General features: G+C 41.4%; 55 protein-coding genes (2 of these 55 running past the window's edge). 31 read left to right on the top strand and 24 right to left on the bottom strand.

All coding sequences use genetic code 11. From position 1 onward, the window contains the following. From WAE57_RS03410 to WAE57_RS03430, 5 genes are all read right to left on the bottom strand, one after another. Positions 1-547 carry the beginning of an AarF/UbiB family protein gene (locus tag WAE57_RS03410; RefSeq protein WP_337708239.1) on the bottom strand. 752 nt of this gene lie to the left of the window's left edge, so the window shows 547 of its 1299 coding nt (coding positions 1-547); it begins with the start codon at positions 545-547; its stop codon lies off the left edge, out of view. Positions 548-605: 58 nt separating this feature from the next. Beyond that, entirely contained in the window at positions 606-1361 is a 756-nt protein-coding gene (locus WAE57_RS03415) for a HesA/MoeB/ThiF family protein (RefSeq protein ID WP_269091604.1), read from the bottom strand. Positions 1362-1512: 151 nt separating this feature from the next. After that, the gene (locus WAE57_RS03420; protein WP_337708241.1) at positions 1513-3159 is read right to left on the bottom strand and encodes an AMP-binding protein; all 1647 of its coding nucleotides are present in this window, start codon (positions 3157-3159) and stop codon (positions 1513-1515) included. Between the two features lie 264 nt (positions 3160-3423). After that, positions 3424-4560 carry an acyl-CoA dehydrogenase family protein gene (locus WAE57_RS03425; protein ID WP_337708243.1) on the bottom strand — a complete coding sequence of 379 codons (1137 nt, stop codon included), beginning with the start codon at positions 4558-4560 and terminating at the stop codon, positions 3424-3426. A 255-nt stretch (positions 4561-4815) separates the two neighbouring features. After that, positions 4816-5586 carry a 3-hydroxyacyl-CoA dehydrogenase gene (locus WAE57_RS03430; protein WP_337708244.1) on the bottom strand — a complete coding sequence of 257 codons (771 nt, stop codon included), beginning with the start codon at positions 5584-5586 and terminating at the stop codon, positions 4816-4818. Between the two features lie 156 nt (positions 5587-5742). Here WAE57_RS03430 and WAE57_RS03435 point away from each other — a divergent pair, with 156 nt between their 5' ends. The 4 genes from WAE57_RS03435 (at position 5743) to WAE57_RS03450 (ending at position 9701) form a co-directional block, all read left to right on the top strand. Further along, positions 5743-6765 carry an AraC family transcriptional regulator gene (locus WAE57_RS03435; protein ID WP_337708246.1) on the top strand — a complete coding sequence of 341 codons (1023 nt, stop codon included), beginning with the start codon at positions 5743-5745 and terminating at the stop codon, positions 6763-6765. Positions 6766-6975: 210 nt separating this feature from the next. Next, positions 6976-7329, top strand: a complete 354-nt coding sequence (locus WAE57_RS03440) for a hypothetical protein (protein ID WP_337708249.1) — start codon at positions 6976-6978, stop codon at positions 7327-7329. A 573-nt stretch (positions 7330-7902) separates the two neighbouring features. Then, positions 7903-8871, top strand: a complete 969-nt coding sequence (locus WAE57_RS03445; protein ID WP_337708251.1) for an aliphatic sulfonate ABC transporter substrate-binding protein — start codon at positions 7903-7905, stop codon at positions 8869-8871. Further along, positions 8871-9701 carry an ABC transporter permease gene (locus WAE57_RS03450; RefSeq protein WP_337708253.1) on the top strand — a complete coding sequence of 277 codons (831 nt, stop codon included), beginning with the start codon at positions 8871-8873 and terminating at the stop codon, positions 9699-9701. The genes WAE57_RS03445 and WAE57_RS03450 overlap by 1 nt, the downstream gene beginning before the upstream one ends. Positions 9702-9745: 44 nt before the next feature. On the opposite strand, the gene prmC is transcribed toward WAE57_RS03450, so the two are convergent. Both prmC and prfA read right to left on the bottom strand, forming a co-directional pair. Continuing rightward, positions 9746-10564: a peptide chain release factor N(5)-glutamine methyltransferase gene (gene prmC / locus WAE57_RS03455; RefSeq protein ID WP_237787251.1), complete on the bottom strand. Its 819-nt coding sequence runs from the start codon at positions 10562-10564 to the stop codon at positions 9746-9748. Further along, positions 10564-11652, bottom strand: a complete 1089-nt coding sequence (prfA, locus tag WAE57_RS03460; protein WP_337708257.1) for a peptide chain release factor 1 — start codon at positions 11650-11652, stop codon at positions 10564-10566. The genes prmC and prfA overlap by 1 nt, the downstream gene beginning before the upstream one ends. A 366-nt stretch (positions 11653-12018) precedes the next feature. On the opposite strand from prfA, the gene WAE57_RS03465 reads away from it, so the two are divergent. The 5 genes from WAE57_RS03465 to WAE57_RS03485 all read left to right on the top strand — a co-directional run bounded on the left by WAE57_RS03465 (position 12019) and on the right by WAE57_RS03485 (position 16229). Then, positions 12019-12450 (top strand): hypothetical protein, encoded by a 432-nt coding sequence (locus WAE57_RS03465; RefSeq protein WP_086175054.1) that lies wholly within the window; start codon positions 12019-12021, stop codon positions 12448-12450. A 192-nt stretch (positions 12451-12642) separates the two neighbouring features. Continuing rightward, entirely contained in the window at positions 12643-13158 is a 516-nt protein-coding gene (locus tag WAE57_RS03470) for a hypothetical protein (RefSeq protein ID WP_237787249.1), read from the top strand. Between the two features lie 158 nt (positions 13159-13316). Further along, positions 13317-14318: an LLM class flavin-dependent oxidoreductase gene (locus tag WAE57_RS03475; RefSeq protein ID WP_337708260.1), complete on the top strand. Its 1002-nt coding sequence runs from the start codon at positions 13317-13319 to the stop codon at positions 14316-14318. Between the two features lie 516 nt (positions 14319-14834). Next, positions 14835-15311 (top strand): inner membrane protein YiaA, encoded by a 477-nt coding sequence (gene yiaA, locus WAE57_RS03480; protein ID WP_337708261.1) that lies wholly within the window; start codon positions 14835-14837, stop codon positions 15309-15311. Positions 15312-15674: 363 nt separating this feature from the next. Beyond that, positions 15675-16229, top strand: coding sequence for a flavoprotein (locus WAE57_RS03485; protein ID WP_086175050.1), 555 nt, complete (start codon positions 15675-15677; stop codon positions 16227-16229). A 350-nt stretch (positions 16230-16579) separates the two neighbouring features. On the opposite strand, the gene WAE57_RS03490 is transcribed toward WAE57_RS03485, so the two are convergent. The 3 genes from WAE57_RS03490 to WAE57_RS03500 all read right to left on the bottom strand — a co-directional run bounded on the left by WAE57_RS03490 (position 16580) and on the right by WAE57_RS03500 (position 18261). Next, entirely contained in the window at positions 16580-16786 is a 207-nt protein-coding gene (locus WAE57_RS03490) for a hypothetical protein (RefSeq protein ID WP_337708264.1), read from the bottom strand. 16 nt (positions 16787-16802) lie between these two features. After that, entirely contained in the window at positions 16803-17348 is a 546-nt protein-coding gene (locus tag WAE57_RS03495; protein WP_337708266.1) for a hypothetical protein, read from the bottom strand. Positions 17349-17424: 76 nt separating this feature from the next. Further along, the gene (locus WAE57_RS03500) at positions 17425-18261 is read right to left on the bottom strand and encodes a pyruvate, water dikinase regulatory protein (RefSeq protein ID WP_337708268.1); all 837 of its coding nucleotides are present in this window, start codon (positions 18259-18261) and stop codon (positions 17425-17427) included. Between the two features lie 153 nt (positions 18262-18414). Between WAE57_RS03500 and ppsA the strand changes: the two genes are divergently transcribed. From ppsA to alr, 12 genes are all read left to right on the top strand, one after another. After that, entirely contained in the window at positions 18415-20793 is a 2379-nt protein-coding gene (gene ppsA / locus WAE57_RS03505; protein ID WP_237787242.1) for a phosphoenolpyruvate synthase, read from the top strand. 89 nt (positions 20794-20882) lie between these two features. Continuing rightward, positions 20883-21653 (top strand): RDD family protein, encoded by a 771-nt coding sequence (locus WAE57_RS03510; protein WP_337708272.1) that lies wholly within the window; start codon positions 20883-20885, stop codon positions 21651-21653. Between the two features lie 317 nt (positions 21654-21970). Then, positions 21971-23041 carry a ubiquinol oxidase subunit II gene (gene cyoA / locus WAE57_RS03515; RefSeq protein ID WP_237787240.1) on the top strand — a complete coding sequence of 357 codons (1071 nt, stop codon included), beginning with the start codon at positions 21971-21973 and terminating at the stop codon, positions 23039-23041. Positions 23042-23044: 3 nt separating this feature from the next. Next, positions 23045-25033 (top strand): cytochrome o ubiquinol oxidase subunit I, encoded by a 1989-nt coding sequence (gene cyoB / locus WAE57_RS03520; protein ID WP_237787239.1) that lies wholly within the window; start codon positions 23045-23047, stop codon positions 25031-25033. Positions 25034-25037: 4 nt separating this feature from the next. Next, positions 25038-25658 (top strand): cytochrome o ubiquinol oxidase subunit III, encoded by a 621-nt coding sequence (cyoC, locus tag WAE57_RS03525; RefSeq protein WP_086175042.1) that lies wholly within the window; start codon positions 25038-25040, stop codon positions 25656-25658. Continuing rightward, entirely contained in the window at positions 25659-25985 is a 327-nt protein-coding gene (locus WAE57_RS03530) for a cytochrome o ubiquinol oxidase subunit IV (protein WP_086175041.1), read from the top strand. 10 nt (positions 25986-25995) lie between these two features. Beyond that, positions 25996-26874: a heme o synthase gene (gene cyoE / locus WAE57_RS03535; RefSeq protein ID WP_086175040.1), complete on the top strand. Its 879-nt coding sequence runs from the start codon at positions 25996-25998 to the stop codon at positions 26872-26874. Positions 26875-27184: 310 nt separating this feature from the next. Continuing rightward, positions 27185-27571: a 30S ribosomal protein S6 gene (gene rpsF / locus WAE57_RS03540; RefSeq protein ID WP_004648827.1), complete on the top strand. Its 387-nt coding sequence runs from the start codon at positions 27185-27187 to the stop codon at positions 27569-27571. An 11-nt stretch (positions 27572-27582) separates the two neighbouring features. Further along, a complete protein-coding gene (gene rpsR, locus WAE57_RS03545; protein WP_004676982.1) occupies positions 27583-27810 on the top strand; it encodes a 30S ribosomal protein S18 in 228 nt (75 codons plus the stop codon). 9 nt (positions 27811-27819) lie between these two features. Continuing rightward, complete coding sequence (rplI, locus tag WAE57_RS03550) at positions 27820-28266, top strand: 50S ribosomal protein L9 (RefSeq protein ID WP_086175039.1); 447 nt, start codon at positions 27820-27822, stop codon at positions 28264-28266. Positions 28267-28523: 257 nt separating this feature from the next. Next, the gene (gene dnaB / locus WAE57_RS03555; protein ID WP_337708294.1) at positions 28524-29969 is read left to right on the top strand and encodes a replicative DNA helicase; all 1446 of its coding nucleotides are present in this window, start codon (positions 28524-28526) and stop codon (positions 29967-29969) included. A 303-nt stretch (positions 29970-30272) separates the two neighbouring features. Then, the gene (gene alr / locus WAE57_RS03560) at positions 30273-31337 is read left to right on the top strand and encodes an alanine racemase (RefSeq protein WP_337708296.1); all 1065 of its coding nucleotides are present in this window, start codon (positions 30273-30275) and stop codon (positions 31335-31337) included. 63 nt (positions 31338-31400) lie between these two features. Here the strand turns inward: alr and WAE57_RS03565 are convergent, their stop codons facing one another. The 4 genes from WAE57_RS03565 to WAE57_RS03580 are packed head-to-tail and all read right to left on the bottom strand — an operon-like array spanning position 31401 to position 35130. After that, positions 31401-32141, bottom strand: coding sequence for a proteasome-type protease (locus WAE57_RS03565; protein ID WP_237787237.1), 741 nt, complete (start codon positions 32139-32141; stop codon positions 31401-31403). A 26-nt stretch (positions 32142-32167) separates the two neighbouring features. Further along, entirely contained in the window at positions 32168-32947 is a 780-nt protein-coding gene (locus WAE57_RS03570; RefSeq protein WP_237787236.1) for a transglutaminase family protein, read from the bottom strand. After that, a complete protein-coding gene (locus WAE57_RS03575; RefSeq protein ID WP_237787235.1) occupies positions 32944-33546 on the bottom strand; it encodes an alpha-E domain-containing protein in 603 nt (200 codons plus the stop codon). The genes WAE57_RS03570 and WAE57_RS03575 overlap by 4 nt, the downstream gene beginning before the upstream one ends. A gap of 24 nt (positions 33547-33570) precedes the next feature. Further along, entirely contained in the window at positions 33571-35130 is a 1560-nt protein-coding gene (locus WAE57_RS03580; RefSeq protein ID WP_337708300.1) for a circularly permuted type 2 ATP-grasp protein, read from the bottom strand. Between the two features lie 382 nt (positions 35131-35512). Between WAE57_RS03580 and WAE57_RS03585 the strand changes: the two genes are divergently transcribed. Together WAE57_RS03585 and WAE57_RS03590 are read left to right on the top strand one after the other, a co-directional pair. After that, positions 35513-36514: a WYL domain-containing protein gene (locus tag WAE57_RS03585; protein WP_337708302.1), complete on the top strand. Its 1002-nt coding sequence runs from the start codon at positions 35513-35515 to the stop codon at positions 36512-36514. Positions 36515-37067: 553 nt separating this feature from the next. Then, complete coding sequence (locus WAE57_RS03590; protein ID WP_337708304.1) at positions 37068-38738, top strand: FMN-binding glutamate synthase family protein; 1671 nt, start codon at positions 37068-37070, stop codon at positions 38736-38738. 86 nt (positions 38739-38824) lie between these two features. Here WAE57_RS03590 and WAE57_RS03595 read toward each other — a convergent pair whose 3' ends face one another. The 4 genes from WAE57_RS03595 to WAE57_RS03610 are packed head-to-tail and all read right to left on the bottom strand — an operon-like array spanning position 38825 to position 42586. After that, positions 38825-39868, bottom strand: coding sequence for an alpha/beta hydrolase (locus WAE57_RS03595; protein WP_337708306.1), 1044 nt, complete (start codon positions 39866-39868; stop codon positions 38825-38827). Continuing rightward, positions 39868-40995 (bottom strand): YdcF family protein, encoded by a 1128-nt coding sequence (locus WAE57_RS03600; protein ID WP_337708308.1) that lies wholly within the window; start codon positions 40993-40995, stop codon positions 39868-39870. Before WAE57_RS03600 ends, WAE57_RS03595 begins: the two co-directional genes overlap by 1 nt. A gap of 7 nt (positions 40996-41002) precedes the next feature. Then, positions 41003-42037: a UDP-N-acetylmuramate dehydrogenase gene (murB, locus tag WAE57_RS03605; protein ID WP_337708311.1), complete on the bottom strand. Its 1035-nt coding sequence runs from the start codon at positions 42035-42037 to the stop codon at positions 41003-41005. Between the two features lie 12 nt (positions 42038-42049). Then, positions 42050-42586 (bottom strand): low molecular weight protein-tyrosine-phosphatase, encoded by a 537-nt coding sequence (locus tag WAE57_RS03610; RefSeq protein ID WP_337708313.1) that lies wholly within the window; start codon positions 42584-42586, stop codon positions 42050-42052. Positions 42587-42702: 116 nt separating this feature from the next. Between WAE57_RS03610 and WAE57_RS03615 the strand changes: the two genes are divergently transcribed. Together WAE57_RS03615 and WAE57_RS03620 are read left to right on the top strand one after the other, a co-directional pair. After that, entirely contained in the window at positions 42703-43863 is a 1161-nt protein-coding gene (locus WAE57_RS03615) for an iron-containing alcohol dehydrogenase (RefSeq protein ID WP_337708315.1), read from the top strand. Between the two features lie 183 nt (positions 43864-44046). Next, positions 44047-44484, top strand: coding sequence for a thioesterase family protein (locus WAE57_RS03620; protein WP_337708317.1), 438 nt, complete (start codon positions 44047-44049; stop codon positions 44482-44484). A gap of 2 nt (positions 44485-44486) precedes the next feature. Here the strand turns inward: WAE57_RS03620 and dnaX are convergent, their stop codons facing one another. The 5 genes from dnaX to WAE57_RS03645 form a co-directional block, all read right to left on the bottom strand. Further along, positions 44487-46628 carry a DNA polymerase III subunit gamma/tau gene (gene dnaX / locus WAE57_RS03625; RefSeq protein WP_337708319.1) on the bottom strand — a complete coding sequence of 714 codons (2142 nt, stop codon included), beginning with the start codon at positions 46626-46628 and terminating at the stop codon, positions 44487-44489. Positions 46629-46762: 134 nt separating this feature from the next. Beyond that, positions 46763-47212 (bottom strand): copper resistance protein NlpE N-terminal domain-containing protein, encoded by a 450-nt coding sequence (locus tag WAE57_RS03630; RefSeq protein WP_337708321.1) that lies wholly within the window; start codon positions 47210-47212, stop codon positions 46763-46765. A 76-nt stretch (positions 47213-47288) separates the two neighbouring features. After that, positions 47289-48554 (bottom strand): serine hydrolase domain-containing protein, encoded by a 1266-nt coding sequence (locus WAE57_RS03635; protein ID WP_337708323.1) that lies wholly within the window; start codon positions 48552-48554, stop codon positions 47289-47291. A 77-nt stretch (positions 48555-48631) separates the two neighbouring features. Next, complete coding sequence (locus WAE57_RS03640) at positions 48632-49486, bottom strand: MaoC/PaaZ C-terminal domain-containing protein (RefSeq protein ID WP_337708325.1); 855 nt, start codon at positions 49484-49486, stop codon at positions 48632-48634. A 174-nt stretch (positions 49487-49660) separates the two neighbouring features. Then, positions 49661-51052, bottom strand: a complete 1392-nt coding sequence (locus WAE57_RS03645) for a 3-oxoacyl-ACP reductase (protein ID WP_337708326.1) — start codon at positions 51050-51052, stop codon at positions 49661-49663. 240 nt (positions 51053-51292) lie between these two features. Between WAE57_RS03645 and WAE57_RS03650 the strand changes: the two genes are divergently transcribed. Beyond that, complete coding sequence (locus WAE57_RS03650; RefSeq protein WP_337708328.1) at positions 51293-52810, top strand: acetyl-CoA C-acetyltransferase; 1518 nt, start codon at positions 51293-51295, stop codon at positions 52808-52810. 126 nt (positions 52811-52936) lie between these two features. Continuing rightward, complete coding sequence (locus WAE57_RS03655) at positions 52937-53485, top strand: hypothetical protein (RefSeq protein ID WP_337708330.1); 549 nt, start codon at positions 52937-52939, stop codon at positions 53483-53485. 47 nt (positions 53486-53532) lie between these two features. On the opposite strand, the gene aceI is transcribed toward WAE57_RS03655, so the two are convergent. After that, a complete protein-coding gene (gene aceI, locus WAE57_RS03660; RefSeq protein WP_337708332.1) occupies positions 53533-53964 on the bottom strand; it encodes a chlorhexidine efflux PACE transporter AceI in 432 nt (143 codons plus the stop codon). Positions 53965-54048: 84 nt separating this feature from the next. On the opposite strand from aceI, the gene WAE57_RS03665 reads away from it, so the two are divergent. The 4 genes from WAE57_RS03665 to WAE57_RS03680 form a co-directional block, all read left to right on the top strand. Continuing rightward, complete coding sequence (locus tag WAE57_RS03665; RefSeq protein ID WP_337708335.1) at positions 54049-54939, top strand: LysR family transcriptional regulator; 891 nt, start codon at positions 54049-54051, stop codon at positions 54937-54939. Between the two features lie 86 nt (positions 54940-55025). After that, positions 55026-56015 carry a transaldolase gene (gene tal, locus WAE57_RS03670; protein WP_337708337.1) on the top strand — a complete coding sequence of 330 codons (990 nt, stop codon included), beginning with the start codon at positions 55026-55028 and terminating at the stop codon, positions 56013-56015. An 80-nt stretch (positions 56016-56095) separates the two neighbouring features. Continuing rightward, entirely contained in the window at positions 56096-56746 is a 651-nt protein-coding gene (gene leuE / locus WAE57_RS03675) for a leucine efflux protein LeuE (protein WP_337708339.1), read from the top strand. Positions 56747-56882: 136 nt separating this feature from the next. Continuing rightward, positions 56883-57671: the 5' portion of a benzoate/H(+) symporter BenE family transporter gene (locus WAE57_RS03680; RefSeq protein WP_337708341.1), read on the top strand. It continues 393 nt past the right edge of the window; only the first 789 of its 1182 coding nucleotides appear in the window; it begins with the start codon at positions 56883-56885; its stop codon lies off the right edge, out of view.

The raw sequence follows: 57671 nt of genomic DNA on the forward strand, positions 1-57671 counted from the left end.
TACGACTTTTAATTTCATCGACTATATCGGCAAGTGATGCGAATTTTACTTTCGGTACCGCTTTTTCTAAAATTTTAGTCGCCCAGTGCAACACATTTAAGTCGGTGTACAGAATGGTTTCTACACCCGGCTTTTGCACTTTAATCACCACATCTTCACCGGTCACCAGTTTTGCGGCATGAACCTGAGCAATAGAGGCTGAAGCTAATGGTTTTTCGTCAATTGAGGCAAAGATTTCATCTAAATTTCGGCCTGCAAATTCAGAAGCCAATACTCCTTGAACATAGCTAAAAGGCAAAGATGGAGTTTGATCTAGACAGCCCTGAAATTCCTCGACATATTCACGAGGGAACAAAGACGGCGTACTGGCAATAAACTGCCCGAGCTTAATATAAGTTGAGCCCAATGATTCAAAAGTTTCACGCATCAATTTGGCGTTACTTGGTTTTTCTGTGGCGTATTTAATGCCGGCTTTAGCTGCAATAACAGCAGTTTCGCCAACACGGGCAACTGAACGCAGTCCATCTAACCAGATATTGTTTTTCATAATGTCAGCTTAGAATTAAATTGTAGTGAGTGTAGCAAAAAAAATTGGCCTTGCAGTTCTATCTTGCCTGACAGATTGGACAATCTGTATCTTTTTCGAAAGCAAGTAAGCGCTGTTTCATGCTTAAACCATCCCAAAGCATCAGTTTTTGCTTCAGTGGTGTTTTGCCCAAACCCAAATAAAGCAAGGCATGATGGGCTTGCAAGCTTGCCATCACATTAGGCGTAGTGGCTAATACCCCTGAATCAGCACAGCGCAGGTTTTCATTCGCATGCTGTTCTTTGGGAAATAAACATTCATAACAGGCAGATTCGCCTTCTACCATAAACAGTTGTCCCTGAAAACCAATGGCTGAGGCACTGATTAAAGGTACATTGAATTGCTTGCAGATTTGGTTAACCAAGTAACGGGTGGTGAAATTATCGCAGCCGTCTAAAACCAGATCTTGATTTGAAATCAGTTGTTCTGCATTGCTTTGATCCAGTTTGACCGTTTGAGATTCAACCCGAATATACGGATTAATCTTCTGTAAGCGTTTTGCCAGTATTTCAGATTTATAGAAACCAATATTGTCTTCCACATAGGCTATTTGCCGTTGTAGATTACTCATTTCGATCGTATCAGCATCGATTAAGGTAATTTGTCCCACGCCTGCACGTGCAAGTAGTTCCGCAGTTGTACAGCCAATTCCACCACAACCCACAATCAAGACATTGGCAAGTTTAAGTTTTTCCTGTGCTTCAATGTCCCAGCCATCTAGCAAGATTTGACGGCTATAGAGATGCATTTCTTCATCAGTTAACTCTAGGTCCATATCTATATCGGTCACTTGGCAATCCCTTCCGAACAATCACGTTATCTAAATTCAGCATGAATTATAGTTCAAAATGATGACTAAAGAAGACCAATAAAAAAAGCACCCTTTCGGGTGCAAGAGCATGAAACTTTTTTAACTAGAGATTGGCTTATCCCACTTTTTGAATTCCCTGTATTTTGGCAATTTCCTGTTGTTTGAGTAAATTGCGCTGAATTTTACCACTTGACGTTTTAGGAAGACTCTCCACAAATTCAATTTCTTTAGGATAAGCATGTTTGGACAAACGTGAACGCACATATTCCTGAAGTTTACGGCTTAACTCCTCTGAAGCTGAAAATTGCGGTTTGAGTACCACAAACGCTTTCACCACTTCTGTACGCTCCGGATCTGGCTTACCAATGACTGCCGATTCCAAAACCTGTTCACATTCCAGTAAAGTACTTTCCACATCGAAAGGACCTACACGATAGCCTGACGTTGTAATGACATCGTCAGCACGTCCAATAAAATCTACCCCACCAAACTCATTTAATTTAACGGTATCGCCGGTTAAATAATAATGACCCACAAAAGATTTAAGGTTATGACCGTCATAACCTTTAAACCAGGCCAAAGGTGATTGTGAGTAATCGATGGCAAGTGTACCAATACCACCTTTTTCAACCTCTTTATGATCTTTATTCAATACCGCAAAGCGATGTCCCGGAATGGCATAACCTGCTGAACCGACTTTCTTTTCATGCTCTAAAGCATGATGGTTAGCAATCACCATGCCCAGTTCAGTTTGTCCATATTGATCATAAATATTCACATTCAAATCATGGTTAAACCAGTGAATCACTTCAGGGGTTAACGGTTCACCTGCACTGCTTACCACACGTAAATGCGTTTTAATGGATGGATCAAATTTTTCTTTAAATCCAAAGAACATACGGAATGCAGTTGGCGAACCGGTTAAATTGCTGACTTTATATTTTTTAATCACTTGCACGGCGTTATCTACACTAAACGCACGTTCATCCATAATAATACTGTGGCCCAAACTTAAAGGTCCGGTAATACCGTAATACAAGCCATACGCCCAACCCGGATCAGCCAGGTTCCAGAAAGAATCATCTTCACGTAAATCGACAGCATGGGTCATATAACCTTTAAATGCCAATACCGCTTTTAAAGGAACAGGAACGGATTTTGCCAATCCAGTCGTGCCAGAAGTAAACATCATCAGAAAATCATCTTCAAAGTTTTGCATCACGGGTGCAAAAGACGAAGATTGCTTGTCGAGTTCTATCCAAAAATCATCATCCTGACGATTTGAATGATCTGACTGATGCACAGTTAGAATATGCGGGACAGCGATACTATTCAGTTTTGGACGCTGCTCTTGATTGGTCACAATAAATTGAGTTTTAGCAGTATTCACACGATGTTCAATCGCTTTGGATTCAAACGCGGTAAACAATGGCTGGTAAATTGCACCCATGCGCCAGGTGGCTAAAATGGTAATCAGCAATTCAGGGGTACGTGGCAATAAACCTGCTACACAATCACCTGCTTTCAAGCCACGCGAAGTAAAGTAGTTTGCCAATTTCCCAGAAGCATCTGCCAGTTGTTCAAATGTCCACTGTTCAGATTCGCCATTTTTGCCTTCCCAGATTAATGCTGTTTTATTTAAACCGAGATAACGCTCACAACATTCGATATAGGCATTAACTGCCTGAGATGTACCGACCAGTTGTTCAGCAAGAAAATTATCAAAATTAAACTCTTGATGTGCTTGTTGTAGTGTCTTCATGGCGACAGCCTCTCATCCGTTATTTTATAAACAAAGCTCCTGCCTTGTTTGATCCATTTTGCTTATTGTTCTCAGTCTAAAAATGCCAAAATTCATTCAGCATTTTTAATCTTTTTACTTCAATATCGACTTAAATAATTACTTAGATAACTTACTTTAGATAATCATGATTGCTGACATCCTGCAATTTCCGAATCCATCAAAAAATGTGCAGGATTTGAGCACCCACTAAAGTCTAAAATTTAACCACCATTAAATTACTATTCAGATTTTAGTGACTTCTCGGGCAATGACTAGGCGCTGAATGTCAGATGCACCTTCATAAATTTGGCTGACCCGTACATCACGATAAATTCGCTCTACAGGAAAATCAGATACATAGCCATAACCGCCATGAATTTGAATCGCATCAGAACAGACACGTTCTGCCATGGTTGATGCAAACAGCTTGGCCATTGAGGCCTCTTTTAAGCACGGTAAACCTGCATCTTTTAAAGTCGCAGCATGGAAAATCAGCTGACGTGAAGCTTCAATCTGGGTGGCCATATCTGCCAGACGAAATGCCACCGCCTGATGCTGAACAATCTCTACACCAAAAGCCTTACGCTCATTGGCATATTCCACTGCAGCATCCAAAGCCGCACGTGCCATTCCGACTGATTGTGCCGCAATACCAATACGTCCTGATTCCAGGTTAGATAAAGCAATTTTGTACCCTTCGCCCTCTTTACCTAATAAATTTTCGGCAGGAATTCGACAGTTTTCAAAAATAATGGTTGCGGTATCTGAACAGTGTTGTCCCATTTTTTCTTCAAGTCGGGAAACGATATAACCTTGGGTATCTGTTGGTACAATGAAACAGGAAATGCCTTTTTTCCCCGCCGATTTATCCGTCACAGCAAATACAATCGCAACTTGGGCATGTTTGCCTGTGGTAATGAACTGTTTAGTGCCATTCAGTACCCAAAAATCACCATCACGTTCTGCTTTACATTCCAGTGAACCCGCATCTGAACCGGCTTGCGGCTCAGTTAAACAGAAACAGCCTAACCATTCACCGGTAGCGAGTTTAGTTAAATATTTTTGCTTTTGCTCTTCTGTACCGTAACGTTGGGTAATTCCGCAAGGCAATGAGTTTTGCACGCTCACAATAGTAGAAATCGCCCCGTCACCTGCGGCAATTTCTTCCAAAGCAGCCACAAGGGATACATAGTCCAGACCTGCACCGCCCCATTGTTCAGAAACCGTCATGCCCAAAGCACCCAGCTCACCTAGCTCTTTTAATTCCTGTGCAGGAAATCTGGCTGTTTTATCTCGTTCTGCTGCGGTAAGTTTCAGCTTGTTTTGCGAATAACTCCGCAACATGTCCTGAACCATTTTTTGTTCATCATTTAAAATCATTGAGTTTCCCTCTCATGGTCAGGTTTTTATTAAATTTTTTAAAATTTGATACGTGAAAAAGTCATTTGCAACTGTTCGAGACAGGATTACATCATTCTGTAATGTTTCTGCGAGTTCTTGATCACAAGACGCAATTTAACGAGTTTTGCAAATGACAATGGTTTTGGTTACTTTTGCCGAAACAAAAGTAATGGAATTAGCTGCTGCAAAATAATTAATAAAGGTATGACTCCGTAGTGACATACCCCAAAAAAATTATTTAGGCTGCATGCGAATCGCACCATCCAGACGAATCACTTCACCATTCAGATAACTGTTTTCAAAAATATGCCCCACCAGATGTGCAAACTCTTCCGGCTTGGCTAAACGTGATGGAAACGGCACCATTTGCCCCAAAGCATCCTGTACATTCTGTGGCATCGCCTTAAGCATAGGCGTTTCCATAATTCCCGGTGCAATGGTCATCACCCGAATTGCTTCACGAGCCAACTCACGAGCCAAAGGCAAAGTCATGGCAACCACAGCACCTTTTGAAGCAGCATAAGCTGATTGACCAATCTGGCCATCATAGGCAGCTACAGAAGCGGTATTCACAATGACACCGCGTTCTTCTTCACCCGACTGTAATTGATATTTCGCCATCAAGCTTGCAGCAAAACGAATCATGTTGAAGGTGCCGTTCACATTAATATTCAACACACGTTGGAACATGGCAAAATCATGAATGCCATCACGGCCCAGCACTTTGGCAGAAGGTGCAATACCGGCGCAATTCACCAGACCATTCAATTGGCCATATTGCTGAGCTACATTGTCAAAGAACACCTGAACTGCATGCTCATCTGTAACATCCAGCTTGACAAATGCGGCATGCTCGCCTAAACGCTGTTGCATTTCCAGGCCTAGCTCTTGATTCATATCGACCATAATCACTTTAGCGCCCTGACCCACCAGATATGTTGCCGTCGCGGCACCCAAACCTGATGCACCACCGGTCACTACGAACACTTTTCCTTGGATTTTCATTTTATTTTCCTGTTAATTCTTTGAATAAACACTCGACTTAAGATGCAGAGTAAATGCAGTTAAGCTAGAGTACAATTTCCAAACGTTGCATCCTCTATGATGGATTTGGACAATCCCAGTCACGGTAGCAAAAATACGGAATATGGATAACGGCGCATGAATGAACAGGATTTAGACTACAGCAAAGGTACGATTTCAATCAGCCTGGTGCATGAGGCACTGCTCAATGCACAGCAACAAGGTCTGGACATTCAAAATATTCTGATGAAATCAGGCATTCCCGATGAATTGATGCACTCCAGCAAAGCCCGAGTATCCGTTTCCCAATACGCCCAGCTCTGGACCGAGCTTGCCGATGCCATGAATGATGAGTTTTTTGGCATGGATAGCCATCCCATGCGACGTGGCAGCTTTAAACTTTTATCACAATCGGTGATGCATGCAGAGACACTAGAAAAAGCCCTGCAACATATTCTGAAATTCTTAAATCTGCTGCTGGATGATTTTGTCAGTCAGTTATTTGTGCAGGAAAACTATGCCTATATTGTGATTTATGAACAAACACAGACCAAAAGAATGTTCAGCTATGCCACCTATTTAATGCTGATCCATGGCTTGATGTGCTGGTTAAGCGGACAAAGAGTTTTACTGAATCAGATTCAGCTTAAATGTGATGCACCTCTGGATGATCAGGACTATAAGGTGCGATTTTGTGAAAATATCCAATACAATAGTGATGAAAATTACATCCAGTTCGATGCCAATTATTTAAAAATCCAGATCAAACAAGATCAGCAATCCTGGCATCAATTTATCAGGCAGACCCCGCAAAACTTGCTGGTTCGCTTTAAAAACCCACATGCCATCAGTTCCCAGATCCGCAAACATTTAATGCATGTTCCCCCTGCTGAATGGCTGGAATTAAATGAAATTGCCCAGCGTTTGAATATGTCGGATGCCACCATGCAACGACGCTTAAAAAGTGAAGGTGTCAGTTATCAGCAACTTAAAAATGATATCCGGCGTGATACGGCCATTGAATTGCTGACCAAAACAGAAAAAACCTTGCAGGAAATTAGCGATGAATTAAGCTTTCATGATCCGAGTGCCTTTCACCGTGCTTTTAAAAAATGGACCGGAGTTAGTCCCGGTGCCTATCGGCAGAACCAAGATCAATAAGTTAAATCGCTTGCTGAAAAAATGAATCTTTTATTGAAGATTTAATAATTCTTTGCTTTTCATTATCTTAAAAAAATGACACATTTTTCGTCGGAATCTAGTTGCAAAAAATACCAAATTAGATTACTTTTCAACCAATTTAAAGGCATATCTTTATGCCATCCCTGCTGTACTCCTCCCCATGAAACACCTTACACTAAAGGTTCTGACATGCTTAAGATGATTGATGTACTAGAGCAAAGCTTGGTGCAAAATTTTACTCATTCTCTCAATGCTCAAACTGGCCAATTCGATGAATTATTCAATCAGGGCATTTTAAATAGTTCTGATTCTGAACTGCAAAAAGCGGTGCTCAGTTTCTTTAAACGTGCTGATGCCATTGAATCCGCTCAGGCCCTTGATATCAGTGCCGACCGCATTGCAGCTTTACAAGCGGGTGTGGCATTGAAAGATGATCAATATCTTGCAGATACAGCAAAAATCGTGGCGCTTTGTTTAGCCCTTGAAACCGACACCTTGGCACAGGTTGAAGTTTCAGACTGCTTACAAGATTATCCGATGTAATCTTTCAGAATACATAAAAACGGCTCATAGGAGCCGTTTTTTAATGCACATCATTGCTCAATCTTTAAAACTTGAATGGAATAACCATGCTTCAAGCTTTAACAACTTAGTGCGGTCCTGGGTTTGATTCTAATTTTGTTTGCGCAGCTGTTTAAGCTTTTAGATGTAATACCTTATTGGAAAAATACAGCTCCGTCGCAGTCCATCCTCATTAAAATGCTAGGGTCCATTCACAATTCAAACCTGTCGGCAATTTATCGGTATTTTTATTCTTTCAATTTCTTTCCTTAAAACCATTTGTCATTACATTGAAATTACCATGAAATAACAAAGGTCATTTAAAATCTAAAAATTTCTTTATTTTCCTTTTATTCATGTTGATGTATGTTTTTCGTATAAAATGGAAATATATAAAATTTAAAAATACATTTAATTATTTTTCAAATACTTAACCAAATCTCATTAGCATATCTGGAATTAAGATAATTTTATAAAAATTACTTTTTTGTCTTATCTCTTCACTCACTGGCACTATTCGCTGCATCTCATTCAAATCATTTAATTGGGGCTTGTATGCAAAATTCTGGTTTTAAAACGAAAATATTCTCTGCGATAACATTGGGCCTGATCAGTCAATATAGCTTAGCGGCTCTCCCGGATACGCTAAAGCTGGATTATGCTTATTATGCTCCGACCAGTTTGGTGGTGAAGGAACAAAAACTTTTAGAAAAAGCTTTACCTAATACCCAGATTAAATGGGTATTTAGCCAAGGCAGTAACCGCTCTCTAGAATATTTAAATAGCGGCAGTGTGGATTTTTCCTCAACCGCCGGTTTGGCTGCCGTCTTGAGCCGTGCGAATGGTAGTCCAATTAAAACTGTGTATATCCAGAGTCAGCCTGAATGGACTGCCTTATTAGTTGCAAAAAATTCTCCAATTAAAAGCCTAAAAGATTTAAAAGGAAAAAAAATTGCCGCCACCAAAGGTACAGACCCATTCCTGTTTACCTTACAGGCACTGGAAACTGCAGGCTTGAATAAGAAGGATGTTCAGCTTGTACATCTGCAACATCCAGATGGTAAAACCGCGCTTGAACGTGGACAAGTCGATGCCTGGGCAGGCTTAGATCCGCTGATGGCTGCTGCTCAAGTCCAGTCGGGTGCAAAACTGCTGTATCGAAATGTCGGTTTTAATAGTTACAGCGTATTAAGTACCAAGGAACAATTTGCCAACCAGAGTCCTGAGGCTATTGAAGCGGTGATTAAAGCCTATGAACAGGCACGTAAATGGGCCAAAGCCAATCCGGCTAAACTGGCCGAATTGCTGGCGCGTGAATCGAAATTGCCTATTGCTGTGGCAAAACTGCAACTCAGCCGTACCAATTTTGAGCAAAATATTCCAACAGCCAAGCATATTAATGCCCTGAAAAAATCTGGAACCATTTTGACTGAAGAGGAACTGGTGCGTAACGGTACCAACGTCAATCAAGTCGTGGATCAACTGTTTGATGCCAAATATGCACAAAAGGTTGTAAAAAAATAATGAGTTCGTCTGCAACAACGAATAAGGCGCCGGTTCAACCTGAAATTGATAAAGTCCCAGCGCTTGGCTTGCTTAGATTATTAAGCAAGCTTAAGGGCTTGGTGATCCCTGTTTTTTTGCTGATTTTATGTGAAGTACTGGTGAGAAATGGCTTTATCGAAGCTTACTTACTTCCCGCTCCCAGCAGCTTATGGCAATCACTTTTGGAGCTATCTTCAGGCGATTTGTGGTTGCATATTTGGACCAGTACCTGGCGGGTATTTCTAGGCTTCTTTATCGGTAGTGGGCTTGCGCTGGTTTTCGCAATTTTTGTAGGCTTAAATAAACAGGCTGAAGAATTTTTAGAACCTTCTTTTTCAGCGATTAAGTCGATTCCCAGTCTGGCCTGGATTCCGTTGTTACTGCTGTGGTTAGGTATTGATGAAGCCTCTAAAATCACCTTAATTGCCATCGGTGCATTTTTCCCGACCTATACCAATACCGTGGCCGCGATTCAGGGCGTAGACCGTAAACTGATTGAAGTGGCGCAAGTTTACCGTCTGAAATACTTTCAACAGATTAAGGAGATTGTGCTGCCTGCGGCATCCCCTGGTATTTTAACCGGTTTACGCAACAGCTTAAGTTTATCCTGGATGTTTATGATTGCCGCTGAACTGATTGCAGCCACTCAAGGGATTGGTTATTTACTTAGTGATGGACGGGAAACCTCGCGACCTGACATTGTTATTATTGCGATTATTTTATTGGCCATTTTAGGAAAATTAGCCGATAGTTTAATGAAACTTGCTGAAAACTGGTTATTACGCTGGCGCGATGTGGTCAAAAAATAAAGCGCTTTTGAGCGCTTTATTTTTTAAATTGATTGCTTTTTCAGCTATCTTGAACAGCCGATCGTCACACGGTTATTGCCGCCGTAATCTTTAATGGTTTGAATATCTTTATAACCATATTTTTTAAACAGTTGATACACTACACCAGCTTGATCATAACCATGCTCAAGTGCAACCCAACCATTAGCAGTTAACCATTTTTTACCATTTTGAATAATAAATTCAATATCGGCCAGACCATTATTTCCTGCCACCAAAGCACGTCTAGGCTCAGAGCCTAAATCTTTCATATGCTTGTCTTGCGGATCAATATAGGGTGGATTCGACACAATTACATCAAAGAACTGGTTTTTTTCTAGCGCTTTAAACCAACTGCCTAATGCGAATTTCACCTGAGCTAAATCATGCTTTTCAGCATTAAACTGTGCAACTTCCAAAGTTGGCGCATAGATATCCGTTGCAGTAACTGCCCATTCAGGATGTTCACTGGCAAGTGATAAGGCAATGGCCCCAGTTCCGGTGCCCAAATCGACAATACGGGCGTCTTCAGGGAGTTCCAGACGTAATACTGTTTCAACCAGTACTTCAGTATCAGGTCGTGGCACCAAAGTATCTTTGGTGACTTTTAAATCTAAAGTCCAAAAGGGTTGTGAACCGGTGACATAAGCCAAAGGTTCGCCATCTTCTATTCGGTTTAAACCATCAATATAAGCATGTTCTTGCTCTGCAGTCAGCTCTTGGTCTTTCTTCATGATCAAATCAAAAGAGTCGATCTTGGTAATGTGTTCTAGCAACCACGCATTTTCTTGACGTTCGTAGCTTTCTGGTTCACCACGTAAAGCCAAGGCTTGTAAAATATTCATTATCCACCATTCTGCTGTGCAAGAAGTGCCAACTGATCTGCCTGATATTCGCGATGCAAACTATCCAGCAATTCGTTCAAATCACCTTCCATCACCGCATCTAACTTATATAAGGTTAGGTTAATACGGTGATCGGTCATCCGACCTTGCGGATAGTTATAGGTACGAATACGTTCTGAACGGTCGCCCGAACCAACCAGGTCCCGGCGCATTTCCGAAGTTGCGGCATCTGCTGCTGCACGTTTGGCATTTTCCAGACGGGAAACCAACAGCGCCATGGCTTTGGCTTTATTTTTATGCTGTGAACGCTCATCCTGACATTCCACCACAGTACCGGTTGGAATGTGGGTAATACGCACCGCAGAGTCGGTTTTGTTAATGTGCTGACCACCCGCACCCGATGCGCGGTAAGTATCGATACGCAAGTCTGCCGGGTTAATATCGACTGAAGTGTCTACATCGACTTCAGGCAAAATGGCAACGGTACATGCTGAAGTATGTACTCGACCTTGGGATTCAGTCGCAGGTACACGTTGTACACGGTGCGCACCACTTTCAAATTTCAGTCGACCATATACGCCTTCGCCATTAATCAAGCAGATGACTTCTTTATAGCCGCCATGTTCGCCTTCATTTTCCGACAGAATTTCTAGACGCCAGCCTCGACTTTCCGCATATTTACTATACATACGGAATAAATCGCCCGAGAAAATCGCAGCTTCATCACCGCCTGTTCCGGCACGAATTTCCAGATACGCAGAGTTGGCATCATTGGGATCTTTCGGAATCATCAGGATATTTAGATCTGCTTCGAGTTGTTCTAGCAGTGCTTTATTGTCTTTAATTTCTTCCTGCGCCATCTCCTTAAAGTCAGGATCTGACAGCATGGCTTCGGCAGTTTCAATGTCTTCTTCGGCCTGACGGAATTTAGTCCAGACTTCGGTAATTTCGGATAAATCACTATGCTCACGAGACAATTGACGGAAGCGTTTGTTATCTGAAATCACTTCAACGTCGGCAAGTAATGCATTTAATTCTTCGTGACGGTCAGAAAGTTGATCTAATCGTAAACGCAACGATTCTTTCATTTGCTAAAATATCTCAATAAAAAGGCCATCTCCATGTCGGACTAGACATCGATCAGCGCAAAAAAATTGTGCCTAGTGTAACGATTCTAAGGGCTAAATGACATAGATATTGTGCGGACAAAACCCCTTACACACTGAGATTTTTTTCAACCAAGCTTTACTTCGCTCCTCGTTTTCTTCATATTTTAATTGCAAATGCATACTTTCTGATCGCTTTTCAACATTGTTAAAGAAACTTTACAAAGCAGACACTAAACGCCACAACTATGAACTATCCTCTCCACATTGTTGGAAAAAATTTTTGTTACATTTGCCGCCATCGAAATAACTTACTGACAATGTCCACTTTTGGACACGGAGTTAACTATGAAACTTAATGCACTATTACTCAGCGCAACATTAGCCACTGCATCGATGTTTACTGTGACTGCTCATGCAGACAACTCTACTCGTATTGCAGCAACTTCTGCATTAGGTAGCGTAGCCGGTACTGCTATCGGTAAACAAATGGGTGGTAACACTGGAGCAATGATTGGTTCTGCAATCGGTGGTGCGGGTGGTGCTGCTGTTTCAGCGGATAGACGTGACCGTACTGGCGCTGCAATTGGTGGTGGTTTAGGCGGTGTTGGTGGTTACACTGTAGGTAAAAGCATGGGTGGTACCACTGGCGGTTATGTTGGTTCAGCTCTAGGTGCTGCGGGTGGTTCAGTTCTTGGTAAAAAAGTATCACAAGACCGTCATGCTGATCAACGCAAGTACAAAAAACACTCTAAAAAATATTATCGCAGCCATCGTTAATACATCATTAACTGACTGGATAAAAAAGTACCTTCGGGTGCTTTTTTTATTTATTCTTCTTATTGACTGTTAATTATGAATAAATGCGTCAGAAAAAAAATACAAATCATAAACAACTCATCCATTTTTATTTCTACATCTTTTATTACATTTAAGCCAATAGATAACAAAAGCTTCCCTCTGGAGTTTGCCATGAAATTTAATTCAATAATTCTAGCTGCTGTCGTAACAACATCTGCTTTAACAATGACAACCGCCAATGCAGGCAATACAACAAATACAGCCTTAACTTCTGCCCTAGGTGGGGTGGTTGGTGCCGCAGTAGGTAAACAAATGGGTGGTACTACAGGTGCCATGATTGGTTCCGCCATTGGTGGTGGTGCCGGAGCGGGTGTTGCTGCAAATAAGCGTGACCGTACTGGCGCTGTGATCGGTGGTGCTTTAGGCGGTGCCGGTGGCTATACCGTAGGCAAAAACATGGGCGGTACCAACGGTGGTTATATTGGCGCTGGCTTAGGTTCTGCCGGTGGTGCAGTTCTCGGTAAAAAAGTCAGTGAAGACCGCCGTTATGATGATCGCGATGAGGATCGTTATGATCGCGATGACCGTCGTCGTTATAATGATCGCTATGACCGCCGTAATAATGGTTACCGTTACAGTGACCGCCACGACAATGGCCGTCATTTAGGCTGGAACAAACATCGTTAATTTTAAAGATTCAATTTAAAGCACCTTCGGGTGCTTTTTTTATAGTTGCGATGAACACAACCCTATTTACACAACTCACCCATATATCGAAAAAAAACGATATACAAATTCAGGCAAGCATCGTATGCTTTTCTTAGCCCTGATATTAGAGAAAACCAATGCGTTCTTTAAAAGATACCCAATTTTCAATTCTGGACTTAGTTCCTGTTCGTGAAAATAAAAGCATTCAATCTTCATTGCATCATGCACTTGCTTTGGCTCAACATGCCGAAAAATTAGGTTATAAACGCTTATGGCTGGCTGAACATCACAATATGTCCGGTATTGCCAGTTCAGCAACTTCTGTTCTCTTAGGCTATTTACTGGCAAATACGCAAACTTTAAAAGTCGGTTCAGGCGGTATTATGCTGCCGAACCATGCCCCTTTAATAGTTGCAGAGCAATTTGGCACTTTAGCAACACTCTATCCAAACCGTATTGAACTTGGTCTTGGTCGTGCACCGGGTACAGATCAAAATACAATGCGTGCACTGCGTCGTGGTCAGCAAGAAACTGAAGATCAATTCCCGCAAGATGTACTGGAAATTCTGCAATACTTTAAAGACCCACTACCACAGCAACGTATTGTGGCTACTCCAGGTCAAAGTACCCATGTTCCTGTCTGGCTATTGGGCTCTAGTTTGTTTAGCGCGCAACTGGCTGCAAAATTGGGACTGCCCTATTCATTTGCCTCACATTTTGCGCCGCGCATGCTGGATCAAGCGATCAAACTGTATAGAGAAAACTTTGAACCCTCAGAATATCTGGAGCGACCTTATGTGTCGATGGGTGTACCTACCGTCATAGCCGATACAGATGAAGAAGCGCAATATTTAGCAACATCACCCTATCAGCGTATTATCTCAATGTTCCGTAATCAACGCGGCCAGTTGCAACCGCCAATTGAAAATATTGATGAAATCTGGTCACCATCAGAGAAAATATCGGTGCAACAGTTCTATGCCATGGCACAAATTGGTTCTAAAGAAACGGTAAAAGCAGGTCTTGAACGTCTACTTGAACGCTATGAGGTGAATGAGTTTATCTTTACCTGTGATATTTACGACACAGAAAAACGTATTAAAAACTTCGAGTTATTAATGGATATCAAGAATTCTTGATCCTGGGTCAAAAATCTAAAAAGCACCTGTAACGGCACTGCTGTCCCATAGTTGAAGTTCAATGTGTCAGATTCGCGAGTGTGGCAGGGACGCCACACATTCCCCATCCTTGCGCTGCCGTTTTAAAGCAGTGCTTAAAACTGGCTCAGGATGTCGTGTATGGGGAATAAAGACTTTTCTTGCGAACTCAAAATATGTTTTTAGTTCTCATTTGGGTCTGTCAAAAGTAGGGTTTAGCCTACACAAAGCCACTTAAACTTTTTAAAGAAAAGACAAGGCTGTGAAAAATATAAATATCAAATATTTAAAGATAACAAATCATCATATTGATTCAGTATTCGAATAAAATTCAAATTATGGGTTAGTAGTGGTGCATTAGACTCCCTTTTTTATGCAAAAAATTCAAATAAAGGAGCTCCTTTATTTTTAAAATGAATCGCAACAATAATTGCGAAATGCTGGAGCTTAGGCATAATAACTGTATAAAAACAAGCTCATATAATAATGGACAATAAAATGAATCAATATATCAATAAACCCAGCTCCACATTTATTACCGCAAGCTGGCTGGCGCTGATCGCAGGTGCAGCAGCCTACATGATCGGTCTCTGGAATGCAGAAATGCTGTTAAATGAAAAAGGCCATTATCTGATCCTGATTTTATACGGCTTATTTACCGCAGTGTCTTTGCAAAAAATTGTCCGCGATAAACTCGAAGGAATTCATGTCACTGCCATATATTTTGGGCTGTGCTGCGCCTCCATTGCAATCTGCATTACCTTATTGACCATAGGTTTGTGGAATGCCTCACTTGAATTAAGTGAAAAAGGGTTTTATATCATGGCATTTTTACTGAGTTTATTTGGTGCGGTTGCGGTTCAAAAAAATATTCGCGACTTAGACTATCTCAGAACACATACCCAGCTACCAAGTGTCCCCAATTACTCCAACACACAATTCCAACCTATAGAACATGATGAGGAAAAAAACTAAGCTTTTATAAGCATCATGAATAAACATAAGACTCGTTCTTTCATGGCAGGTCTTTATTTTTTATGAGTTCATAACTAAAAAATTATGAAGATAAAGTAGATGAGAATCACTATGCCACAGTGAATTTTCTAGGATGTAAAGAAAATCAAATTAGAGTCATCGCAACGATTAATATTAAATTATTTTATCCTAAGCGCATAACACCTTAAATCATAGGCAAAAATTAATCCACATTCGAAACAATCACATAGTTGCGATGACTGACAAGATTCCAGAAAAATCTTTACCAAAAGTTCCATCTTGGATATACCAGTTAACTGCAGAACCAACTGCAACGAAGTAAAAATAAGAAAGGATATGAAAATGGTTAACAAGAAGAAGAGCCCATTGGATGGTTTCTTTCAAAATTCACCCGAGTTTTTCCAGAAATTCCATGGAAAAATTGTCACCTCTGAAGATATTAAAAACTTTGATTTTACAAATTTAAATGTGGCTGTTGTGGGGGGCAACCAAATGACAGTCATGCATCTGGAGCAGATCTGCAGTACTGCAAAATTTGTGAAAGTATTCCAGAATATGCCTTTGTTTATTCTGCCGCAAACTGAAAAAGGCATTCACAAACTGCTTTCACATCCTTTAATTATCAAGAATCGTCGTTTGTTTAATAACCGCGTTAAATCATTATTGGCGATTCGCTATCTTGAATCGCAAGTTCAGGATACCTGGTTAAAACGCCAACTCATGCCCAATTCAGCTTCTGAAAACAAGATTTTTTTCAAATCTGATAGTTATTACGCTGCACTACAACGCGAGAATTGCAAGCTGATTACCTGGCCTGTGGTGAAAATCACTGAAAATGCCGTACAAAGCATAGAAGGTGTTGAACATCTGGTAGATGTAATTATTAGCACCTATTAATGGCTTTTATAGTAAAAGAGACAGTAATGCCATTCCTGTTCCAGAGTTTAATTAAAGCAAACTTTGGATACACGCAGTGTGGCAAGGATGCCACACGTTATCCATCACAACAAGGACGTTGTGTATGGATAACAAAGGATTTTGCTTACTTTTGGCCTCTCAAAAGTAAGAGATCGCCTACACAAATATCATTTGAGTTTATTGAAAAACTGAGGCAGTAAATGCTTCCAACTAATATAAGATGTTTTTAAACTTTCGAATAGGCAAAGAATCGAAACATATCAAAGCTATTTAATTAACAAAACTTTGCAAGACTATGCCATGAGACAATAATACCTCTTTTTTCTGTGTTATTTTACGATACCGATATATCGATAATGATTTTTATCCTTTTGATAACGCAGATAATTTGAAGTTAACTCACCTGAAGATTTCACCACTAAAATATCGATATTTTTTAAATCCTTAGATACCCGAATATAGTGCTGATTCATATCAAAAGGCTCTATATTTTTGGGATAATAATTGCAGTCATAATCGACATCGATATGGTTCATTGTTTGAGTTCTGGTTTTAAACACCAATAGCTTTATATTGCGCATTTTTGATTTGTGCTGCCTGTATAGCATAAGCCCCGACACAACTACTGCCTACATAAGTACTGGAAATGAAATAAACCGCTTGCTGATTCAATTGCGTTTGCTGAATGGATCGAATAAATCCACCACCCTTTACGGCTTGAGTAATGACTTTATTGCCCTGTTTAAATTGCACATAGGAATCAAATTCGCGCATCGTACCGCCTGCAGAAACATCAAATGTATAAAATTTAAGCTTTCGATCAGGACTATAATTTACAAAAACCATGCTTTTGCTGCTTAATTTTTTAAAATCATAAGCAAAACTTTGCGGATTCTGTTGAATAAATTCCTTTATTTTTAATGCAACTTCCTGGTTCACACCCTCATTTTCATAGCGGTCAGTTAAGCGGATTTGTTCATATTGATTGATTATTCGGGTTTCAAAATCAGCCACAGATGCTGCAAAAATTGGGCTATTTGCCAAACTGAGCCAAGCAAACAAAAAGACCATTATTTTTGGCTTTAATATTTTATTCATATAATAACCATTTTTATTTTCGATTATTAAAACGTAGAGTTAAACCTTGATTTAACTCTAGTTTAAAACTTTTCAATTAACCAATACGACGTTTCAGGCCAGTCATTTGCAAAACACGGGTTGAAATTTCTTCAATCGACATTTCAGAAACGTTCAGATATTTAATGCCTTCTGAAATATAAATGCCTTCTACCGCACGCAGTTCCATCTGGCATTGACTGAAACTTGCATAACGGCTGTTGGCTTTACGCTCGGTACGAATCGCGACAAGTCGCTCTGCATCAATCATTAAGCCAAATAGCTTATGTTTGTGTGCTCTTAACACCGTAGGCAGACGGTTATCATCCAAGTCTTCTTCAGTCAATGGATAGTTTGCAACACGAATTCCAAATTGTAATGACAAATAAATTGAAGTTGGTGTTTTACCGGAACGAGATACCCCGATCAGGATCAAATCGGCCTTGTCATAATGACGTGTGCGTGCGCCATCATCGTTATCTAGGGCAAAATGTACCGCATCAATACGTGCCTTATAGGACTCAGAATCGGTCACGGCATGGGTTTGTCCGACTAAAGTTGTAGGCGCAGTACCCAAAACTTCCGACAACTTCCCAATAAGCCCTTCAAAAACATCGAGATTTACTGCATTTGCAGTATTAATAATATCACGTACATAGGGGTCTACCAAGGTATCAAACACCAAAGGTTGTTGCCCGTCTTGATCAGCACGCTGGTTAATTTCAGCCACAACATTCATCGCAGCTTCTTCGGAACTGATATAAGGAATAATATGAATGTCAAAATCTACATGAGGAAACTGCGCTAACAGTGAGTGTCCAAGGGTTTCAGCAGTAATTGCAGTACCATCGGAGATAAAAAACACACTGCGCTTAATCTGTTTACCTTCTGACATTAAAATTCTCCTTAAATATTTGTCTTAGTGCTATATAATCTTTATAGTAAACCATCTTACATGACTGTCGCCCAGTAAATTCTTAAAGCTCGGCGATTTGCTATAATTTCATGCCAAGATAGTGATTAATACTGCATAAGTGGAGTAACAACTTTGGAAGCGCGCGTAATTGGTCTAGAAAAATTAGGGAAACACGACGTTGAACTCGTTGGTGGGAAAAACTCATCATTGGGTGAAATGATCAGCCATTTGTCTAATGCTGGTGTATCGGTACCGGGTGGTTTTGCAACCACAGCTGCTGCATATCGTGAATTTCTCGAGCAAAGCGGCCTAAACGCTAAAATCAACGCAGAGCTTGCAGCACTAAATGTTGATGACGTAATAGCTCTAGCAGAAACTGGCGCTAAAATCCGTCAATGGATTGTCGAAACTCCGCTTACGGCAGAACTTGAAAAAGAAGTTCGTGAATCTTTCGCAATTCTTTCAAACGGCAACCCCGACATCGCGGTTGCCGTTCGTTCATCTGCGACTGCAGAAGACTTGCCGGATGCTTCTTTCGCTGGTCAGCAAGAAACTTTCCTGAACATCCGTGGCATCGACAACGTTCTTATTGCAATTAAAGAAGTATTTGCATCTCTTTATAACGACCGCGCAATTTCTTACCGTGTACACCAAAACTTTGCACATGATGTGGTTGCCCTTTCTGCTGGCGTACAACGTATGGTGCGCTCAGAAACTGGTGCTGCAGGTGTAATGTTCACTTTGGACACAGAATCTGGCTTCCGTGATGCAGTATTTATCACTGCGTCTTATGGCTTGGGTGAAATGGTTGTTCAAGGTGCTGTAAATCCTGACGAATTCTATATCTCTAAACCACTTCTTAAAAACGGCAAACATTCAATCCTGCGTCGTAACCTGGGCTCTAAACACCAAAAAATGATTTATGGTGAAGAAGGCGCTGCAGGTAAATCTGTGGTTGTAGTCGACGTTGAAAAACAAGACCGTCAACAATTTTCTTTAAATGATCATGAGCTTCAAGAACTTGCAAAACAAGCTTTGATCATTGAAGAACATTACGGTGCGCCAATGGACATCGAATGGGCAAAAGATGGCGACGACCAACAGCTTTACATCGTTCAGGCACGTCCAGAAACAGTAAAAAGCCGTGAAAATGTCGGCACTATGGAACGCTACCTGTTGAAACAAAAAGGTACTGTGCTTTGTGAAGGCCGTTCAATCGGTCAACGTATCGGTTCTGGTAAAGTCCGCATCGTAACGTCAATCAAAGAAATGGACAAAGTACAAGACGGTGACGTGCTTGTATCTGACATGACTGACCCGGACTGGGAACCGGTAATGAAACGTGCTGCTGCCATTGTCACTAACCGTGGTGGTCGTACTTGTCACGCTGCCATCATTGCACGTGAACTCGGTGTACCAGCAATTGTCGGTTGTGGTAATGCAACTGAAGTATTAACTGATGGTCAAGAAGTGACTGTTTCTTGTGCTGAGGGTGATACAGGTTTCATCTACGAAGGCTCTTTAGATTTCGAAGTTCAACGCAACTCTATCGAATCTATGCCTGCGCTTCCATTTAAAGTCATGATGAACGTGGGTAACCCTGACCGTGCATTTGACTTTGCTCAAATTCCAAACGCAGGTATTGGTCTTGCACGTCTAGAATTCATCATCAACCGTATGATTGGTGTGCATCCTAAAGCATTATTGAACATTGATAGTCTGCCACGCGAAACTCGTGCTGCTGTAATGGCACGTACTGCAGGTTACTCTTCACCAATCGAATTCTATGTAGAAAAATTGGTAGAAGGTATTTCTACCCTTGCTGCTGCATTCGCTGACAAACCAGTGATCGTGCGTATGTCTGACTTTAAGTCAAATGAATATGCAAACTTGATCGGTGGTAAGTTATACGAACCAGAAGAAGAAAACCCAATGTTGGGCTTCCGTGGTGCAAGCCGCTACGTTTCTGACAACTTCCGTGACTGCTTCGAACTTGAATGCCGTGCGTTGAAAAAAGCACGTGACGAAATGGGCTTAACCAACATTCAAATCATGATTCCTTTCGTACGTACAGTTGCTGAAGCGAAACGTGTGATTGAATTATTGGCTCTAAACGGTCTTAAACGCGGTGAAAATGGTCTTAAAGTGATCATGATGTGCGAATTGCCAACCAATGCATTATTGGCTGAACAATTCCTTGAACACTTCGATGGTTTCTCTATCGGTTCTAACGACTTGACTCAGTTAACACTTGGTCTAGACCGTGACTCTGGTATTGTTTCTCATTTGTTTGATGAACGTGACCCAGCGGTTAAAGCGCTTCTTTCTATGGCAATCCATGCATGCCGTAAAGCAGGTAAATACGTAGGTATTTGTGGTCAAGGTCCTTCTGACCACCCTGACCTAGCTAAATGGTTGATGGAACAAGGTATTGAGTCTGTTTCTTTAAACCCGGACTCAGTTTTAGATACCTGGTTCTTCCTTGCTGAAGAAAAAGCTCAACAAGCGTAATAAAACATGTTAAAAAAGACCCACTCGTGGGTCTTTTTTTTCATCTGCGATTTTTTGTATTTTTAGATTTATTTTGAGAATTTAGTTTTATGCAAATTTACTTGGCGAGAAATAATCAACAAGCCGGTCCCTACACCCTGGAGCAACTAAACCAGATGCTCGCCAGCCAACAAGTGCTGCTTACAGACTTGGCCTGGCATCAAGGTATGACCGAATGGAAGGCTTTAGGTGAATTAACCCAAGGTAAACTTGTATATGAACCTGAAGGATATACCTCACCTCTATCCTCTCCCGAACAAAGCCCTTTACAAAATTCAGCTATTCGTAAAATTCAGGTTGAAAAAAAAGCCACTGCCCAAAAAGAACTGGCTTCAATTACAACCCGCATATTGGCAAAAATTATCGATTTACTGCTGTGGTTACCTGCAGCAGCAATTCCTTCATTTTTTTTAAAGCCGGAACAATTTAACCAGCTCTCCGAGATTCAGCAAAAAATGCAAGCGGCTCAGAGCTCAACTCAAGCCGTTCAATTGCAACAGGAATTATTTGCCCTTATTCCCCCTGAAGCATGGCAAACCATGTTTGTTTACATCATCATTATGCTGGGTATACAGGCATTTATGCTGGCAAAATCAGGCCAAAGCATTGGTAAAAAGCTGACTAAAATTAAAATTGTCGATGCCGACAGTGGCGAAAAAGTCAGTCTGATGCGTGCTTTCACTTTACGCAGCTTTATCTTTATTGTTTTAAATTTGCTATTTATGCCGTTTATTACAATTATTGATCATGTTTTCGCAATCACTGAAAAGCGTCAAACTTTGCATGATAAATTAGCCAAAACCAAAGTGGTTAAACAATAACTATTTAATTAGACAGGGATTGTTTTTACATCCCTGTTTTTCCCCAGAATATTGATATTAAAATAAAATTCATATAATAAAAGTTCAATTCCGAGTAAAAAAATCAGTTTTTATAACAGGTATTTAAAGCCATTTTACATATAGCTTAGTTGCTCGATATGAGGCATAATGCCCTACAACGTAGCGGTGTCTCATGATTGGGAAGGATTTTCTATGCTTGGGTTTTCTAAGCGAAAATAAATATTTCCAATCATGCGACACTTTAATCGCTATCCCATATTAAATTAGGGAATGGGACTCTTCACCGAGGTTGTAAAATGAGACAAACGATTTTAGCTGTATTGTCTTTATCTGCGATTGCTGCACTCTTGACTGGGTGTGGTGGTGATATGGTACTTCTAAACTCAAAAGGTCCAGTAGCAGAAGGTCAAAGTGGCCTAATGATGACTGCGATCTACTTAATGCTTTTGGTCGTAATTCCATCAGCAATTATGGCATTGTGGTTTGGTTGGAAATATCGCGCGTCAAATAAAGATGCAGACTATAAACCTACATGGGCACACTCTACTGCAATTGAGATTGTAGTTTGGGGTATTCCTGTCATTATTATTGGTATTTTAGCTTGGTTAACTTGGTGGGGCTCCCACAAGTATGACCCATACCGTCCGCTAGAATCAGATAAAGCCCCTTTAACTGTTCAGGTTATTGCTGAACAATTCAAATGGATCTTTATCTATCCAGAACAAGGCATTGCGACAGTTAACGAAATCCGCTTCCCGGAAAAAACTCCGGTCACCCTGCGTTTGACATCTAACTTCACAATGAACGCGTTCTTTATTCCTGCATTATCTGGTCAGATTTATGCAATGGCGGGTATGCAGACTCACTTGAATTTCTTGGCAAATGAAACTAGTCCAGCCGATGGCTACCGCGGTTTCTCTTCTGTCTATTCAGGTTATGGATTCTCGCAAATGCGTTTCCGTGCTCACTCTGTTACTGACGCTCAGTTCGCTGAATGGGTAGCTGCTGTTAAAGCAGGTAATGGCACTTCAGTAAACCCTAAAGCAATTCAAAAAACTGTTTTAGACCAGGCTGAATTAGCAAATTTACGTGACGGTAACCGTTCTAAGCACCAAATCGAAGCATTAGTTGCGAAAGCAAGTACTCCTGAAGAAAAAGCTGCTGCAGAAGCAATGAAGTCTTATCCGACTAAGCCACACCCAGTGACTTACTACTCTTCAGTAGAACCTAAATTGTTCGAATCTGTGATTAACAAATACATGAGTAATTACCACGGTGCTGATCACTCAGCAACTGCTGGTCATGAAGCTGCTGCTTCTGGAGCCCATGTAAATGTTGAACATGCGACTGCTTCTGTAGAGGAATAAGACATGAGCTTCTTAGGTAAGTTAGGTCCGGATGCAATTCCAACCGATCCAATCGTGCTGGTTACTGTTGCACTGATGGTTCTAGGCGGTATCGCAGCTGTTGCAGGTATCACCTATTTCAAAAAATGGAACTATTTGTGGACTGAATGGTTCACATCGGTAGACCATAAAAAAATTGGTATCATGTATATTTTGGTATCCATTGTCATGCTTGTACGTGGCTTTGCCGATGCGATCATGATGCGTCTTCAACAGTTCCTTGCAAAAGGTGGCGGTGAAGGTTATTTACACCCGGAACATTACGATCAGATCTTTACTGCGCATGGCGTAATCATGATCTTCTTCGTGGCAATGGGTCTTGTAGTTGGTTTAATGAACATCTCTGTACCACTTCAAATTGGTGCACGTGACGTGGCATTCCCATTATTAAACTCTTTAAGTTTCTGGCTATTTGCCGGTGCTGCCGGTTTGATGATGGCTTCTCTTGCGATTGGTGAGTTCGCTGCAACAGGCTGGATGGCTTATCCTCCTCTTTCAGGTATCGAATATTCTCCTGGCGTAGGTGTAGACTACTACATTTGGGCACTCCAGGTTTCTGGTCTGGGTACGCTTTTAACGGGTGTTAACTTCTTTGTTACCATCATCAAAATGCGTGCGCCTGGCATGACTCTTATGGATATGCCTATTTTTACTTGGACAGCTTTAGTCACTGTTGTACTTATCATTGCTACATTCCCAGTATTAACTGCGACTCTTGCAATGTTGACACTTGACCGTTATTTCGGCTTCCACTTCTTTACAAATGACTTGGGTGGTAGCCCAATGTTGTATGTAAACTTGATTTGGACTTGGGGTCACCCAGAAGTATACATCTTGGTATTACCAGCTTTTGGTATTTACTCAGAAGTTACTGCCGTGTTCTGCCGTAAAGCATTGTTCGGTTACAAATCAATGGTGTACGCAACTGTAGCAATCGGTGTGTTATCACTTGTTGTTTGGGTTCACCACTTCTTTACTATGGGTGCAGGTGCCAACGTTAACGCGTTCTTTGGTATCATGACCATGATTATTGCGATCCCGACTGGTGTAAAAATCTTCTCTTGGCTGTTCACCATGTACAAGGGCCGCATTACCTATACAACCCCTATGCTGTGGACACTTGGCTTCCTTGTGACTTTCGGTATCGGTGGTTTAACAGGTGTATTGATGGCTGTTCCACCAGCGGACTTCCTGGTACACAACTCTTTATTCCTAATTGCTCACTTCCATAACGTAATTATCGGTGGTGTAGTATTCGCGATGTTCGCAGGTATCATTTTCTACTGGCCAAAAATGTTTGGCTGGAAGTTAAATGAAACTTGGGGTAAAGCTGCATTCTGGTTCTGGTTCATCGGTTTCTATTTTGCATTCATGCCACTTTATATCCTTGGTTTCATGGGTATGACTCGTCGTTTGAATACATTTGACAACCCTGAATGGGATCCATATGTAAATATCGCATTGTTTGGTGCAGTTCTGATTGCATTGGGTATTGCATGTTTCGTTATGCAAATCGTGGTAGGTTTCCTACAACGCGAAAAAGGTATAGATGTAACTGGCGATATCTGGGATGGCCGTACTTTAGAATGGTCTACTTCATCTCCAGCTCCGTTCTATAACTTTGCCTATCTTCCAAAGATCAATGGTATTGATACTTTCTGGACTGACAAAGAAAACGGTATTGCATACACTAAACCAACCAAATATGAAGACATTCATATGCCAACAAACCGTGCGGCTGGTTTCGTTATTGCAATGTTTATTACAGTAATGGGCTTCGCATTAATCTGGCACATCTGGTGGCTAGTAGTCGTTACTTTCGTATCAGCAATCATCAGCTTCATCGTGTCTTCTTTCACTAAGAAAGTGGATTACTATGTACCTGCTGCTGAAGTTGAACGTATCGAAAACGAACGTTATGCGCAACTTGAAAAACACTTGAAGAAGGACTAAGACTATGGCTGAAGTACTTCATCACGATAACCACGGACACGATGAACATCATCATCACGATGATACTGACATCACGGTCTTTGGTTTCTGGTCTTACTTGATGAGTGACTTGATCCTATTCGGTACACTCTTCATCGCGTTTGCTGTATTAAGCAGTCACGTTCCAGTTGGTACTCCAAGTGCACGAGATCTTTTTGGTGAATCTCTCAGTTTCGTATTAACTGAAACATTCGCCCTCTTGATTTCGTCTGTAACGTTCGGCTTTGCTGTTCTTGCTGCCTACAAGAAAGACGTATCTAAAGTTCTGACTTGGCTTGCAATTACTTGGGTATTTGGTGCTTCGTTCATCGGCATGGAATTATATGAGTTTAATCATTTAGTTCATGCTGGTCATGGCCCTAGTACAAGTGCATTCTTATCTTCGTTCTTTACGTTGGTAGGTACACACGGTATTCACGTAACTTCAGGTTTGGTTTGGATGATCGTGTTAATGATTCAAATCAAGAAAAATGGTTTGACACTTCCAAACACACGTCGTCTTGCATGCTTAAGCTTGTTCTGGCACTTCCTTGACATCGTTTGGATCTGTGTATTCAGCGTAGTTTACTTGATGGGAGTTCTCTAAATGAGTCACGATCACAACTCTACTGGTGCAGCACACGGTAACGTTAAACAGTATACAGTCGGTTTTATCCTCTCTATTGTCCTTACCATTATTCCTTTTGGAATGGTAATGGCAGGTGGTTTTGACCGCGGTATTCTGATTACCGTGATTGCAATTACTGCCGTTGCTCAGATTCTTGTACAGTTAATTTATTTCCTGCACATGAATTCTTCTTCAGAGCAACGTTGGAACGTGATTGCATTCGTTTATACGATTCTGACCATTGCCATCCTTTTGGTTGGTTCTGTATGGATCATGAACTACCTTCACTACAACATGATGATCTAAACTGGTTGTCATGCTGAAAAAGTATTTATTCCTGACTAAGCCAGGAATTCTCTTTGGTAACTTCGTTACCACTTTGGGTGGCTACTTTGTAGCTGCCCAAGGTTCTGTAGATTTCCTTCTTCTGCTCCTTACTCTCTTAGGCACACTCTTCGTTGTTGCTTCTGGATGCGTGGTCAATAATGTTATTGATCAAGACATCGACCAAAAAATGCAGCGCACACAAAATCGTGCGATGGTTAAAAAATCCATTTCAGAACCTGTTGCTTATGCCTATGCATTGGTACTTGGGCTTATTGGTTTTAGCATTTTATGGTTTTGGGTAAATGCATACGCTTTCCTATTCGCAGTCCTTGGTTTTGTCGTATACGTTGGCTTTTACAGCTTATGGACAAAACGAACGACTATTCATCAAACAATCGTTGGTAGTATTTCTGGTGCAGCGCCGCCTGTTATCGGTTATACCGCTGTCGCTCAACATTTTGATTTGGGTGCCTTACTGGTTTTCATCGGTTATGCACTTTGGCAAATGCCTCATTCATGGGCCATTGCTGTTTATCGTTTTGACGATTACAAAAATGCAGGTGTTCCGATTCTTCCTGTAGCGCGTTCAATCTTACGCACTAAAATTGAATCGTTGATTTATGTTGTTTTATTTACCATCACCATGAATGCCCTATTTGTATATGGTTATGCAAATTGGCTTTATTTAGTGATATTAAATGCTTTATGTATTTACTGGTTATATATTGGTGTAATTGGATTTAAAGCTGAAAATGACCAACTTTGGGCTAAACGCTTTTTCCTCTATTCAGTGATTTTAATTACAGTAATCAGTATCTGTTTTAGTTTCACAGCGACTGCACCGGCAACACAGATCGTATTTTTTTAAAAGATAGAGTTACACTCTATCTTTTAATGAGATATTTCATATTCTCTTCTAACGTCCCTTTTTGCTATTTTTAATTTCTGTTTGTCACTTACAAACTTTAAGTAAGCGTATTACTCATAAAACTTGTGAAAAGCAAAGTTTAGCATCTACCTTTTTCAGTATTTTTCCGTTTTCCTGTGCTTAAACCTTGTATTTAGCAAGCAAAGGCTCTAAAATTCACGCTTCGCAAATTTATGCGACACAACCTTGGTTGTGACTCCTTGCTTCAATTTAGTTAAATTGAGGCTGTTTAAACCGTAAGGAGCTGACAATGCGTCACTACGAAATCGTACTTTTGGTACATCCTGACCAAAGCGATCAAGTTGTGGGTATGGTAGAACGTTACCTAACTCACATCAAAGAAGCTGAAGGTCAAATTCACCGTTTAGAAGATTGGGGCCGTCGTCAATTGGCTTACCCAATTAATAAAATTCATAAAGCTCACTACATTTTAATGAACGTTGAATGTGGTCAAACTACGCTTAATGAATTAGAAGAATTGTTCCGTTATAACGACGCAATCCTTCGTAATGTTATTATTCGTCGTGAACATGCAATTACTGAAGAGTCATTGCTTGCTAAAAGTGCTGAAGAAAAACGTGCGCGTAAAGCACAACGTGAAGAAGCACAACAATCTCAAGACTCTGCTGAAGCATAAGGAGAACATAAATGGCACGTTTTTACCGTCGTCGCAAGTTCTGCCGCTTTACAGCTGAGAAAGTTGCGTACATCGACTATAAAGATATCGATACTTTAAAACAGTACATCACTGAAAACGGCAAGATTGTTCCTAGCCGTATTACAGGTACTAAAGCTCGTTACCAACGTCAATTGGCGCTTGCTATTAAACAAGCTCGCTACTTAGCGTTGATCCCTTACACTGACAATCATAAGTGAGGTTGAGCTGTGGATATTATCTTATTACAACGCATTAAAAACCTTGGTAAATTAGGCGATAAAGTATCAGTTAAAGCTGGTTACGGCCGTAACTTCCTTATCCCTCAAGGTAAAGCAGTTGCAGCTACTGAAGCCAACACTGCTGCTTTTGAAGCTCGTCGTGCTGAACTTGAGAAAGCTGAAGCTGACGTTTTAGCTGCTGCTCAAGCACGTGCTGACCAATTGAACGAAGTTAACATCGTAATCACTGCTAAAGCTGGTGACGAAGGTAAACTATTCGGTTCTATCGGTACTCGTGACATCGCAGACGCTTTAACTAATGCTGGTCTTGAAGTTGACCGTGCAGAAGTTCGTTTACCAAACGGTGCGCTTCGTAACACTGGTGAATTCAACATCGCAATCCAATTGCATCATGATGTTGTTGCTGAAGTTCTCGTTACTATCGTATCTGAGTAATTTCTTGCAAGAAAAAGAGCATGCTTTTGCATGCTCTTTTTTTATCTCTGAAAATAGTCAAAATAGTTGAATCACGTTGTTTAGCGCTTGTTTACTTCACTTATTTTGACTATTTTTAAACACTTCAATAAATGAAATTTTCGATTCGCATTTTTTTTAAGAGCGCGTATCATCTGCTTATACGAAGAGAATACCTTTTTTCTCTTTGTCACTTTTTCTAAATTACTCATTTATTGCATTTAAAATTAGGGTTTTATATGTCACAGGCGAATGCCAACGCTATGCTTAACTCAGCTAAAGTCGATAATAAAGCAAGCGAGTCGGGCCAACTCAAAGAGTTTCGTACCCCTCCGCATAACTTGGTGATTGAACAGGCCGTTCTTGCCGCACTTATGACGGTAGCCGAATCTTTTGAGCAAGTCGGTGATGTATTAAGTGAAAATGATTTCTATGCTACACGGCATAAATATATTTTCCGTGCCATTGAAAAATTAGCCCAAGAAAATTCACCTTATGACGCGGTCCTAGTCAATGATTGGCTAATCAAACAGAATCTTCTAGAGGCCGTAGGCGGTGAAGAATATTTAATGCAATTGATGGCAGATTCCCCTTCCAGCTTTTATAACCTGGAAACCTATGCCAATAAAATTAAAGAATTTTCAACTTTACGCAGCATGATTAAAGTCAGCTCTGAAATTCTACAAAACGCTTATGACACCAAAGGCCGTAGTGTCAGTGAAATTTTAGACCTAGCTGAAACCAATATTTTTTCGATTGCCGAACAGCATAATAACAATGCCAAAGCTCAAGGCCCAAAACCGATCAATGCTGTAGTCGCCGATGTTTTTGACAAGTTAAATGAACTTTCGCAAATGGAAGGCAATATTACCGGTTTAACTTCAGGCTTTCTGGAACTGGATAATAAAACTTCAGGCATGCAAGCGGGTGATTTGATCATTGTTGCGGCCCGTCCATCTATGGGTAAAACCACCTTCGCCATGAACCTGGTCGAAAGTGTGCTGTTTAATTGCGATTTGCCTGCCTTGGTTTTTTCCATGGAGATGCCAGCAGATTCGATTGCCATGCGTTTGATTTCTGCTTACGGTAAAGTGCATCAGGGCCATTTGCGTGCCGGTAAACTGGATGGCGATGAATGGTCTAAAGTCACAGGCACCATTTTACAACTGCAGGAAAAAAATCTGTACATTGATGATTCTTCTGCCCTGCCTCCGACGGAATTACGTGCACGTGCACGTCGTATTGCCAAAATGCATGGTGGTAAAATTGGCTGTATTATGGTCGATTACCTACAGTTAATGAAAGTACCCGGTATGGGCGACAACCGTGTCGGTGAGATCTCGGAAATTTCACGAAGCTTAAAAGCACTGGCTAAAGAAATGATGTGCCCTGTCATTGCATTATCTCAGCTCAACCGTTCACTGGAAAACCGGCCAAATAAACGTCCTGTGATGTCCGATCTTCGTGAATCAGGTGCAATCGAGCAGGATGCTGACTTAATTATGTTTATTTACCGGGATGAGGTTTATAACAAGGAATCCAAAGAAGCAGGCACAGCGGAAATTATTATCGGTAAACAACGTAACGGTCCAATTGGTACTGTTCGTCTGGCATTTGAAGGTCAATATACGCGTTTTAGCAACCTGTCACCCGAGTTTTATTCTCAATATAATGATGAAGAATAAGACATAAAAAAACGGGGGTGATGACCTCGTTTTTTTAAATTTATTTTTCTTGTGCTATTGCTTTAATTCATCACTGCTGCATATTGCATAAATTTTTTCTGTTTAATATTTGGTGAAAAATACACTTTAACTTAGTGTTTATTTTCAGCCAGAGGACTACAATATCCCTCTCCATTTTGCTTAAGTTCCTCATTTTCAATACTGAGATCACAAGCATATCTATAATATTCTTACGTAGCTTATAAGCGATTTGATCCAACGAATTGCTGTAATGTTTCATTGTAATCCCAAGGAGTAACTAGGGTGCGCCAAGCAACAGTTTATATTGATAGAGAAGCCCTTCAATATAATTTAAACCGTGTCAAACAACTTGCACCAACAGCTCAAATTGTAAGTATGGTTAAAGCTAATGCTTATGGACATGGAGTCAAAGACTGTTTAGCAGCCTTAGGTGATACGGATGCCTTTGGTGTCGCCTGCCTTGAAGAAGCTTTAGAAATTCGCGAACTTGGCTATCAACAACCGATTACGCTCATTGAAGGCATTTTCTCTGAAGATGAAATGCAGGTTGTGGTGGAGAACAATATTGAATGTGTGATCCATCATCAGCAGCAACTGGACTGGTTACTTACACACAAAGCACGCTACATTGGCAAAAACTTAAAAGTTTGGGTCAAACTCAATAGCGGTATGAACCGTCTGGGTTTCAAAGTACCCGAAATTATTGAAGTGATTAATTCACTTAAAGCTGAAGGTTTTACTTGTGTACTGGCAATGCACTTTGCCAATGCCGATGCAGACCACCCTCTTAATGAACAGCAAAAATCACAATTTCTACAAGTAAAACAAGCCTGTGCGCCAGTGATGGGCTCTTGCTGTAATTCGGCTGCCATTTATAAATGGCCTGAATTGAATTTTGATTTTGTGCGTCCAGGAATCATGCTCTATGGTGCATCTCCGTTTGCGGATAAATCAGTCCATGATTTAGACCTCAAACCAGTCATGACCTTTAGTGCTGAAATTATTGCCCTAAACCACATTCAAGCTGGTGAACATGTTGGTTATGGTTCAACTTTTACCGCAGACAAAGAAATGGACCTCGCCATCGTTTCCATTGGCTATGGAGATGGCTACCCCCGCGCCTTCCCAAAACAGAACTATGTATCTATTAACGGTCAAGCCGCTCGCGTGATTGGCCGCGTTGCCATGGACATGATTGCGATCGATGTGACCGGTATAAATGCACCACTTGGTACTGAAGTTGAACTTTGGGGTAAAGACCGTTTGGTGGATGATGTTGCCGAAGCCAATGGCACCATTGGCTATGAGCTGCTATGTCGTTTAAGCCCGCGTCCTATAAGAAAATAACACTTTAAACTCAATAAAAAACCCAAGTTTTTACTTGGGTTTTTTCATTCTAATAATAGCTTATTAAGCTAAATAATCATCAGTCGGGATAGGTAACTCTTGCAGGCCACGGCGCAAAGTATCTGACCATTGTTTACTGAGTTTCCAAAAATAGGGATCTTCTTCATAAATTCGTTTGCCATTTGGGATATGCAAAGTGTCTTTTTTATACACCACCATATCGAGTGGCATACCCACAGAAACATTGGAACGCAAGGTAGAATCAAAAGAAATTAAACTGCAACGTACCGCTTCATCTAAAGGCATTTGATAAATTAAGGCCCGATCAAGTATTGGCTTGCCATATTTACTTTCACCAATCTGGAAATAAGGCGTATCTTCTGTTGCACAAATAAAATTGCCTTGCGGGTAAATATTGTACAGCTGCATATCTGAACCTTGAATCTGCCCGCCCAACAAAATACTACAATAATAATTACTTTGTTCATGCATATGCGAGTCTTCTGTGACATCAGCAATGACTTTTTTTAGTGTATGCCCCACCAGTTCCGCCATTTCAAACATGGTGTTCACACTGTACAAGTTCGGTTCTTGTTTAAGTTCCAGATGATTATTTAAATGTCCAATCACAGCCTGGGTTGTGGCTAAATTTCCTGATGTCTGTATCGTGAGAAATCTTTCGCCCTCTACACCAAAGATATAGAGTTTGCGAAATACCGAGATGTGATCGACCCCGGCATTGGTACGGGTATCGCTCACAAAGACTAGACCATCTTCTAATCGTAGCGCACAGCAATAAGTCATGAGAACTCCTTATGACTTTTAAGTTTTCAGCAAGCGAGCACTTGAACGATAGAGTTCATGGATTCAACACCACCGCGCTCTCGTATGCCTCGCACTGGTGCAACATCCCAGTAATCACGACCTACAGCTACATAAATGTGCGCATTCGGCGTAAATAACTGGTTGCTGGTATCAAAACAATACCACGAATTTTCAAAAAAAACCTCTGCCCAAGCGTGACTGGAAAGATGAGATGTCTGGGGTACAAATAAGTAACCCGATACATATCGCGCCGGCAAGCCTAGATATTTACACATGGCAATAAAGACATGGCTATGATCCTGACATACCCCCTGTCGGCATTGAAAAGCATCTAGAGCTGAAGTTTGTACCGAAGTTCGGTCAGGTGTATAGGGAATATAATTCAAGATGGCTTCAGACAGCACAATCAAGTTAGCCCGATTAATGCGAGGAACATAGCAATCTGCAAAACTTTTCATCTCCGCATTGCATAATGTGCTTGCCGTAGGCTGCAAAAATAATTGCGGATTGAGGTTTGTACCAATTCCGAACTGCGTATCAGGGTTGATCTCGACGATGCCCTGCGCCATGATGGTCAGTTGGCTGTAGGGCTGGCGCTGCGAACTGGTAATCCAGAGATTGTTAAAGGCATCATATTTTATTTCTTTTTGCCCCGGCACGCTGACATCCCAGCAATGTACCTGCTGATGGGCATTGCTGGTCGGTGTCATTTTAATGTACTGGATACTGTTGCAGGCCTGATCACTATACTGATAATGCGTTTGGTGATTGATCATCAACTTCATACATCCACCTCAAATAGATTTTGAATATGATCACTAAAGTGATAAAAATTCATATTATCCGGGTTTAATTTAAGTTGCTGCCACGCGCTATCCAGCCGATCCCAGCCAATCTGGGCTAATAGATCGACAATTTTATTCAGGTTGTTCAAGGTTACAGTCTGATCCTGTTTCAGACGAATTTGCCGGTCAAGCTGCTCAATATTTTGTCCCAAACTAAAAAACAGAAACACCTCTTCCGATTCAGCTTCTATCACCTCATGGCAATCTCCCGCCACATCACAAATATAAGTCGCATTGGCATTGGCATTCTTAATCAGCTGATTCAGTTCTGCATAGGCTTTTGCCGAAAGAATGCCACGCAAATCCTGGATATTATCTTTAGCATATTGAAATTGTTGACTGAACGATGAAGGCTGTTCAGCATCCAGAAATAACGAATTGAGTGAGCTTGCATCAAAAGCGGGCAAGCAAAAGCCATGGGCATATTGCAATGCATCCTGATTATCCAAAAACGGAAACTGGCCACATGCATATTGAATCCGTGTTAAATACCGACCTAACCAAAAAATGTGCTGAGCATTACTATTTAATAAAATCATAATTTCCTTCCCATAGTTAGATGTCTATGAATGCAGGTTATCGACAACCCATGTGTCTTTAACTCCACCACCTTGTGAAGAATTCACTACCAGTGACCCTGCCTGCATGGCCACCCGTGTCAAACCGCCCGGAACAATTTCGGTTCGGTAAGGCGAACTGAGAACAAAAGGCCGCAAATCGATATGACGCTCTGCCACTCCAAAATCGGTCAAAGTCGGGCAAACCGATAAATCCAGCGTCGGCTGTGCAATATACAAATGCGGTACAGCAATAATTTTGTCTCTGAAAGACTCAATCTGGCTGTTTGAAGCCTGAGGGCCAATCAACATGCCATAACCGCCTGAACCTTGAGCTTCTTTCACCACCAATTGTTCTAAATTGGATAAAACATAGTCTAGATCTTCAGTTTCCCGGCATTGATACGTAGGCACATTTTTTAAGATAGCCTGCTCGCCCAAATAAAAATGAATCATTTTATCGACATAAGGATAAATCGATTTGTCATCTGCCACTCCAGTACCCGGTGCATTGGCAATCACCACATTGTGATTGAGATAGGCCGACATTAAACCTGGTACACCCAAGGTGCTATCGGGCAAAAAGCATAGAGGATCGAGATATGCATCATCGACCCGTCGATAAATTACATCAACCTTCTGTCTGCCACGAATCGTTTTGACATAAACCTTATCGTTCTCTACAAAAAGGTCACGCGATGTCACTAAAGGCACATCCATTTCCCTTGCCAGGAAGGAATGTTCATAATATGCACTGTTATAGCGTCCCGGCGTTAGCACCACGATAAAAGGATTATCGACATAAGCATTTTCAGCCAGGATTTCTTTGAGTAGCTGAGGATATTGCTCAATACCCAGAACATTATTTTGCTGAAAAAGCTGTGGCATGAGTTCTTGGCTAATTTTGCGGCATTCCAGCATATAAGACACACCGGATGGCGTTCTTAAATTATCTTCCAGCACATAAAATTCACCGTGGCGGTCACGAATAATATCAATCCCGCTAATTTGGCTGTATATTTTCCCTTTTAAGTCATGCTCATACATATGTGGCAGATAGGCTTCATGAGTAAGCACTTGTAATTCCGGTACCACATTGGCTTTCAAAATGTCTTGTTGATGGTAAATATCGTGTAAAAATAAATTCAGTGCCCGTACCCTTTGTGCACAGCCAAGCGATACCTTGTTCCATTGCTTTTTTTCAATCACCCGTGGAATTAAATCATAGGGAATGGTTCGCTCAATCCCTTCAGACTCGCCATATACAGTAAAAGTAATTCCTTCATATAGAAAATGATCTTTGGCTGCCTGATTCAGCGACTTCAACTCTTCCAGCGTATGTTGTGATAGCCAGTGTTCTATTTTTTGGCAGGTTTCACCGGACATGGCCTGATCATCAACCAATTCATTAAAAAAATGTGATTTAAACTGTTGAAATAAGGTATTAAATTTAGCATTTGGTTTTATTTGTGTTGTTAAAGACACATTGCTTTTTGCCCCTACTTCATGATGGGCAAACGTCTCCAGTGACGGAATCGAATTTGTATCTTGATTTTCTTTAAGCATACAAACCTCGTAATTTTCTCTATTGTCAGTAGAGTTAAGCAACAAACATGCCAGTCATCGTTTAAGTTATTTATCCACTTGCGTTTTAGGGTCTGTTGGTAATTCTTCTATGTTTGCGACTACGCGTATTTTTTAGGCGATACGAGGCGTGAACTGAAAAATTTAGTTATTCTAAATGCGTAGTTCACAACGACGTAGCGTCAAAAAATATCCTAGTCCCCAGCTGTGCCTTGCGCTGCAAACAAAGCCGTGCTTTGTTCTTGCTCATATCAAAACATGCAAGCTTTCAGGCGCAAATGCCTGCGAAAAAAAATTCAGTTTTTTTATTGTGTTCATCATTTAATGGTTATATAAACACTCTACTCGATCTTTAATTTTAGTTATGTCTTCACAAGAAAAAGAAACTTCAAATAGCCTGTATCGTCAGTGGCAAATTTTATCTCGTCTTTCTACCGGGAAATGGATGGGCACCCGTGAATTACAGGAAATTTTGCAACGTGAAGGGATTGATATCAGCCTACGTACCATTCAACGTGATTTAAATCAGATCTCGTTACGTTTTCCGATTGAAAGCAGTAAAACTGTGCCGCAGGGCTGGCGCTGGCGTTCAGATGCGCCTATTCAAAGCTTGCCGCATATGACCAGCTCGCAGGCAGTTACCTTTATGATGGTCGAAGAACATCTAAAACACCTGTTACCTCCTAGCCTGATTGAAGAGATGAATCCCTGGTTTGATCTGGCACGCCGCAGCTTGTCGACCCAAAACAATGTCCGCCAATGGATTAACCGGGTGCGCATTGTTCCAGCGACTCAACCATTGATTCCGCCTGTGGTCGATAAACTGGCGCAGCAGTCTATTTATGAAGGTTTGTTGCAAGACAAACAGCTTGAATGCGTTTATCAGGGACGCAGCCATTCGGGAGAAGAAAAAACTTATATTTTAAATCCGCTGGCATTGGTACAAAAAGGTGCAATTATTTATTTAATCTGTACCCGTCATGATAAAACTGACATTCAAACCTTTGCCCTGCACCGTTTCAAATCGGCTATCGTATTGAATTCACGCGCGATGCACCCGGTTAACTTTGATATTGATGCCTATATTGAATCCGGTGCCTTAGGCTTTAGAGTCGACTATAACAAGCCGACTGAAAATGTAGCGTTAAAACTGATCATGACAGAAGAAGATGCACATTATTTTGATGAAAGCCAGCTCAGTACAGACCAGGTCATAAACAAACTGGATCATGGCTTAGCACAAGTCACTGCAACTGTACCCTTCACTTCACAGTTGGTATGGTGGTTAAGAAGTTTTGGCAATAAAATTCAGCATATTGAACCCGTTGAAGTTTCCAATGCTGTGCATCAAATTGCTAATGAATAAGATTAGTGAAATAAAAATACCTCTAACAAGAATCAATTAAATAAAAAAAGTCCCAATGATTGGGACTATAGGATATTTCTGTTTGGATCTATTTTTATTGTCGTACTGTGGGCTTCAAGAACATCAAGCTTTATTTTCTCACCCCGATACAAAGCTTGATGGCGTCTGATTTCATTTGTGGAGTAGCAAATATTGTGCTTTAGCACGCTAAATCTCCCGTGTTATATCGAATTGATTTCATCGTCATATGCATTACCTCTGTTGCTAACGTAAAACCAATGTAGTCCATAATCTAACGATTGAGAAATCACAAGATCAGAAACGTTAATCTGAATATTTATTAAGCATTTATTCTGAATCTCTATTTCCCCTTGTTAATATACTGTACATAGCCAATCCTGACTTTATTTTAAGTGAAACTTGTACAGCCCATACTTATCTTTAAGGCTGCCGATCCATCACTTATACATCTAGATTTTACAAATCAGAACTTGTGAAGTGTATATAAAATAGGCAGATTCATGTTATGCAGAATTCGATGGAAAACATGAAAATGCCCGTTCCAGCCCAAGCCGTCAGACATAGACTTTTAAATACTTTTTTCTCACGATACTCAGTCTGGTTTAGCTGTATTTTTATTACCTTAACCATTAGCTGGTTTCGAATTATCTATGAACCTCAATCTATTCATTATTTTCTTTCAGATCCCTTTCTGAATTCTTTATGGCTGATCTCAGGCATCCTGACGCTTGTTGGCGTATATGATATCTTGCAAAATCAACATTCAATCCTGAAAAATTATCCCATCATTGGACATTTTCGCTTTATTTTTGAAGAGTTTCGTCCTGAAATCCGGCAATATTTTATTGAAGACGATCAGGATGCCCTGCCATTTTCACGGATGCAACGCAGTCTGGTTTATCAACGTGCAAAGAATAAAAATGCCGATAAACCTTTTGGTTCACTTATCAATGTCTACCAGCAAGATTACCGTTTTATCACCCATTCCATTACGCCATGCAAACCTGCCGATCCTGAAAGCTTCCGTATTCAAATCGGCAATCATCAGTGTCGGCAGCCCTATAGCGCCTCCATTATGAATATCTCAGCCCTAAGTTTTGGCAGCCTGAGTGCCAACGCCATTCGAGCATTGAATCTGGGGGCGAAAATGGGCAATTTTTACCATGATACCGGTGAAGGCAGTATCAGTCCTTATCATCTGGAAAATGGCGGAGATATTGTCTGGGAACTCGGCAGCGCCTACTTTGGCTGCCGCACGCTGGAGGGTCAGTTCGATCCGGAAAAATTTTCCCGCCAAGCCCGATTACCGCAAATCAAGATGATAGAAATCAAGCTGTCTCAAGGCGCAAAACCCGGTCATGGCGGAATTTTGCCTAAAAGCAAAATTTCAGAAGAGATTGCCCAGATACGCGGAGTGAGCCGCGAACATGATTGTGTTTCTCCGGCCCAGCACTCTACATTTAGCACCCCCATTGAAATGATGCATTTCATCCAGCAACTGCGTGAACTGTCTGGCGGTAAACCGGTGGGCTTTAAACTCTGTATTGGTCAGCCCTGGCAATTTATGAGTATTGTGAAAGCCATGCTTGAAACTCAAATTGTGCCGGACTTTATTGTAGTAGATGGCTCTGAAGGTGGTAGTGGTGCTGCCCCGATTGAATTGATTGACCACGTAGGTACACCTTTACGAGAAGGTTTACTGTTTGTACATAACACCCTGGTCGGTGCAGGCTTAAGAGATCAAATCAAGATAGGAGCAAGCGGCAAAATTATCAGTGCTTTTGATATTTCCAGCACCATGGCGATTGGCGCAGACTGGGTGAATTCGGCACGTGGCTTTATGTTTGCCGTAGGCTGTATTCAGGCGCAAAGTTGTCATACCAACCAATGCCCGGTAGGTGTTACCACTCAGGACCAGGAACGGCAAAAAGCCCTGCATGTTCCCAGCAAGGCAGTGCGTGTTTTGAATTTTCAAAAAAATACCCTGCGTGCCTTATCCGAAATGATTGCAGTCGCAGGCTTAAAACATCCAGCGGATATCAAGCCACATCATTTAGCCCAGCGCATTAATGACCGGGAAATCAAGAACTATGCCCAGTTACACTTCTGGCTAAAAGAAGGTGAATTACTCAACTGCAAAGCTGAAGATACCGAAAACTTCTATTATCGGATCTGGAATTTAGCCCATGCAGATAGATTTTAATCATGGCTCAAATTCACAGTGAAACTCATTAAAAAAATAAACAAAGAAGCCATATGAGCCTCTTTTATGTAGTAATGCAAAGAAAATCAATAATAACCAGACGAGCTTTGAGCATGTAAAAAAGCAGGAATCAAACCGGTTAAGGCGGCACGAATATCAGCACGTTCATTAATCAACTGATGTGAACCTTCTTCCAGCATCAATAAGGTCTGCAAGCGGAACTTGCGACGAATAAACTCAATGTTATAACGCCAGTCTACAGTCTGATCCTGTGCACCTTGTGCCAGCCAGACTGGAATGCGGCAAGCAGGACGTGCTTCCATTTCCTGCATCCATTTCGACATGGCTAAAATCCAGTCCATTCCCATCATACGCGGCTGTAATGGATCTTTTAAACGGACAAAACGCAGAAATTCCGGGTTGTGGTTATTGCGTCTAAAATGCCGTGGTACCTGACGTTTAATGCGTCGGATAATACCCAAACCCACCGAATTATGCCACCATGCCGACTTGGCTGGTCGAAGCAGTGGTGAAAGCAATAACACACGGTCCACATACGGATTTTCACGACGCTGGGCAAATTCCAGCAAATGATGCATCCAGATGGCACCACCGGTACTCTGCCCAATGCCCAACCAGGGTTTAGGTAATTGATCCGCATTTTTAATGTAGTGATAAACAGCGTGTAAGACCTGCTGATAATGGTCAAAATTCTTGATATTTGCCGGCGAACCATCACTCAGACCATGACCAGGCAAATCATAGGTAATGACGCTAAAACCCTGTTCCAGCAATTCGCGAATAATTGGCTGGTAAATTCCGCTATGTTCCAGATAGCCGTGCAGTAAAAATACCGTGCCGCGTATTTTCGGCAAGGCAATTTTTTCCAAATTCGGCTGAAATACCTGTACATGCAGTTTAAACAAAGGCATTTGCACATAGCCTTGCCAATGTTCACAATCTAGTAAATGCAAACCATATAATTTACGGTAAGCCTGTATCTCTACGGAAGGTTGATACGGTTTATTCAGATTTAAAGCTTCAAGTAATTGCGGTGTGGTTTCACGACTTGGAACGGGTAAATCCAGCTGTTTTAAAATCGTCGGATTTAAAAATGGGATATCGGGCATTAAGGTACCTCTCGGCAATCACTGGAACCAAACCAGACATCGCGAATCGTGGCTAGCATTTCATAATTGGCACGGCGACTATGATCATAATTTCGTTCACTTGGACGCCAGTTTGTCAGACGTGTAGGCATTGGCGCCTCTACCGGTACAGTTTCAATACCATTTAATGCAAATAAACGACGGGTACGCGGCATATGATAACGGTCGGTAATTAGAATCACTCGCGGTGCTCCACCCTTTTTTTGCAGTAACAATGAGCTAAACCGCGAATTTTCACAGGTATTCATGCTGCGGTCTTCCAGCAATTTGGCATCCACATCATGTTCTTTCAACCAGCGCTGCATATATGGGGCTTCCACGCCGCTGAGTACAATCGGGAGTTGATATTGTTTTTCTGTGGCCAAAGTCGTCTCCAAACGTAGACGGGTGTAATCATTTACCACGATATCTTTGCCATTTTCATCCAGTGTCAGTCCACCTCCTAATACCACAATGGCATAAGGTTTTGAACTTTGCAGCTGAGGTTGTTCATTCTGTTCATGAATTAATGCAATATCTTGATAAATGGTTTCATCAACAGGTTCTTGAGCGACTTGTTCCTGTTCAATTTTATGCGTACGAAGAAATTCTACGTATTTCTCCATCAATGCTTTATTTTCCGTACTGTTCAAGTCCAATAAATCTTTCACCGCTTGAGCGGGATCTTCTGACTCAACTGCTTCAGATGCGGGTTTTGCAATGAGTGGAATCTGTGGTTTTTCCTGATCATCATTTTCTTGCTGTTGCTCATCCTCAATCATTTGCTGCAAGGCTTTATAGCGTGCCTGAATCACAGTCAAATCCTGAGAGTTATGGCTTTGAATCGCTTCTTCCATCAACTTTAAATAGGCTTGACGGGCAATCCATAACTTGGAGCCTGGCTCCAAACTGTCATGCTCGCTTAATGCCGCCATTTGCTGGCTTTTCGCAGCTACCTGATTGACCTCAACAGGCACAAAACTATTCAGGGCTTTCACCACCCAGCCTGAATAAAATGGCGAATAAATCAAAACCATGAAACAGCCAAACAATACAAATAGCACTGAAGCTGTTTGTACCAGTCGAACCATCCAATGTGATTTCGCCATCTTTCTCTTATTCCATGTGTGAACGAATTAAACCGCTTTCATCAAACAGTACTGGTTCAGGTTCTAACAAAATATCAAATTTTTGCTGCACATCATGTTGTACAGCATGGTAAGTGGCTTGAACATCCGCCAGATTAGCCTGATCATAATTCACCAGTACTAGGGCCTGCTTATGAAACATGCCGACCACACCCAATTTCTTGCCTTTCCAGCCCGATTGATCAATCAACCAACCTGCTGCAATTTTAACGCCACCGTTAGCCTGAGGATAATGGGGCAAATTCGGAAATGTTTGTGCTAAATGGTCAAATAATTGTTCCGAAATGATCGGATTTTTAAAGAAACTTCCCACATTTGGATATTCTTTGGGATCTGGCAGCTTAGTTTGACGTATTTGAATCACTTGCTTTTGCAGGTTTTCAGCGGTTTGTTCATCACCCACCGCTTGCTTGAGATCGCCATAATTCAACATTAGATTCGCATGCTTAAGTAACCTAAAAGTCACATGAGTAATCACAAAGCGCTTTGGATCGTCTTTAAAAATACTATGCCGATAGGAAAAATCACAATCTTGAGCCAGGATGGTGTTGAACTGTTCCATCTGGCGGTCATAAACCTGAACCGATTCAATAAACTCGCCCGCTTCCACACCATAGGCACCAATATTCTGTACTGGAGATGCCCCCACCAGGCCAGGAATCAGCGCCAGATTTTGCAGGCCATATAAATGATTCTCTGTCGTCCATAACACGAAGTCATGCCAGACTTGTCCAGCGCCAACACGAATGGTTTTGCTGTAATCATCTTCAGCAATATCTTCAATGCCTTGAATGTCCATATGGATGACCAACGCGTGAATCCGTTCCGGCAATAGCATGTTGCTGCCACCCGACAAAATCAAAACATTTAGCTGTTGTTGCTGGGCATAATTTAAGGTATCCACCAATTCAGCTGTGGACTGAACCTTGACATAATGTGATGCTGTTGCATCAAGACTTAAGGTATTAAAAGGCTTAAGTTGAATTTGTGTTTGAATATTCATGTGCTTAAACCTTTATTTCACATCGATCTGTTGTTTGAACTGTTGTTGAAATTGCTGTTTAAAAACACTGATCCACGCCAAACTGCTCGATTCACACTGATTTAATACACGCTCAAAACCCTCCTTCCCACCATAGTAGGGATCCGGCAAAGCCTGTTTCAAATAAGTTTGATCGTATTCACTCATCAATGCAATTTTTGCCCGAATTTGGCTGCCACCGTATTCTGCCTGTGCTTGTGTTAAAAGTACTTGAATATTGAACAAATTTTCATGATCCATCGCCAGAATCAAATCAAAAGCAATGAAATCTTGAATGATTAACTGACGCGCACGCAAAGTTGACAAATCATAGCCGCGCTTTAAGGCATACTTCTGGCTACGCAAATCCGGTGCTTTTCCGGGATGGTAATTACTGGTACCGGCTGAGTCGATCACAATATTAAGTTGCTGTTTATCACAATAATGTCTAAGAACCACTTCTGCCGTGGGAGAGCGACAAATATTTCCTAAACATACACATAACACCTTATAGGGCGTTTGGGATGACATAACAACCTCGATAACCGCTTTATTTTCAGGTGTCTTATGTTAAGTTATTTACAGGATGAATCCTATAGAACACTAAAACAATAATCTTGAATTTGATATAAAAAAGGATGCAATAGATGAGCCATTTTCAATTTCAGACCGTCTCGAATATTATTTCAGGGCTCGGCTCGATCTATGAGTTAAAGCAACTGCTTCAACAACACGCTTATAAAAAACTGTTGCTGGTCACCGATGCAGGCATGATTCAACAGCAACTGCATTTGCCAATTATTGAAATTTTGCACAGCATTCGACTGCCCTATGCGATTTATTCAAACGTTCAGGCTGACCCGCCTGAACACATTGTGTTAGATGCTGTTCAATTTGCCAAGAATGAAAAAGTGGACATTGTTTTAGGTTTCGGTGGCGGAAGTTCCCTAGATGTCGCCAAAGTGATTGCTGTTCTGGCGCATCCTGAGCAGCAGCAAACGTTAAAAGATTTATACGGTATCAATAATGCTAAAAATCCACGATTACCGTTATTTTTAGTTCCAACCACGGCAGGTACAGGTTCCGAAGTCACTCCCATTTCTATTGTCACCACTGGCGAAACCACCAAAACTGGCATTGTCTCGCCAGTTTTATTTGCTGATGTCGCCATTTTGGATGCAAGCTTTACTCAAAACTTGCCTGCCCATATTACGGCTGCAACCGGCATCGATGCGATGGTACATGCCATTGAGTCCTACACATCCAAAATCAAAAAAAATCCTTATGCCGACATGTTAGCCAAGCAGGCTTTAAGATTACTCAATAAAAACCTAAGTCTGGTTCTGGCAGATGGCAGTAATTTAGAAGCACGGCAGAATATGCTGGTAGGTTCCATGCTGGCCGGCCAGGCCTTTGCCAATGCACCAGTCGCAGCTGTCCATGCTCTAGCTTATCCCTTAGGTGGACATTTCCATATTTCACATGGCCATAGCAATGCCCTGGTGTTGACTGAGGTTTTAAAATTCAATGCGCCGAATGCAAAGCAGCTCTATGCTGAACTGATGTGCTGGCTAGATCCCAAAAGTACTGGCAGTACCGACGGTTTGTGTGATTTATTTATTGATCATATGCAGAATCATTTAGATAAAAGTGGTTTGGTTTTAAAACTCCAAGCACTGAATATTCCTGAAAATATGTTTGAGCAATTGGCAAATGATGCGATGTTACAAACCCGTCTTTTACAAAATAATCCGCGTGAATTGTCTCAGCAGGATGCACAACAGATCTATCAGGCTATTTATGGATAAGGATTCAATCTTTTATTGACACTAAGGCTGACCTGTTTTTGTAGTGTCATCTCAAAGTCAGATTCAAAATCAAAAAACTAAGGGTATTATTCTTGCGATGAATATCCTTAGTTTTAACCCAGTTGCATTGATTTATTTTTCGCAGTACAACTAAATGCTCATACCCCCAAACAATAAAATTAAATGAAACAAATACCCAAACATCGTGCCGATTTTCCCTTCTTCCTGCCCATTCAAACCCGATGGTCGGATAACGATATTTATGGTCATGTCAACAATGTGACTTATTACAGTTATTTTGATACCGCTGCCAATGCCCTGCTAATTGAAAAGGCAGACTTTGATATTCGCTATTCTCCAGTCATTGGCTTGGTGGTCGATTCAGCATGCAGCTTTTTTCAGGAACTTTCCTATCCTGAAATTATTGAGGTGGGTGTGGCGATTTCTAAACTGGGTAATTCATCAGTACAATACGATTTAGCAATCTTTAAACAGTTTCATGATGTCGCTGCTGCGCAGGGGCATTTTGTGCATGTGTTTGTAGACCGCCAAACACGAAAAAGCACCCCAATTCCAATTAAAATGCGGGATGTCCTGTATCAATATAGCGTGAATGAATAAACTTATTTGAGCTGGATATTCTGAATTTTACCCTCAAAATTTTGCAGAATCTCTTTAACCGCAGGTTCTGCATGAAGTAGCTCTGCCGCGCGTGCATAGGCTTTTTCTTTACGTTCACTTTGCATACTATACGGCGTGGTGGTTTCTACATCTGCATAATGAACTTGAAAATGGGTACCAGACCACTGCGTTTTTAATGCCTGCTCCAAGGCATGCTGCAACTGAGTCAACAATGCTTCATATTGTTTTGGAATATGGAAGGTTGAATCACCGTTAATTTGTCCGGTCATTACTCCTTGTTGAGCAAGTTCTTGAACTGCTGGAGATAATTCACTATTACGGAACCAATACTCCCATTTATCCACTGTCCACTCGCCTTCAAGGACTTGAGGCTTTAATCGTAGAATATCCTGTGGCATTAATGGCGAGTCAGTCGTATCAGCAGCTGCTTCGTTATGAACCACTTTTACTGTATTCATTTCGACATGAGGAATTGCTGCAGGAGCCAAATCAAATAATGAATCTTGTGCTGCCTCTTCTACAGAATGTTGAGCCTGTGCCTGAACTTCCGCTGGAGCTTTGACAGGCGTTGTTTTCTCTGTTACTAAAGGTGCTATTTCATCAAACAAGAAATCATCACTACTGCTTTCATCAGCTGTAGTACTCACAGCTTCTGGCTCATCATCAAAGCCAAATAATGCATCGTCACTGGATGGATCGAAGACAATTTTTTCCGACTGTGCTTGAGCCGGATTAATTTGTGTATCTGACAGTATAGATAGCGCTTCAGCTTCTACTGTTTCGGGTTCCAGGAAATCATCCGAACTGAGTTCATCTACGAAAACAGATTGAACTGCAACTTCATTAAATGGATCGTCATCATATTGAGACTCATCAAAATCATCATATGCAGGTGCTGATTCAACAGATGTGATCGGCTCTACAGCTACCTTTTGCGGTGATTGATGCTGCAACATCTCTGAATCAACCGGCTGTTGCACAACTGGATGAATGTTCTGCGTAACGACTGGTGTTTGTGATACAGGAATTTCATTGGGCTGCAATGGACGGAACGCCAATAAGCGCAATACGCACATTTCAAAGCCCTGTTCTTGTGTGACCGCCAGTTGCAGGTCAGCACGGCCTTTACAGGCCACCTGATAGTACAACTGTAAATCTTGTGCTGAAATGCGTTGCGACAACCGTATAATCTTTTGATTGATTTCAGCACTATATTTCAAGCTCAGCTCAGGCAGATACTGCAATAATGCCAGCTCATGCAGGGTCGAAATCAACTGATCCAGAACCAGTGACACATCCAGCGCCTGCTGGCGGAATTGCATGAGTAATTCACTGACACGGGCTTTCTGGTTCTGATGAATCGCCAGAATTAAATCATAAATGATGGTGCGGTCAATCAGGCCCAGCATCTCTTTGACATCTTGATGCTGAATTTCACCCTGACCATAAGCAATCGCCTGATCGGTTAAAGACAGTGCATCACGCAATGAACCCTGAGCCGATTCGGCAATTTGCCAAATGGCATCCTGTTCTGCCTGAATCTGTTCTTTTTCCAGAATATCCGTCAAATGTGTAGTAATTTCATCCACGGCAAGTGGACGCAAGGTAAATTGCAGGCAGCGTGAAATAACGGTAATCGGTAATTTTTGTGGATCGGTTGTAGCAAAAAGGAATTTTACATGTTCAGGTGGTTCTTCTAATGTTTTTAGTAAGGCATTGAATGAATGCGTCGATAGCATATGCACTTCATCGATCAGATAAACCTTAAACCGACCTTGAGTAGGTGCATAGGGAACATTATCTAACAATTCACGTGTATCTTCTACTTTAGTACGTGATGCCGCATCAATTTCGATTAAATCGATAAAACGGCCTTCATTCACCGCCTTACAGGTTGCACAGACTTCGCAAGGCGTTGAGGTCACGCCAGTTTCACAGTTCAGACATTTCGCCAAAATACGGGCAATGGTGGTTTTACCTACCCCGCGCGTCCCGGTAAACAAATACGCATGATGTAACCGACCACGTTCCAAGGCACTCGTCAGTGCACGTGACACATGGTTTTGCCCCACCAATTCATTGAAATTACGTGGACGGTATTTTCGTGCAAGTACTTGATACATGTATGCTCCTTTTTACAGGTCTAAGCATACTGTTTTTTTATAAAATAGTGAAATAAATGGCGGAGCTATGAACAATAAAAATCCTGTATTCCACCAAAACGAAGACGAAATTTCTATTTATACATTCACTAAAATTAGCTCAGTTTTCCCAAAATAAAATCACTTTGCATCTGGTAGCTTTTACCGCTTTGATCTTCACGAATTTCAAGGACTTTTTCATCTAAATTCACATAGAGTAAATTACGCGTTGCCACATTGATCAGCTCAATTCTTTGCTTTGATTCATCTGTAAAACGCAGCTTACCTTTCAATGTTTCGACTTCACTATGACCACTTAAACTTTCACGGGTTAAGGTATAGGTTTGATCTTCATGCAGGGCTAAAGTGACTGCCATGCCCGGACAATCTTCGCAACGGGATAAACAGCCCATGCACGGCGTTGTACCCTCATATTCTCCTGCCCACGCTGCCAGTTGCTTTTGCGATTCTATAGATGCCTTGCCTTGCGTATTCGATTGGTTGGCATCCTGACATCCCAATAATGCAGCACTTGCCAATAAAGGAATTAACACGACATTTTTCATGAAATATCAACAGCAGCTAAAATCGCAGGCAAAGTAGCATATTTTCCCGTTATTTTCCTCAGCAACATGTTGCAAATTAAAACCAGCCCTTACGCCCTGCCAAGACCCGATCCGCGCAGCGTAGCGTCTCCTGGGTCAAGCCCCACAGTCGATAATCCCCAGTGATGGAAGTGGTGGCAAAGTTATGGGTATAAGCGAAACTTAAACCCCTTTCAGGGTCACACCATGCGCCAGAGCCATTAAAGCCCATATGCCCAAACCCTGAGGATGATTTGCCTAAAGTTAAAATCCGGTGATACCCCAACCGCCAATGCATGGGTAACGGCATAATCCGGTCACGCCGGGTGTATTGAATTTGACTTAATTGTTTAAAGATTTCAGGGCGTATCAACTGCTGCCCTTGCCACTTCCCACCCCTGGCGAGCATGGCATAAATTCGAGCCAGGCTATTGGCACTAAACACCCCTGTTGCCGCAGGAATGCTGGCCTGTAGTCCTGCATCACTAAAAAAGCTGAAATTTTTCATTCCTTTTGGAATCATCGCATCCTGAAAGTCTTGAGGTTCTTGGCCGGATAACTCCAATAATTTATCGAATGGGGATGCTTTGCGTGCCTGTGCAACTTTTACTTTAGGCTTGGGATTTTGAAATTCATTTTTTGAAATTTTTTGCTGAGGAATAATCCGGGCAACTTCAGCCAGTTTTTCCTTCGGTACGCCAAAATAGGCAGCATCTAATTGTAATGGTACAACCAAATATTGTTGCATCAGTTCTGTCAGTGTTTTACCGGTGGCTTTTTCCAATAACCCGCCCACTTGCCAGCCAAAGGTTAAGGGCTGATATGCTGCATCTGTAGCCACTGCAAAACGTGGTTTGGCCTGTGCCATAACAGCAAGCATATGTGGCCAGTCTGCCATTTCCGAGGCATCAGCAATAAGATTGCGAATATCATATAAACCGCTTTGATGACTCAACATATGCCTTAAGGTAATTTTATCTTTACCCTGTTGGGCAAATTCAGGCCAATACTGTGTAACAGGTATGTCATAATCAAGAAAACCTTCACTAACTAAAATATGCGCTAAGGTAGATAAAACCCCTTTCCCAGTGGAATAGCATAAAGACAGGGTATCTGCCTGCCAGCTTTCAGTTTCAGACTTTTTCCCGGTCCAGATATCAACGACTTTTTGACCCTGAAAATAAATCACCAGAGCTGCACCACCTAAATTCGTCCGTGCATCCTGCATCCGGCTGAACTGTCTGGCAAGGTCTATAAATCTTTCATCGACATGACCTTGATAATTCGCAGTATTCGCAAAAAGATAATCTTTTAGTTGCTGCATCATTCCATCCCTAGAACTCTATTTTCCATGAGCTTAAAACAAAAAAGCCTAAATCGACAGTGACTTAGGCTTTGGTCTTAAAGTGCTTTCACACTTCCCGTAACATGCGGCTTTTTGTTTTTACTGCTTCGAATGACGAACTCGGTATCTTTTCCTTCCTGAGCGGTCAAGAACTCCACTTTCGAAGGTAGATACATTGGCAGTTTAAACCAGACATCAGCTTCATAAGCATCTGGCAAAGTTAAGCTGGCAAGAGCTTTCGCTTTACTCCACATGCCATGGGCAATTGCCTGTTTAAAACCGAATGCTTTTGCCGTGATGGCATGGATATGAATCAGGTTAAAGTCACCAGACGTTAAAGCATAACGACGACCGGTATTTTCAGATACATTCCATTCGGCATTGAGTTCATAGACCGGCTTTTTATTGTCGACCAGTTTAGGCTTAGCTTTAGCATCAGTTTTTTGGCGAGCTAAATAGGTGGTGGTTCCTTGCATCACCACTTCATTGCCAACTTTCACCGTGGTCATAAAGTCAAACTGCACGCCCTTGTCATGTGGTTGCACCTCACCAAACTTGCAGGACAATGTTAATGCTTCATTGGTGCCCACTTTGCGGCTTTGTTTAATCTGGTTGCGAATATGCACCAAGCCCAAAATTGCAAATGGGAAAGTCTCTGTGGTCATCATGTGCATCTGTAGGCTTTGCGACAGCACCGCCAAATAAATGGCAGGAATATAACCATTATTTTTGAAGCCGCATACTTCATTGTAAGCTTTAAGATGCTTTTGATCGACCTTAAATGAATCCACCACATATTCAACTTGCGGCAGCACTTTTTCACCTTTAGGCTTTTTAAAAATCAAGCCTTGAATCACTTTCGGATAGGCTAAATAAGGTTTTGGAAGTTGACTAAAATGGCGAGTATTCATACTGAACCTTTGAGAAGTTTTATCATTATCAAGTTCCCTCTCTTCTTAGGAGAAGGTTAGGGAGAGGTATAAAATATAATCTATCCCAAATCAACTAATCCCTCCCAACCTCCCTTTATGAAAGGGAGGAGAAGTCCCCCTCTTTTTTAAAGGGGAATTTAGGGGGATTCAAGTTTAAGCCCCTAGCAAGCTTTGACCACACACACGAACGACATTACCATTTAAACCTGTAGACGCTGAAGATGCAAATAATGCAATTGTTTCAGCAACATCAACCGGTAGACCGCCTTGACTCATTGAGTTCATACGGCGACCTGCCTCACGAATGGCAAATGGAATCGCAGCTGTCATTTGAGTTTCAATGAAGCCCGGTGCAACCGCATTAATGGTTACGCCATTTTTCAAAATAGGTGCCGTAAATTTCACTACACCAATCACGCCTGCTTTAGAAGCAGCATAGTTGGTTTGCCCTAAATTACCCGCAATACCTGAAATTGATGATACGCAAACAATACGGCCATTGGCATTAAAGCCATCATTTTCAAGCAAGTAATCGTTCACACGTTCAATCGCAGACAAGTTAATGTTGATCACCAAATCCCAAAGCTCAGGCTTCATATTGGCCAAAGTTTTGTCACGGGTAATCCCTGCGTTATGCACAATAATATCCAGACCGCCTTGAGCAGCTGCAGCAGCCTTAATTTTTTCACCGGCATCCGCAGCAGTGATGTCAATCGCTAAGGTTGAACCGCCAATTTCTCCCGCAACACGGTCCAGATCAGCTTGCTGTTGAGGAACATCCAGGCAGATCACATGCGCGCCATCACGTGAAAGTACGTGAGCAATCGCTTCACCAATACCACGGCTTGCACCCGTTACAACAGCAGTTTTGCCAGCAAGCGGTTTAGCCCAGTCTACATCTACCACATCTGCCTTAGAAACGCGGATGACTTGACCAGACACATAAGCAGAACGCGGAGATACTGCAAAACGCACTGTAGATTCAAGGTTGGCTTCAGCGCCTTCATCGACATAAACAAGTTGTGCTGCAATACCTTTCTTGAATTCTTTACCCACAGATTTCACAAAACCTTCAAGCGCACGTTGAGCAATGGCCTGTTTTACCGTTTTTGCAGTTTCAGGGGTAATACCGACAACAACAACACGGCCTGAAGCCTGGATTTGACGCGCAATCGGGTTAAAGAAGTTATACAATTCTTTCAACTGTTCTGAGTTTTGAATACCCGAAGCATCAAAAATGACCGCTTTAAATTTTGACTCTTTGTCGCCTTCATTGAATGCACTCAGGTTTAAACCAACCTTTGCAGCAGCCTGTTGCAGTTCTGCATTGTTACCGGCATAGCCATTGGCATGAATATTGGCCAAAACCTGTGCAATTGCACCCGATAATGTACTTGATGGTGCAGCACCCAATAAAACAGCCCCTTTCACCACTGGGTTTGCTGACTCAAAACGCTCTAAAGAAGTGGGTGATGGCAAGCCTAAATTTTTGATGACAAATTTACCAATAGGAGATTTAGCAAAGGTTTGGTATTGATCAGTCATGTTTATTATCTCTCATACAAATTAATTTTTGATGGTTTTGAAAATATCTTTTTAACTTCAATATGATGTCAGGCACTTATATTTCAATACATCCATCAGTTTCCATAGAATCATACTTGAGTTAAATCATGGATGTCTTGACCTGAATGCTTTGCCTAATGTCATTTTAGTCAATTCAGCTGTTTTTAGATTGTGTTAATGTACACGCCAAGAATACTGTAAAATGCTTGGAAAAGCCTGATGAGCAAAACAACTCAAGAAAATCCGGCAGTCGAAAATTCTGCTACGGAAACTGTGTCAAAACCATCAAAAAGTACTTCTCGTACAACTAAAACTTCTGGCACGGCAGCCACGCCAGCAAATGCTGCGCCTAAAACAACCCGTACCCGTTCTACATCGGCACGTAGTAAAACTACAGCTTCAACGACAACAACACCCGAATCTACACCTCAAACGTCTGTTCAACAGGATAATACCATGAGCCAAAACACAGTTCGCCGCGTTGCAATTATCGGTGGTAACCGTATTCCTTTTGCCCGTTCAAACGGTGCTTACTTTACTGCTTCTAACAGCGACATGTTTACTGCAGCATTAAATGGTCTGATTGAGCGTTTTAATTTACAAGGTCAACGTTTAGGCGAAGTCGTTGCCGGCGCGGTTTTAAAACACAGCCGTGACTTTAACATGACCCGTGAGTGCGTATTAAATACTGAACTTGCTCCAGAAACACCTGCTTACGATATTCAGCAAGCCTGTGGCACGGGCTTACAAGCAGCATTCCTGATTGCCAACAAAATTGCACTGGGTCAAATTGAAGTAGGTATTGCGGGTGGTGTAGATACGACTTCTGATGCGCCAATTTCTTTCGGTGATGGTTTACGTAAAGCTTTGCTTGAACTGAACATTGCGAAAACCGCGAAAGACCGTTTAAAAGCATTAACCAAAATTAATATTAAAGACTTGATGGATGCCCCTAAAAACGGTGAACCACGTACTGGTCTATCTATGGGTGACCACCAAGCAATTACTACACTTGAATGGGGCATTTCTCGTGAAGCGCAAGATGAACTTGCTGCATCTTCACACCAAAAAATGGCAGCAGCTTATGAAGAAGGTTTCTTCGATGACCTGATCACGCCATTCCTAGGTTTAGAACGTGACAACAACTTACGTGCAGATTCATCTGCAGAAAAACTTGCAAAACTTAAACCGGCATTTGGTAAAGGCGATGCGCGTACCATGACTGCAGGTAACTCGACTCCGCTGACTGATGGTGCATCTTGTGTATTGTTAGCTTCTGAAGAATGGGCTAAAGCCAATGGTCACGAAATTTTAGCTTACTTAACCTTCCAGGAAACTGCAGCAGTTGACTTTGTAGAGAAAAAAGAAGGCTTGTTGATGGCACCTGCTTATGCAATTCCACGTATGCTTGAACGTGCTGGACTTAAACTTCAAGATTTCGACTACTATGAAATTCACGAAGCATTCGCATCACAAGTTCTTTCTACATTGAAAGCTTGGGAAGATCCTAAATTCTGTAAAGAGCGTTTAGGCTTAGATGCTCCATTGGGTTCAATTGACCGTAGCAAATTGAACATTAAAGGTTCATCGCTTGCAGCAGGTCACCCATTTGCAGCTACTGGCGGTCGTCTTATTGCTACTGCAGCAAAATTGCTTAACCAGAAAGGTTCAGGCCGTGTTCTAGTTTCGATCTGTGCTGCTGGTGGTCAAGGTGTAACAGCAATTATTGAAAAATAATCTTGCTGCTTTACCAGATCGATGAAAATACCGTTTGTTTATGCAAGCGGTATTTTTTATTTCATATTTTAAAAATTGAATAAAAATCTTAAAATAACAGACACTTTAAATACTTTCTAACAAGCCATGTACAATAAAAAACCAAGCTTAATTTTCGATTCTTTATCTAACATTGCCCCATACTCTTACTTTTTTATTGCTCCCTTGATTATTGCCTTTATCCTGATTTCTTTTGAGTTTTCTTTTTACGGTATTTTATCCACCACCCAAGCCTCTACCATTTCAACAGCGCATAAAATCTTGAATGATTTCTTTGCTTTGTGTACCTGGATCACCAGTTTAATTATTGCCTATAGTTACTTTTTTATTGGTCTAGATGCGGCAGCCAAGCAACAATTAAAACAACACATTCGTGCGCTCCCACCTAAGCAACAAAGTATGTATAAGCCACTCGGGATTATCTTTTTTATTTTTATCGTGCTGTTCTTAAACCTAAATTGGTTTTTTATCTCAAATGATTTACCAGCCCGGAATAGTAAAGGCTATTTAATGGCTTATCTGCTCTATCACGCGCCTAAATATCTCAGTTTAATTTTTTCCTTCTTACAATATTCATTCATCATCTTTTTGACCCTGATGCTGTTTAATGCATTGGAGGGTCGCAAAATAAAATAAAAAAGCCATAACTTAGTTTGGCTTTTTTATTTATTGAGTTAACCACATTAACTTTGACGATATTCAGGCTGATAACCCATCGAAGCTTCAATATGGTCATAACACCATTGGAAAATAAAAGTGTACACCAAAATACACAGGGTCATGCTGAGATCAGTCAAAATGGCCTGCCAGATTGGCATTTCCAGTGCATAAGCCACCATGGGAATGGTCGCCAGCATCAAGCCACCTTCAAAACCAATCGCATGTAAAATACGCACACCGACCGTTCTTTTCAGTTTGCGTTTGGCTTCAAACTTTTCAAAAAAATGATTGAAAGTCATATTCCAAATCACTGAAGTGACGGCCATAGCGATACCTAGAGTACCCGTCACTTGCATAGGCATTTCAAAAATAAAGCTTAACGCAATCGCAATGATCACCAGCAGGATCGTTTCATAGCTCAGTGCATGAATCATCCTTCTTTTGGAAATCAACATTTTAAAACTCTTTTATTTAGATGAAAGCATTTTATTTTGATAATATTGATTAATCGAATTAGATTCTTTCAAAAGTTTTGATAGATGAATATTAACCAAGAACAACTGATCATTTTTAAAACCGTGATTGAAAGCGGCTCATTTTCTGCGGCTGCGAGAAAGCTGGGTAAGGTTCCATCTGCAGTCAGCATGTCGATTGCCAATCTGGAAATTGATCTCAATTTATCGCTATTCACCCGTGTTGGCCGTGAGCCAGTACCTACCCCTCAAGCCCTGACGCTATACGAAAAAACCGAACAGTTACTTATTGAAATCAACCAGTGGAAACAGCAGGCTTTTGCCCTGAGTCAGGGTCTGGAATCCGCTTTAAATATTGTGGTGGTCTCTGAACTGCTGCACACGAAGTGGATTGACTATATTTCATTGCTGGAAAAACAGTTTCCTGAACTGCAAATCAATATTTTTTCAGCGCCGCAGGAAGATGCGTTAAAAATGCTGTTGAACCAGACCGCGCAATTGGCACTCATGTTTGAACGTGAACAGCTGGAAGCGCGCGAACAGTTTGTTGAACTTAAACGTGAGGCCTTGGTGCCTGTTGCAGCGATCAACTCCCTATTAGCCACATTTGAGCAGGTGAGCTATGAGCAAATTCTGCAAAGCCGGCAAATTGTGGTGGCAAGTCGTGACCGCAGCATTAAACCGGAATTGCTGTTTTCAAAAACCTACTGGCGCACAGATAACCATTTATCGGCCTGTACCATGATTCAGCAAGGCCTGGGATGGGGTGTTTTACCTTTAGAAATGTTGAATCAGAATCCTCATATTCAACAACAACTTAAAATACTTAACTTTCTGGATTTCAGTCCTAAATTTGAATATTTTGTCGATCTGGTCTGGAGTCGTGAAAGTCAACTAGGTGCAGCTGCTCATTTTTTGATTAATCACATCCGAAATTCGAGAAAAAACACAAAATAGACAGGGCTTATACGCGCTTTTTACTTTGGATAAAAGCAGATTGTGATATAACAAATATGGGAAATAACTTTAAGAACTAGACGACAATGACTCAATCAGCCTTAAATCAATTAAAAAACTTAACCACCATTGTTGCCGACAGTAGTGATCTTTCCGCGATCGAAAAATTTCGCCCACTTGATGCAACAACCAATCCTTCACTGATTACAGCTGCAGCCAATCAAGCCGAAAATAAGGAACTGATTGAAGCTGCTTTTGAACAGGCAAAATCAGAAGGATATAGCGGCGATCTTTTGATTGAGCGTACCATCGATATACTCACGGTCAAGTTTGGTGTGGAAATTTTAAAACTGATTCAAGGACGAGTTTCCACCGAAGTGGATGCAGCACTTTCTTATGATACTGAAGCTACCATTGCCAAAGCCAAAGAACTACTGGATTTATATAAGACTTATGGTATTGATCAAAACCGTATCCTGATTAAAATTGCTTCTACCTGGGAAGGCATTCAGGCAGCTAAAGTATTAGAAGCGGAAGGTATTCATTGTAACCTGACCCTGCTCTTCGGTTTGCATCAAGCTCAGGCCTGTGCTGATGCCAACGTCACCCTCATTTCACCATTTGTCGGCCGTATTCTTGACTGGTTCAAAAAAGCAGAAAATGTCGACCATTATCCAGTTGAAAAAGATCCGGGGGTACTTTCGGTCAAACAGATTTATCATTTCTACAAACAGAACTGCATCAAAACAGAAGTGATGGGTGCAAGTTTCCGCAGTATCGATCAGGTCCTTGGACTGGCTGGTTGTGACCTGCTCACTGTTTCTCCAAACCTTTTGGCAGAACTGGAACAGGATCAGCGTGAAGTGGTCGCTCAGCTTTCAAACAACCATGCTCAAGCACATTGTCAGCATCAGGTCGAGCCTTTAACTAAAGAAGCCTTTAAAGCTCAGATTGAACACGACTTAATGGCTTCGCAGCTTTTACAAAGCGGAATTGACGGATTTATTAAAGCACGTGACCAGTTAAGTACTTTATTGCGCCAGTCTTTTGGCTTAGATGCTGAAATTAAAGCTTAATTGACTCAAATCTCCCCCATAAAAAAAGCCGATTTTGTTATAGTGAACAGATCGGCTTTTTTATGATTTGAGAGTTTATTTTGTTCGGCATAACCGATCTCAGCACCTATATTATTGGTACAACACTAATCGTATTATTACCCGGTCCAAATTCGCTCTATGTGATGTCCATCGCTTCACGCTTCGGGATAAAAGCCGGTTATAAAAGTGCTTTCGGTGTCTATACGGGCGACCTGATTTTAATTCTACTGACGGCATTGGGTGCAGCCTCATTACTACATGCTTTTCCCTGGTTATTTACCTTACTGAAAATTATTGGTGCAATTTACTTAAGTTATTTAGGCATAAAATTACTGATTGCAGCCTATCACAGCTGGAATGCCCTACCTTCAAGTGCTCAAATAACCACAATAGAAAAAAATATTGAACAGTTGCATCCGTTTAAAACTGCATTAACCATCAGTATTTTAAACCCCAAAGCCATTTTGTTTTATTTGTCCTTTTTTGTGCAGTTTGTCGATCCAGCTTACCCCTATCCGGCAATTACCTTTACTGCACTTGCAGTGGTGTTACAGATTATTAGCATGAGTTATTTAACCATCCTGATTTTTTCCGGGGCAAAACTCGCCTCTTATTTCACTTCCCGTTATAAAGTGACGGCTGCATGTGTAGCAACTGTAGGACTGTTATTTTGTGGTTTTGGAATTAAACTTGCGACTTCCACCTTGTAGCTTTTAGGCTGAGTGAAGCAAGCTAAACCTGTAAATACCCTATAAATTATAACTATACTGTCTTTCCGCTTAAAAATTAAAGGCGTATCATTGCTACGCTTTTCAATCATTATAAGATGCACATTGCAAAGGATGTATGCAAAAATTTCTCCATGACTTTTCTGTCCCTGCTGTTTTTGCCGGATTTATTACTTTTCTAGTTGGAATCAGTGTTTCATCGGTATTGGTGATTCAATCGGCTCAATTACTAGGCGCATCTACAGCTCAAATCACGTCCTGGTTTTGGGCATTAGGCTTAGGGATTGGGTTGTCAGGTTTAATTTTATCCTGGAAATTTAAATATCCGGTTGCCACCTCATGGTCTACTGCTGGACTGGCGCTTATTTTAGCTACCGGCAGCGGTTATAGTTTGCATGAAGCCATCGGTGCATTTCTGGTTTGCGGTTTACTCAGCGCTATCTTAGGTTTTTCGGGTATTTTTCAGAGAGTGTTATCCTATATTCCCCAAAGCTTAACCAGTGCCATGCTGGCAGGTGTACTGCTTAAATTTGGTATCGCGCTTTTTGCCAGCATGCAAAATGATTGGGGATTCATCCTTTCATTATTAAGCGTCTATATTCTATCGAAACGCCTGTCGCCGCGTTATAGCATCGTGATTACGGTGATTGCCGGACTGCTGCTGTGCCCCATATTTATGCAGTTCCATCCAGCAAATATTCAACTTAGTTTAGCCCAACCGCTATGGGTGACCCCTGAATTTAGCTGGTCAGCTTTTCTCGGCTTAGCCCTGCCTTTATTTGTCATTAATATGGCATCGCAATATTTACCCGGTCTTGCCATGATCAAGAGCTATGGCTATGAGCCGAATATCAACCAGCTGATTGGCTGGACAGGTACGGCGCAAAGTATTTTGGCACCGTTTGGA

This window comes from Acinetobacter sp. NS-4, assembly GCF_037402435.1.
In the GTDB taxonomy this organism is placed as follows: domain Bacteria; phylum Pseudomonadota; class Gammaproteobacteria; order Pseudomonadales; family Moraxellaceae; genus Acinetobacter.

Excerpts from the sequence above, each read along its gene's own strand:
- WAE57_RS03415 (WP_269091604.1), bottom strand. The coding sequence starts at position 1,361 with ATGGACCTAGAGTTAACTGATGAAGAAATGCATCTCTATAGCCGTCAA.
- WAE57_RS03420 (WP_337708241.1), bottom strand. The coding sequence starts at position 3,159 with ATGAAGACACTACAACAAGCACATCAAGAGTTTAATTTTGATAATTTT.
- WAE57_RS03425 (WP_337708243.1), bottom strand. The coding sequence starts at position 4,560 with ATGATTTTAAATGATGAACAAAAAATGGTTCAGGACATGTTGCGGAGT.
- WAE57_RS03430 (WP_337708244.1), bottom strand. The coding sequence starts at position 5,586 with ATGAAAATCCAAGGAAAAGTGTTCGTAGTGACCGGTGGTGCATCAGGT.
- WAE57_RS03435 (WP_337708246.1), top strand. The coding sequence starts at position 5,743 with ATGAATGAACAGGATTTAGACTACAGCAAAGGTACGATTTCAATCAGC.
- WAE57_RS03440 (WP_337708249.1), top strand. The coding sequence starts at position 6,976 with ATGCTTAAGATGATTGATGTACTAGAGCAAAGCTTGGTGCAAAATTTT.
- WAE57_RS03445 (WP_337708251.1), top strand. The coding sequence starts at position 7,903 with ATGCAAAATTCTGGTTTTAAAACGAAAATATTCTCTGCGATAACATTG.
- WAE57_RS03450 (WP_337708253.1), top strand. The coding sequence starts at position 8,871 with ATGAGTTCGTCTGCAACAACGAATAAGGCGCCGGTTCAACCTGAAATT.
- prmC (WP_237787251.1), bottom strand. The coding sequence starts at position 10,564 with ATGAATATTTTACAAGCCTTGGCTTTACGTGGTGAACCAGAAAGCTAC.
- prfA (WP_337708257.1), bottom strand. The coding sequence starts at position 11,652 with ATGAAAGAATCGTTGCGTTTACGATTAGATCAACTTTCTGACCGTCAC.
- WAE57_RS03465 (WP_086175054.1), top strand. The coding sequence starts at position 12,019 with ATGAAACTTAATGCACTATTACTCAGCGCAACATTAGCCACTGCATCG.
- WAE57_RS03470 (WP_237787249.1), top strand. The coding sequence starts at position 12,643 with ATGAAATTTAATTCAATAATTCTAGCTGCTGTCGTAACAACATCTGCT.
- WAE57_RS03475 (WP_337708260.1), top strand. The coding sequence starts at position 13,317 with ATGCGTTCTTTAAAAGATACCCAATTTTCAATTCTGGACTTAGTTCCT.
- yiaA (WP_337708261.1), top strand. The coding sequence starts at position 14,835 with ATGAATCAATATATCAATAAACCCAGCTCCACATTTATTACCGCAAGC.
- WAE57_RS03485 (WP_086175050.1), top strand. The coding sequence starts at position 15,675 with ATGGTTAACAAGAAGAAGAGCCCATTGGATGGTTTCTTTCAAAATTCA.
- WAE57_RS03490 (WP_337708264.1), bottom strand. The coding sequence starts at position 16,786 with ATGAACCATATCGATGTCGATTATGACTGCAATTATTATCCCAAAAAT.
- WAE57_RS03495 (WP_337708266.1), bottom strand. The coding sequence starts at position 17,348 with ATGAATAAAATATTAAAGCCAAAAATAATGGTCTTTTTGTTTGCTTGG.
- WAE57_RS03500 (WP_337708268.1), bottom strand. The coding sequence starts at position 18,261 with ATGTCAGAAGGTAAACAGATTAAGCGCAGTGTGTTTTTTATCTCCGAT.
- WAE57_RS03510 (WP_337708272.1), top strand. The coding sequence starts at position 20,883 with ATGCAAATTTACTTGGCGAGAAATAATCAACAAGCCGGTCCCTACACC.
- cyoA (WP_237787240.1), top strand. The coding sequence starts at position 21,971 with ATGAGACAAACGATTTTAGCTGTATTGTCTTTATCTGCGATTGCTGCA.
- cyoB (WP_237787239.1), top strand. The coding sequence starts at position 23,045 with ATGAGCTTCTTAGGTAAGTTAGGTCCGGATGCAATTCCAACCGATCCA.
- cyoC (WP_086175042.1), top strand. The coding sequence starts at position 25,038 with ATGGCTGAAGTACTTCATCACGATAACCACGGACACGATGAACATCAT.
- WAE57_RS03530 (WP_086175041.1), top strand. The coding sequence starts at position 25,659 with ATGAGTCACGATCACAACTCTACTGGTGCAGCACACGGTAACGTTAAA.
- cyoE (WP_086175040.1), top strand. The coding sequence starts at position 25,996 with ATGCTGAAAAAGTATTTATTCCTGACTAAGCCAGGAATTCTCTTTGGT.
- rpsF (WP_004648827.1), top strand. The coding sequence starts at position 27,185 with ATGCGTCACTACGAAATCGTACTTTTGGTACATCCTGACCAAAGCGAT.
- rpsR (WP_004676982.1), top strand. The coding sequence starts at position 27,583 with ATGGCACGTTTTTACCGTCGTCGCAAGTTCTGCCGCTTTACAGCTGAG.
- dnaB (WP_337708294.1), top strand. The coding sequence starts at position 28,524 with ATGTCACAGGCGAATGCCAACGCTATGCTTAACTCAGCTAAAGTCGAT.
- WAE57_RS03565 (WP_237787237.1), bottom strand. The coding sequence starts at position 32,141 with ATGACTTATTGCTGTGCGCTACGATTAGAAGATGGTCTAGTCTTTGTG.
- WAE57_RS03570 (WP_237787236.1), bottom strand. The coding sequence starts at position 32,947 with ATGAAGTTGATGATCAATCACCAAACGCATTATCAGTATAGTGATCAG.
- WAE57_RS03575 (WP_237787235.1), bottom strand. The coding sequence starts at position 33,546 with ATGATTTTATTAAATAGTAATGCTCAGCACATTTTTTGGTTAGGTCGG.
- WAE57_RS03580 (WP_337708300.1), bottom strand. The coding sequence starts at position 35,130 with ATGCTTAAAGAAAATCAAGATACAAATTCGATTCCGTCACTGGAGACG.
- WAE57_RS03585 (WP_337708302.1), top strand. The coding sequence starts at position 35,513 with ATGTCTTCACAAGAAAAAGAAACTTCAAATAGCCTGTATCGTCAGTGG.
- WAE57_RS03590 (WP_337708304.1), top strand. The coding sequence starts at position 37,068 with ATGCCCGTTCCAGCCCAAGCCGTCAGACATAGACTTTTAAATACTTTT.
- WAE57_RS03595 (WP_337708306.1), bottom strand. The coding sequence starts at position 39,868 with ATGCCCGATATCCCATTTTTAAATCCGACGATTTTAAAACAGCTGGAT.
- WAE57_RS03600 (WP_337708308.1), bottom strand. The coding sequence starts at position 40,995 with ATGGCGAAATCACATTGGATGGTTCGACTGGTACAAACAGCTTCAGTG.
- murB (WP_337708311.1), bottom strand. The coding sequence starts at position 42,037 with ATGAATATTCAAACACAAATTCAACTTAAGCCTTTTAATACCTTAAGT.
- WAE57_RS03610 (WP_337708313.1), bottom strand. The coding sequence starts at position 42,586 with ATGTCATCCCAAACGCCCTATAAGGTGTTATGTGTATGTTTAGGAAAT.
- WAE57_RS03615 (WP_337708315.1), top strand. The coding sequence starts at position 42,703 with ATGAGCCATTTTCAATTTCAGACCGTCTCGAATATTATTTCAGGGCTC.
- WAE57_RS03620 (WP_337708317.1), top strand. The coding sequence starts at position 44,047 with ATGAAACAAATACCCAAACATCGTGCCGATTTTCCCTTCTTCCTGCCC.
- dnaX (WP_337708319.1), bottom strand. The coding sequence starts at position 46,628 with ATGTATCAAGTACTTGCACGAAAATACCGTCCACGTAATTTCAATGAA.
- WAE57_RS03630 (WP_337708321.1), bottom strand. The coding sequence starts at position 47,212 with ATGAAAAATGTCGTGTTAATTCCTTTATTGGCAAGTGCTGCATTATTG.
- WAE57_RS03635 (WP_337708323.1), bottom strand. The coding sequence starts at position 48,554 with ATGCAGCAACTAAAAGATTATCTTTTTGCGAATACTGCGAATTATCAA.
- WAE57_RS03640 (WP_337708325.1), bottom strand. The coding sequence starts at position 49,486 with ATGAATACTCGCCATTTTAGTCAACTTCCAAAACCTTATTTAGCCTAT.
- WAE57_RS03645 (WP_337708326.1), bottom strand. The coding sequence starts at position 51,052 with ATGACTGATCAATACCAAACCTTTGCTAAATCTCCTATTGGTAAATTT.
- WAE57_RS03650 (WP_337708328.1), top strand. The coding sequence starts at position 51,293 with ATGAGCAAAACAACTCAAGAAAATCCGGCAGTCGAAAATTCTGCTACG.
- WAE57_RS03655 (WP_337708330.1), top strand. The coding sequence starts at position 52,937 with ATGTACAATAAAAAACCAAGCTTAATTTTCGATTCTTTATCTAACATT.
- aceI (WP_337708332.1), bottom strand. The coding sequence starts at position 53,964 with ATGTTGATTTCCAAAAGAAGGATGATTCATGCACTGAGCTATGAAACG.
- WAE57_RS03665 (WP_337708335.1), top strand. The coding sequence starts at position 54,049 with ATGAATATTAACCAAGAACAACTGATCATTTTTAAAACCGTGATTGAA.
- tal (WP_337708337.1), top strand. The coding sequence starts at position 55,026 with ATGACTCAATCAGCCTTAAATCAATTAAAAAACTTAACCACCATTGTT.